Annotated in this window: 46 protein-coding genes (1 of these 46 running past the window's edge); 39 read left to right on the top strand and 7 right to left on the bottom strand. The window is 62.4% G+C overall.

Annotated elements, in window-relative coordinates; genetic code table 11:
• The 6 genes from EN852_RS31180 to EN852_RS31155 all read left to right on the top strand — a co-directional run.
• Positions 1 to 705, top strand: partial view of a hypothetical protein gene (locus tag EN852_RS31180; RefSeq protein ID WP_127879804.1) — the 3' portion only. The gene continues 87 nt to the left of window position 1, outside the view; the window shows 705 of its 792 coding nt (coding positions 88-792); its start codon lies off the left edge, out of view; the stop codon is at positions 703 to 705.
• A gap of 417 nt (positions 706 to 1,122) precedes the next feature.
• On the top strand, positions 1,123 to 2,664 hold the full coding sequence (locus EN852_RS31175; RefSeq protein ID WP_348643497.1) for an arylsulfatase: 1,542 nt from the start codon (positions 1,123 to 1,125) through the stop codon (positions 2,662 to 2,664).
• 38 nt (positions 2,665 to 2,702) lie between these two features.
• Positions 2,703 to 3,662: a formylglycine-generating enzyme family protein gene (locus EN852_RS31170; protein WP_127879802.1), complete on the top strand. Its 960-nt coding sequence runs from the start codon at positions 2,703 to 2,705 to the stop codon at positions 3,660 to 3,662.
• Between the two features lie 301 nt (positions 3,663 to 3,963).
• On the top strand, positions 3,964 to 5,178 hold the full coding sequence (locus tag EN852_RS31165) for a glycosyltransferase family protein (RefSeq protein ID WP_127879800.1): 1,215 nt from the start codon (positions 3,964 to 3,966) through the stop codon (positions 5,176 to 5,178).
• Between the two features lies 1 nt (position 5,179).
• Positions 5,180 to 6,424 (top strand): glycosyltransferase, encoded by a 1,245-nt coding sequence (locus EN852_RS31160; protein WP_127879798.1) that lies wholly within the window; start codon positions 5,180 to 5,182, stop codon positions 6,422 to 6,424.
• The gene (locus EN852_RS31155) at positions 6,406 to 7,566 is read left to right on the top strand and encodes a glycosyltransferase family protein (RefSeq protein WP_127879796.1); all 1,161 of its coding nucleotides are present in this window, start codon (positions 6,406 to 6,408) and stop codon (positions 7,564 to 7,566) included. The genes EN852_RS31160 and EN852_RS31155 overlap by 19 nt, the downstream gene beginning before the upstream one ends.
• Before the next feature lie 38 nt (positions 7,567 to 7,604).
• On the opposite strand, the gene EN852_RS31150 is transcribed toward EN852_RS31155, so the two are convergent.
• Positions 7,605 to 8,279 carry a class I SAM-dependent methyltransferase gene (locus EN852_RS31150; protein ID WP_127879819.1) on the bottom strand — a complete coding sequence of 225 codons (675 nt, stop codon included), beginning with the start codon at positions 8,277 to 8,279 and terminating at the stop codon, positions 7,605 to 7,607.
• A 161-nt stretch (positions 8,280 to 8,440) separates the two neighbouring features.
• Here EN852_RS31150 and EN852_RS31145 point away from each other — a divergent pair, with 161 nt between their 5' ends.
• The 3 genes from EN852_RS31145 to EN852_RS31135 all read left to right on the top strand — a co-directional run bounded on the left by EN852_RS31145 (position 8,441) and on the right by EN852_RS31135 (position 12,711).
• A complete protein-coding gene (locus tag EN852_RS31145; RefSeq protein WP_127879794.1) occupies positions 8,441 to 11,155 on the top strand; it encodes an ABC transporter ATP-binding protein in 2,715 nt (904 codons plus the stop codon).
• 176 nt (positions 11,156 to 11,331) lie between these two features.
• Positions 11,332 to 11,781: a cyclic nucleotide-binding domain-containing protein gene (locus EN852_RS31140; RefSeq protein ID WP_126081340.1), complete on the top strand. Its 450-nt coding sequence runs from the start codon at positions 11,332 to 11,334 to the stop codon at positions 11,779 to 11,781.
• A 75-nt stretch (positions 11,782 to 11,856) separates the two neighbouring features.
• Positions 11,857 to 12,711 (top strand): MBL fold metallo-hydrolase, encoded by an 855-nt coding sequence (locus tag EN852_RS31135; RefSeq protein ID WP_127879792.1) that lies wholly within the window; start codon positions 11,857 to 11,859, stop codon positions 12,709 to 12,711.
• Between the two features lie 200 nt (positions 12,712 to 12,911).
• On the opposite strand, the gene EN852_RS31130 is transcribed toward EN852_RS31135, so the two are convergent.
• On the bottom strand, positions 12,912 to 13,667 hold the full coding sequence (locus EN852_RS31130; RefSeq protein ID WP_127879790.1) for a polysaccharide deacetylase family protein: 756 nt from the start codon (positions 13,665 to 13,667) through the stop codon (positions 12,912 to 12,914).
• The gene (locus EN852_RS31125) at positions 13,664 to 14,752 is read right to left on the bottom strand and encodes a glycosyltransferase family 4 protein (RefSeq protein ID WP_127879789.1); all 1,089 of its coding nucleotides are present in this window, start codon (positions 14,750 to 14,752) and stop codon (positions 13,664 to 13,666) included. Before EN852_RS31125 ends, EN852_RS31130 begins: the two co-directional genes overlap by 4 nt.
• 92 nt (positions 14,753 to 14,844) lie before the next feature.
• On the opposite strand from EN852_RS31125, the gene EN852_RS31120 reads away from it, so the two are divergent.
• From EN852_RS31120 to EN852_RS31085, 8 genes are all read left to right on the top strand, one after another.
• The gene (locus EN852_RS31120; protein ID WP_127879818.1) at positions 14,845 to 16,005 is read left to right on the top strand and encodes a DUF3095 domain-containing protein; all 1,161 of its coding nucleotides are present in this window, start codon (positions 14,845 to 14,847) and stop codon (positions 16,003 to 16,005) included.
• Positions 16,006 to 16,118: 113 nt separating this feature from the next.
• Positions 16,119 to 17,462, top strand: coding sequence for a nucleotide sugar dehydrogenase (locus tag EN852_RS31115; RefSeq protein WP_127879787.1), 1,344 nt, complete (start codon positions 16,119 to 16,121; stop codon positions 17,460 to 17,462).
• Positions 17,463 to 17,728: 266 nt separating this feature from the next.
• A complete protein-coding gene (locus EN852_RS31110) occupies positions 17,729 to 19,069 on the top strand; it encodes an adenylate/guanylate cyclase domain-containing protein (RefSeq protein ID WP_127879785.1) in 1,341 nt (446 codons plus the stop codon).
• 145 nt (positions 19,070 to 19,214) lie between these two features.
• Entirely contained in the window at positions 19,215 to 21,110 is a 1,896-nt protein-coding gene (locus tag EN852_RS31105) for an ABC transporter ATP-binding protein (RefSeq protein WP_127879783.1), read from the top strand.
• Complete coding sequence (locus EN852_RS31100) at positions 21,107 to 23,005, top strand: ABC transporter substrate-binding protein (protein WP_127879781.1); 1,899 nt, start codon at positions 21,107 to 21,109, stop codon at positions 23,003 to 23,005. The genes EN852_RS31105 and EN852_RS31100 overlap by 4 nt, the downstream gene beginning before the upstream one ends.
• 2 nt (positions 23,006 to 23,007) lie before the next feature.
• Positions 23,008 to 24,006 carry an ABC transporter permease gene (locus tag EN852_RS31095; RefSeq protein ID WP_127879779.1) on the top strand — a complete coding sequence of 333 codons (999 nt, stop codon included), beginning with the start codon at positions 23,008 to 23,010 and terminating at the stop codon, positions 24,004 to 24,006.
• Positions 24,003 to 25,184 (top strand): ABC transporter permease, encoded by a 1,182-nt coding sequence (locus EN852_RS31090; protein ID WP_127879777.1) that lies wholly within the window; start codon positions 24,003 to 24,005, stop codon positions 25,182 to 25,184. Before EN852_RS31095 ends, EN852_RS31090 begins: the two co-directional genes overlap by 4 nt.
• Positions 25,185 to 25,395: 211 nt before the next feature.
• Positions 25,396 to 25,875 carry a class I SAM-dependent methyltransferase gene (locus EN852_RS31085; protein ID WP_127864662.1) on the top strand — a complete coding sequence of 160 codons (480 nt, stop codon included), beginning with the start codon at positions 25,396 to 25,398 and terminating at the stop codon, positions 25,873 to 25,875.
• A 21-nt stretch (positions 25,876 to 25,896) separates the two neighbouring features.
• Here EN852_RS31085 and EN852_RS31080 read toward each other — a convergent pair whose 3' ends face one another.
• Positions 25,897 to 27,312: an adenylate/guanylate cyclase domain-containing protein gene (locus EN852_RS31080; protein WP_127879775.1), complete on the bottom strand. Its 1,416-nt coding sequence runs from the start codon at positions 27,310 to 27,312 to the stop codon at positions 25,897 to 25,899.
• Positions 27,313 to 27,346: 34 nt separating this feature from the next.
• On the opposite strand from EN852_RS31080, the gene EN852_RS31075 reads away from it, so the two are divergent.
• From EN852_RS31075 to EN852_RS31065, 3 genes are all read left to right on the top strand, one after another.
• Positions 27,347 to 28,339: a hypothetical protein gene (locus EN852_RS31075; RefSeq protein ID WP_246694467.1), complete on the top strand. Its 993-nt coding sequence runs from the start codon at positions 27,347 to 27,349 to the stop codon at positions 28,337 to 28,339.
• Between the two features lie 176 nt (positions 28,340 to 28,515).
• A complete protein-coding gene (locus tag EN852_RS31070; protein WP_127879773.1) occupies positions 28,516 to 29,040 on the top strand; it encodes a GNAT family N-acetyltransferase in 525 nt (174 codons plus the stop codon).
• A 51-nt stretch (positions 29,041 to 29,091) separates the two neighbouring features.
• The gene (locus EN852_RS31065; RefSeq protein ID WP_127879771.1) at positions 29,092 to 30,477 is read left to right on the top strand and encodes a hypothetical protein; all 1,386 of its coding nucleotides are present in this window, start codon (positions 29,092 to 29,094) and stop codon (positions 30,475 to 30,477) included.
• Positions 30,478 to 30,522: 45 nt separating this feature from the next.
• Here EN852_RS31065 and EN852_RS31060 read toward each other — a convergent pair whose 3' ends face one another.
• Entirely contained in the window at positions 30,523 to 33,411 is a 2,889-nt protein-coding gene (locus EN852_RS31060) for a trifunctional glycosyltransferase/class I SAM-dependent methyltransferase/polysaccharide deacetylase (protein WP_246694466.1), read from the bottom strand.
• Positions 33,412 to 33,806: 395 nt separating this feature from the next.
• Here EN852_RS31060 and EN852_RS31055 point away from each other — a divergent pair, with 395 nt between their 5' ends.
• The 4 genes from EN852_RS31055 to EN852_RS31040 all read left to right on the top strand — a co-directional run bounded on the left by EN852_RS31055 (position 33,807) and on the right by EN852_RS31040 (position 39,761).
• Positions 33,807 to 37,106: an adenylate/guanylate cyclase domain-containing protein gene (locus EN852_RS31055; protein WP_127879767.1), complete on the top strand. Its 3,300-nt coding sequence runs from the start codon at positions 33,807 to 33,809 to the stop codon at positions 37,104 to 37,106.
• A gap of 19 nt (positions 37,107 to 37,125) precedes the next feature.
• On the top strand, positions 37,126 to 37,806 hold the full coding sequence (locus EN852_RS31050; RefSeq protein ID WP_127864669.1) for a redoxin family protein: 681 nt from the start codon (positions 37,126 to 37,128) through the stop codon (positions 37,804 to 37,806).
• A gap of 179 nt (positions 37,807 to 37,985) precedes the next feature.
• The gene (locus EN852_RS31045; RefSeq protein WP_127879765.1) at positions 37,986 to 38,369 is read left to right on the top strand and encodes a VOC family protein; all 384 of its coding nucleotides are present in this window, start codon (positions 37,986 to 37,988) and stop codon (positions 38,367 to 38,369) included.
• A gap of 231 nt (positions 38,370 to 38,600) precedes the next feature.
• Positions 38,601 to 39,761 carry an epoxide hydrolase family protein gene (locus EN852_RS31040; protein WP_127879763.1) on the top strand — a complete coding sequence of 387 codons (1,161 nt, stop codon included), beginning with the start codon at positions 38,601 to 38,603 and terminating at the stop codon, positions 39,759 to 39,761.
• 191 nt (positions 39,762 to 39,952) lie between these two features.
• Here the strand turns inward: EN852_RS31040 and EN852_RS31035 are convergent, their stop codons facing one another.
• A complete protein-coding gene (locus EN852_RS31035) occupies positions 39,953 to 40,303 on the bottom strand; it encodes a nuclear transport factor 2 family protein (RefSeq protein ID WP_189546293.1) in 351 nt (116 codons plus the stop codon).
• A 148-nt stretch (positions 40,304 to 40,451) separates the two neighbouring features.
• Between EN852_RS31035 and EN852_RS31030 the strand changes: the two genes are divergently transcribed.
• The gene (locus EN852_RS31030; RefSeq protein ID WP_127879759.1) at positions 40,452 to 41,372 is read left to right on the top strand and encodes an AraC family transcriptional regulator; all 921 of its coding nucleotides are present in this window, start codon (positions 40,452 to 40,454) and stop codon (positions 41,370 to 41,372) included.
• Between the two features lie 146 nt (positions 41,373 to 41,518).
• Here EN852_RS31030 and EN852_RS31025 read toward each other — a convergent pair whose 3' ends face one another.
• Positions 41,519 to 42,367, bottom strand: coding sequence for an SDR family oxidoreductase (locus tag EN852_RS31025; protein ID WP_127879757.1), 849 nt, complete (start codon positions 42,365 to 42,367; stop codon positions 41,519 to 41,521).
• 137 nt (positions 42,368 to 42,504) lie between these two features.
• On the opposite strand from EN852_RS31025, the gene EN852_RS31020 reads away from it, so the two are divergent.
• The 14 genes from EN852_RS31020 (at position 42,505) to EN852_RS30955 (ending at position 57,344) form a co-directional block, all read left to right on the top strand.
• On the top strand, positions 42,505 to 42,852 hold the full coding sequence (locus tag EN852_RS31020) for a helix-turn-helix domain-containing protein (protein ID WP_095817448.1): 348 nt from the start codon (positions 42,505 to 42,507) through the stop codon (positions 42,850 to 42,852).
• A gap of 324 nt (positions 42,853 to 43,176) precedes the next feature.
• Positions 43,177 to 44,349 (top strand): FMNH2-dependent alkanesulfonate monooxygenase, encoded by a 1,173-nt coding sequence (gene ssuD / locus EN852_RS31015; protein WP_127879755.1) that lies wholly within the window; start codon positions 43,177 to 43,179, stop codon positions 44,347 to 44,349.
• Positions 44,346 to 45,764 carry an FAD/NAD(P)-binding protein gene (locus EN852_RS31010; protein ID WP_127879753.1) on the top strand — a complete coding sequence of 473 codons (1,419 nt, stop codon included), beginning with the start codon at positions 44,346 to 44,348 and terminating at the stop codon, positions 45,762 to 45,764. Before ssuD ends, EN852_RS31010 begins: the two co-directional genes overlap by 4 nt.
• Before the next feature lie 163 nt (positions 45,765 to 45,927).
• Positions 45,928 to 47,031, top strand: coding sequence for a dimethylsulfone monooxygenase SfnG (sfnG, locus tag EN852_RS31005; RefSeq protein ID WP_127879751.1), 1,104 nt, complete (start codon positions 45,928 to 45,930; stop codon positions 47,029 to 47,031).
• A 112-nt stretch (positions 47,032 to 47,143) separates the two neighbouring features.
• Positions 47,144 to 48,067, top strand: coding sequence for an ABC transporter ATP-binding protein (locus EN852_RS31000; protein ID WP_127879749.1), 924 nt, complete (start codon positions 47,144 to 47,146; stop codon positions 48,065 to 48,067).
• Positions 48,067 to 48,963 (top strand): branched-chain amino acid ABC transporter permease, encoded by an 897-nt coding sequence (locus tag EN852_RS30995; RefSeq protein ID WP_189401074.1) that lies wholly within the window; start codon positions 48,067 to 48,069, stop codon positions 48,961 to 48,963. Before EN852_RS31000 ends, EN852_RS30995 begins: the two co-directional genes overlap by 1 nt.
• 2 nt (positions 48,964 to 48,965) lie before the next feature.
• On the top strand, positions 48,966 to 50,006 hold the full coding sequence (locus EN852_RS30990) for a branched-chain amino acid ABC transporter permease (protein ID WP_127879747.1): 1,041 nt from the start codon (positions 48,966 to 48,968) through the stop codon (positions 50,004 to 50,006).
• Between the two features lie 89 nt (positions 50,007 to 50,095).
• Complete coding sequence (locus tag EN852_RS30985; protein WP_112126904.1) at positions 50,096 to 51,436, top strand: ABC transporter substrate-binding protein; 1,341 nt, start codon at positions 50,096 to 50,098, stop codon at positions 51,434 to 51,436.
• Between the two features lie 72 nt (positions 51,437 to 51,508).
• Entirely contained in the window at positions 51,509 to 52,297 is a 789-nt protein-coding gene (locus EN852_RS30980; RefSeq protein WP_127879745.1) for an ABC transporter ATP-binding protein, read from the top strand.
• A 24-nt stretch (positions 52,298 to 52,321) separates the two neighbouring features.
• Positions 52,322 to 53,569, top strand: coding sequence for an SfnB family sulfur acquisition oxidoreductase (locus tag EN852_RS30975; RefSeq protein ID WP_127879743.1), 1,248 nt, complete (start codon positions 52,322 to 52,324; stop codon positions 53,567 to 53,569).
• A 104-nt stretch (positions 53,570 to 53,673) separates the two neighbouring features.
• Positions 53,674 to 54,234, top strand: coding sequence for an FMN reductase (gene msuE, locus EN852_RS30970; RefSeq protein WP_127879741.1), 561 nt, complete (start codon positions 53,674 to 53,676; stop codon positions 54,232 to 54,234).
• Between the two features lie 353 nt (positions 54,235 to 54,587).
• A complete protein-coding gene (locus tag EN852_RS30965) occupies positions 54,588 to 55,571 on the top strand; it encodes an ABC transporter substrate-binding protein (RefSeq protein ID WP_127879739.1) in 984 nt (327 codons plus the stop codon).
• An 88-nt stretch (positions 55,572 to 55,659) separates the two neighbouring features.
• Positions 55,660 to 56,463 (top strand): ABC transporter permease, encoded by an 804-nt coding sequence (locus EN852_RS30960; protein WP_127879737.1) that lies wholly within the window; start codon positions 55,660 to 55,662, stop codon positions 56,461 to 56,463.
• Between the two features lie 122 nt (positions 56,464 to 56,585).
• Entirely contained in the window at positions 56,586 to 57,344 is a 759-nt protein-coding gene (locus tag EN852_RS30955) for an ABC transporter ATP-binding protein (RefSeq protein WP_210238271.1), read from the top strand.
• Positions 57,345 to 57,671: the final 327 nt, after the last annotated feature.

Here is a 57,671-nt window from a genome sequence, read left to right as displayed (position 1 = left end):
CCACAGGACGACGGTTGGACCTTTACTGTCGCGCCGTATCTGTGGGCATCTGGAATCAAGGGCGAAAGCGGCCTATTTGGATTCCCGCCTCAGGACGTCGATGTGAGCTTCAGCGACGTGCTGCACCACCTCAAATTCGGCTTTATGGGGCTCACGGAAGCTCGCAATGGGCCTTTCACCATCAGCACGGACATTGTGTACGCCAAGCTCGACGCCAACATAGGCACCCCCAGAGGAATCCTCGCCTCCAACATCGATGCGACGGTGAGCACGTTCATGGGCACCGCGCTCGGTGGTTACAGCGTCTACTATCAGGATGGGACGAATTTCGATCTTGTCGCCGGAGCCCGTCTCTGGTCGGTCGACAACAGTTTCGACTTCCACGGCGGTGCGCTGGACGGCCGCTCTGCGAGCGACGGTGATACATGGGTCGATCCGGTGATCGGCGCCAAGTTCAAGGCTGATGTCGGCAATGGATTCTACCTCGCCGGCTGGGGCCTCGTCGGTGGCTTCGGCGCAGGCTCCAAATCGATGTGGGACGTGATGGGCGGCGCCGGGTATCAGTTCAACGACAAGATGTCGATGTTCGTCGGCTATCGGGCCGTACATGACAATTACAGCCACGACGGCTTCGTGAACAAACTCACCCAGCAGGGTCCAATGCTGGGGTTCACCTATCAATTCTCGCCAGCCCATCCAGGATAATAGCGGATTGACATGAAGTGGCGGGTTCCGGGCGGCGCTTGCGACTGCTGAGAATGAGGGTCCGCGCCGTCGACTACCTTTTTGGCCGCACGCGAAACGTTGAAACCGCCCGGCAGGCTCATCCCCCTGGGGGGCGCTCCTATGGCCAGCGATGCTGGTCCGGATGCCAAACTTTGCGCAAAGTGGATAGCGGCGCGGTTGTACTAGGAATAACCTGGAACCCGAATGGCGCGAGATCAAACAGCGCAAGAATATCGCCGACGAACGGCGAGTGGGGATCATGGGCAGGCTGAACCGCTTCAGAGATGTGCGCAGAGGGCATCTGGTGCCCCTGAAGCAATCATCTGTTGTGAAGCCCGCGGCTGCCTGGCGGGAAAGATGATCGGCGCCAAAAGATCGGACGCGAATTGGCTTTGAGTGGAGCGGCGTGAATTAGCAGAGCAGGGGCGCAACATGACCAACGATCGTGACTTCCCGGCTGAAGCCGGCACAACCAGCAAAATTACGCGGCGGGATGCATTGATGGCCGGGACGGCGGCCGCCGTTTCGCGATTGGCCGTACCCGTCGGCCTTTCGGGCGCGCTCGCCGGCCTTGCGGGCGTCCAGACGGCGGCGGCCCAACCCTCGCAGCCGAACATCGTCTTCATCGTTGCGGACGATCAGGGATGGAAAGACGTCGGCTATCACGGCTCGGACATCAAGACGCCCAACATCGACAAGCTTGCCGCGGAGGGGGCGAAGCTCGAAGAATATTACGTGCAGCCGATGTGCACACCAACGCGTTGCGCCCTCATGACCGGCCGCTATCCGCTACGCTATGGCATGCAGGTTGGCGTCGTCCCCGCCGCGGGAACCTACGGCCTTCCGCTCGACGAGACCCTTCTTTCGCAAATCCTCAGAGAAGCTGGCTATCAGACGGCGATGAGCGGCAAATGGCATCTCGGTCACGCCAAGACGGATTACTGGCCGAAACAACGTGGATTTGATTCATTCTATGGGGCGACGGTCGGCGAGATCGACCATTTCAAACATGCGTCGCACGGTATCGCGGACTGGTACAGGAACAACAAGCCGATCAAGGAACCGGGCTTCGACAACACCCTGTTCGGTCGGGAAGCTGTCCGGGTCATCAACGCTCACGATCAGAAGAAGCCGCTCTTTCTCTACCTCGCCTTCACCGCGCCCCACACGCCGTTCCAGGCTCCGAAGGAATATCTCGACCGGTATAAGGACATCGCCGACGAGAACCGCAGAACCTATGCCGCAATGATCTCGGTGATCGATGACGAGATCGGGAATGTCGTGGCCGCCCTCGAGAAGAAGGGGATACGCGAAAATACCCTGATCGTTTTCATGAGCGACAATGGCGGCGTCATCAACTCGATGTTCACGGGCGACTCGAAGGTGAGCGGCAAGCTTCCCGCGGATAATGGCCCCTATCGCGACGGCAAGGGCACTCTCTACGAGGGCGGCACCCGCTCGGTCGCCTTCATGAACTGGCCCGGCAAGATCAAGCCTGGAGTCTTCAATGGCCTCATGCACGTCGTTGACATGTTGCCGACACTGGCCGGGCTGGCCGGCGCCAAGCCTGGCAAGGACAAACCTCTGGACGGCATGGATATGTGGCCGGCAATCAGCGAGGGAAAGCCTTCGCCGCGTACGGAGATCGTCTACAATGTCGATCCGATGACCGGCGCGGTGCGCGAGGGCGAATGGAAACTGGTGTGGGCAGCAGCGTTGCCGCAAAGGATAGAGCTGTTCAATTTGGCGCAGGACAAATCGGAAGCCTCCAATCTGGCTGACAAGTATCCTGATAAAGTCAAGGTGTTGCAGGCAAGGATCACCGAGCTCGCAACCCAGATGAAACCCCCGCTGTTGTTGATGGAAGCCGTGCGGCTGACCTACTTCACGCCGCTGGTGACGCCAAGCCCTGAAGATATGTTGGCCGCGGGAGATTGACTGGCGGATGCGTTCTGCCGTTCCGACGAGGCCGCCCGATGAATGAGGCACGACTTGTCGCAAGGCCGGCGGCCTCGTCGCACGCCGATATGGTCTGGATCCCGGGCGGCCAATTCCTGATGGGCTCGAACAGCCACTATCCGGAAGAGGCGCCGGCGCATCGTGTCGTCGTCGGCGGCTTCTGGATGGATCGCACGACGGTCACGAATGCCGAGTTCAGGCGCTTTGTCGAGGCGACCGGCTATGCCACGCTGGCCGAGCGTCCAGCGAATGCCGCGGACTATCCCGGAGCCAGCGCGGAGGCCTTGGCGCCGGCCTCGGCCCTGTTCGTCAGGCCTCCGCGCGGCATTGATCGCAACAATCATTACAACTGGTGGGCTTACGTGCGTGGCGCCAACTGGCGGCATCCGCGGGGCCCCGCGAGCGGCCTCAAAGGGCTCGAAAACCATCCTGTCGTGCACATCGCCTACGAGGACGCGGAAGCTTATGCGAGTTGGGCAGGAAAGGCGCTGCCGACCGAGGCCGAGTGGGAGTTCGCCGCGCGTGGTGGGCTGGACGGCGCCGACTTCGTATGGGGCGACGAATTGACCCCGAGTGGCCAGCATATGGCCAACACCTATCAGGGCGAGTTTCCCTATCGCAACGACTGTGAGGACGGCTACGAATGGACCGCGCCGGTCGGCTCCTTCCCGGCAAACGGCTATGGACTTTATGACATGGCCGGCAATGTCTGGCAGTGGACTGCCGACTGGTATCAGGAGCACCGCCGGATCGAGAGCCCCTGTTGCACGATGGACAATCCGCGCGGCGGGGAGCGGGAGGCGAGTTACGATCCGCTGACGCCCGACATCAGGATTCCGCGCAAGGTCACCAAAGGCGGGTCCTTCCTGTGCGCCCCCAGCTACTGCCGCCGTTACCGCCCGGCTGCTCGCATGGCGCAGCCCGTGGATACCTCCACCTGCCACCTTGGGTTTCGGTGCATCGCGCGTTCGTCGTGACGAGCACGTGCGGGGAAGACAGGACCTAGCGCTTCGTGCGAATGTAGCTTCATGAAGAGCTTCGGATTCTTGTTGCCGTCCATCTACACCACGAAATGCGGGTCCAGAGTGAACAGCGCTATCTGGCCCTTCGCATCGCGCCGGTCGCATGGGCGACGATGAATTCGCGGACGGTGAGGGGCGATCTGCGGCCTCTTGGGTAATACGAATTGAAAATTGCGCCCTCATGTTTCACAACAGGTCGGTTAACTTCCCCAACCGCCCCGGTTCCCAAAGCGAGAATTCGAAAAGACGTTCGGAAATGACCCAGCACGTACAAGACGCTCGAATTCTCATGTACAGCCACGACACGTTCGGGCTCGGCCACCTGCAGCGCTGTCGGACTATCGCGCATTCGCTGGTCGAGGATTTCCGCGGACTTCAGGTGCTGATCATTTCCGGCGCGCCTATCGCCGGCGCCTTCGACTATCGCGCCCGAGTCGACTTCGTGAAGATCCCCAGCGTCATCAAGTTGCGCAACGGCGAGTATACCTCGCTGGAAAAGGATATCGATCTGCATGAGACGCTCAGGATGCGCCAGTCGATCATCCGCCACACGGCCGAGACCTTCCGGCCGGATATCTTCATCGTCGACAAGGAACCGCTCGGCCTGCGCGGTGAGATCGAGGACACGCTGTCCTACCTCAAGACGCGGGGTACCACGCTCGTGCTTGGCCTGCGCGAGGTGATGGATGCGCCGCATCTGCTTGAAGCAGAGTGGGCACGCAGGGATGTGATGCGCAAGATAGGCCTGTTCTACGACAAGGTCTGGGCCTATGGCCCGCCGGATTTTTACGATCCGTTGACTGGCTTGGATGTGCCGCCGGCTGTCAGGGCAAAGATGAGGTTCGTCGGCTTCCTGCAACGGCGCCTGCAGCGGAACGAGTTGCCCGGCCACCGGCCCGAGGGTGAGTATATCCTCGTTACCACAGGGGGTGGCGGCGACGGCGCGGAACTGATCCACGATGTCATCGATGCCTATCAGCAGAATCCGCAGCTGCAGCACAGGGCGCTGATCGTGCTTGGGCCCTACATGCCGGCGCGCAAGCGCAACAAGCTGCTCAAGAAGGGGGCCAAGATCCCCTGCATCAAGATCATCGAGTTCGACAACCGCATGGAAGACCTGATTGCCGGGGCCAAGGCGGTAGTGGCAATGGGCGGTTACAACACCTATTGCGAGATCCTGTCTTTCGACAAGCCGGCGCTGATCGTGCCGCGCGTCGAGCCTCGTGAGGAGCAACTGATCCGCGCTCGGCGCGCAGCCGAACTCGGCCTCATCGAGATGCTTTTGCCGGACGAAGCCAAGGATTCCCAGCGGTTTGCCGATGCACTGGTGGCTCTGCCTGACCGACCCCGCCCATCACAGAGCAATCCGCATCTGAGGCTGGAAGGGCTGCCCCATATTTCCGAAATCGTCGCGGAACTGCTCGACCGGCGGGCCAGCCCTCACCTTTCGGTCATTGAAGGAATGAGCTGAGTTGCAACGCCGCAAGATCGTCGTGGTTCTGAAGGGCTATCCGCGGCTGTCGGAAACCTTCATCGCGCAGGAACTGCTCGGTCTGGAGCGCGCGGGGTTCGACCTGATACTCGTCGCGCTCAGGCGGCCGACCGACGAAAAACGCCATCCCGTGCATGACGAGATCAAAGCGCCCGTCCGTTATCTGCCGGAATATCTGCATGAAGAGCCGCTGCGCGTGGTTCGCTCGCTGCTTGCCTATCTGCTGCGGCCGGGTTTCTGGCGCGCGCTCGGATCGCTGGCTACCGATATCCCCCGCGACTTCACGCGCAATCGCGTGCGCCGCTTCGGGCAGGCGCTCGTGCTGGCGGCCGAATGGCCGGAAGACGCGGGATGGTTGCATGCGCATTTCGCGCACACGCCGGCATCGGTGACGCGCTATGCCAGCCTACTTCGTAGCCTGCCCTGGAGTTGCTCGGCCCATGCCAAGGACATCTGGACTTCGGAAGACTGGGATTTGGCCGGCAAGCTTTCCTCGGCGCGCTGGACGGTCACCTGCACGAAAACCGGCTTCGATCGTCTGAAAGAACTCGCCAACGGCAACTCGTCCGTGCATCTGAGCTACCATGGGCTCGACCTCGATCGCTTCGGCAGTTTCGGCGAGGCGCGAAAACAGCATGACGGCTCGGCGCCGGGCGAACCGGTCATCATTCTGAGTGTCGGGCGCGCCGTTGAAAAGAAAGGTTACGACACCCTGCTGAAGGCCCTTGCCCTCTTGCCTGGCGATTTGGCGTGGCGTTTCGAGCACGTCGGCGGCGGCGAGGAGCTGGAACGGCTCAAGGCACTGGCGCGAAAGCTTGGATTGGATGGCCGTGTCTCCTGGAAAGGCGCGCTTGCGCAGGAGGAGGTGCTTGAGCACTACCGCTGCGCCGATATCTTCGCCCTGGCCTGCAGGATCACCGCAAATGGCGACCGGGACGGTCTGCCGAATGTCCTGGTGGAGGCGGCCAGCCAGCGGCTTGCCTGCGTGTCGACCGATATTTCCGGCGTGCCGGAGCTTTTATCGCCGGATGAAACCGGGCTGCTGGTTCCGACGGAAAACCCAATTGCCCTGGCACAGGCGCTGGAGCGCCTGATCCGTGATCCCGTGCTGCGCGCCCGCCTCGGCGACGCCGCGGAGCGGCGCGTGCGCGGCAATTTCGACCATACGGCAAGCATTGGACAGCTCAAGGAACTGTTCGAGCGCGAGTGGCGGGCCGCCGATTGAAGCGCGTCTTCCTCTATGTCCAGCACCTGCTCGGTATCGGCCATCTCGCGCGCTCCAGCCGCATCGCAGCGGCACTGGTCGATGACGGCTTTGACGTAACCGTCGTGACCGGCGGCGCGCCGATCGCGGGGTTTCCGGGACCAGGGGTAAAAACTGTAACCCTGCCGCCTGTCACCTCCGGTGATGAAGGATTTTCCGGACTTGTCGACCTGCAGGGCAAACCGGTCGACGATGATTTCAAGAAACGGCGTTCAGAGATGCTGCTGCAGGCATACCGGGATTGCAGGCCTGATATCGTCATTGTCGAGGCCTTTCCATTTGGACGCCGGCAGATGCGCTTCGAACTCATGCCGCTGCTCGAGGCCATCGAGGCGTCATCGCCCAGACCGCTGCTGGCGACGTCCGTCCGCGATATCCTTCAGGAGCGCGTCAAGCCGGGCCGAAACGAGGAAACGGTCGATCTCATCAACAGGCATTTCGACCTTGTCATGGTCCATGGCGATCCGGCTTTCGCAACCATCGACAAGACATTTCCCCTAGCTGGGGCAATCAGGGCCGAGGTCACCTACACAGGGCTCGTTGCCGCGCCGCCATCGCCCGCGGCCACCGAGCGCTTCGACATTCTGGTGTCGGTTGGCGGCGGGGCTGCCGGAAGGGGCCTTGTCAGCTCCACCATCGCAGCGGCGCGGAATGCCAACAATGGCTGGAAATGGTGTTTGATCACCGGTCCCAACCTGCCGAAAGACGAGTTTGACGCCATCGCACGCGATGCCACGCCGGGCCTCTCCGTCTTCCGGTTCCGCGAGGATTTCGCCAGCCTGCTGACCGGCGCCCGCCTGTCGGTCTCGCAGGCGGGCTACAACACGGTCTGCGATGTCCTGCGCGCGGGTTGTCGCTCCCTGCTCGTGCCGTTTGCTGCCGGCGGGGAAACCGAACAAACGGTTCGCGCCCTGATGCTCGAAGAACTCGGTCTTGCAACGGTGCTGATGGAAAAGGACCTGACGCCTGAAGGCTTGGCGCAAGCGATCGAACAGGCGCTTGCGGCCCCGACGCCGTCCGCGCATCGTCTCGATCTGGAAGGGGCGCGTCACTCGGCGCAAATCCTGCGCGAGCGGCATCGAACATGGTCAGTAAAATCCTGACGCGGATCGCGTCGGGGTTAGAGTTCGCGCAACGCGCTTCAAACAGTTCCAATCAGCATGAAGCGCGTATATTTTTTTGTCGGCAGCTCGCCGGAGAACCGCATCTCCCGCAGCGACGCCATTGCTTCGAAGGCTGCAAGTGAAGCCACGCAGTTGATGTGCGTCGGCTCGCTGAAATAGTCATTCGATTGCAGCAGTACATTCGTGCCCCGCGGGAGCAGGGCAAGCCAGGCGCTGAGATCGGCGATATGCTCGCAGCTCGTGTTGACTATCAGGTCGGACCGCCCGGCGTGTGCATAATCGAGTGCGTACATATCTGCCGTCAGCGCCCGGAACCGGTCGCCGGCGTCCCGGTTGAGGGTCCGGGCAACTGGCGCGACCTCGGGATCGATGTCGATACTATCGACTGCAGCAATATCGAAGCGGGGGTCGTTGAAAAGCATTGCCGGCAATATGCCGTACCATCCGCCCAGAACCCATATGCGCGCGAAGTGCCCGCCGCAGCTTTCGAACAGTCTGTCGAGCGCCCACATCTTGCAGGCCACCTGCTTGTGGTTGAATGCGTTGGCGATGTCGGCCTGCGGATGTTTGGCGATGACGCGCGCCAGCCCCGCCACGAGAGGGTGGTTGACATAGGCAGCAATTCCCCGCGTGAGGTCCAAGGCCTGCTCGTGCCCGTCCATGCCGGCATTGCGCGGTTGCGTGACATCCATCATATTCGCCTTGTACGTTGGGATTTCGGGCGACACAACGCAATCTTGCCCCGCCAAGCCGCCTCGCAGGCTTCGAACGCGTCGCCGGCGATGATTGCCGATGCGCCGTCCACCAGCTGAGGCTTTACTTCGTTCGTTAAACTGAAGGTCCACAGTCGCATATGGAACCCAGCCTGGCTCGCTATATCTGGACGCACACCAAGAAGCAGCAGCTCTGGATATTGGTTATCGTCTTGCTTTCGATGATTCCGTATTTCATGTCCTTTGACCTGCCGAAGCTGATCGTCAACGGCCCGATCCAAGGCAAGGGCTTCGAGCAACCGGGCGCGACCCAGCCATTCATGCGGCTCCACTATAACCTGCCGTTCATCGGAGAGGTCCAGTTCTTTCCTGGCTTTCAGCTCGACCGCACGACGACGCTGTTTGCCCTCAGCCTCGTGTTCCTCCTGCTGGTCATCGTCAACGGCCTGTTCAAATTCTACATCAACACCTACAAGGGCCGGCTCGGCGAACGCATGCTGCGCCGTATCCGCTTCGAACTGGTCGATCGTGTGCTGCGGTTTCCGCCGCGTTATTTCAAGCGCGTGAAATCCGCCGAAGTGGCGACCATGGTCAAGGACGAGGTGGAGCCGCTGGGCGGTTTCATCGGCGATGCTTTCCTGCAGCCGGTGCTGCTCGGCGGCCAGGCGGTGACGGCCATGCTGTTCATCGTGGTCCAGAACTTCTGGCTCGGAATGATCGCCGCCGTGATCGTGGCGATCCAGATCGTGCTCATCCCGCGAATGCGGCGGCGGCTGATCGTGCTCGGGCGCAAACGGCAGTTGACGGCGCGCGCGCTTTCGGGCCGCGTCGGCGAAATCGTCGACGGCATCGGCGCGGTTCACGTCCATGATACATCAAACTACGAGCGCGCCGATATAGCTGCCCGGCTCGGGCTCATCTTCAAGATCCGCTTCGATCTTTACCAATGGAAATTCATGGTAAAGTTCCTCAACAATTTTCTCGCGCAGATCACGCCATTTCTGTTCTACATGGTCGGCGGGTATCTGGTCATCCAGGGGCGGCTGGACGTCGGCCAGCTCGTGGCCGTGATCGGCGCCTACAAGGACCTGCCCGGACCGATGAAGGAACTGATCGACTGGGATCAGGACCGGCAGGATGTCCAGGTCAAATACCAGCAGGTCGTCGAACAATTCACCGTCGAGGGTCTCATTGCGCCGCAAATCGGCGCACTGACGATCGATGATCCCGGTCCGATGACCAAGCCCCTGTCCGCGATCGGTCTGTCCATGGCGGACGATGGCGGTGCAATGCTCCTCGACCGTATCTCTCTCCAGGTCAAGCCCGGTGAGACGGTGGCGCTGGTCAGCACCTCAACAGGTGGAGCGGAGGCGCTCGCAGAGGCCTTCGCGCGGCTGAACTGGCCGGAAAGCGGAAAGGTCGCTTCGGGTGCCGACGACCTGCTTGAACTTCCCGAAGCAGTGACCGGCCGGCGCATGTCCTATGCCTCGTCGGATGTTTTCCTGTTCCAGGCAAGCCTTCGCGACAATCTGCTCTACGGGTTGAAGCATGCGCCGCTGACATCGGTGACTTATGACGGTGCCGAAGCGGACCAGCAGCGCTGGAACATCCACGAGGCGCGCCGGTCGGGCAACCCGGACCTTGATATCCACAGCGACTGGATCGACTACGCTTCCGTCGGCGCTACCGGCCCGCACGACCTCTTTGAAGCCGTGCGCCAGGTGCTCGACGCGGTTGTTCTGTCGCGCGACATTCTCGATCTAGGCTTGCGTTCTTCGGCCGACCTCACGCGTCACACGGAGCTTGCCGGGCGGATCGTCGAACTGCGTGCGGCGCTGCGAACCCGACTGGAACACGAAGGATTGAGCGGACTGGTGGTTCCATTCGAACCGGGCGCCTACAACAAGGAAGCAACGATCGGCCAGAACCTACTCTTCGGCGCTGCCGCAGGCCCGGAGCTGGCCGACAAGGCTCTGGCGGCAAATCCCTATTTTGCTTCCGTGCTGAGGCAAGCCGGCCTCGATCGAACGCTCTACGAAATGGGCTTGGAGATCGCCGAACAAGCGATCGAGCTGTTTGCCGATCTGCCGCCCGATCACCAGTTCTTCCAGCAGCTCGCGTTCATGAGCGCCGAGGAGATACCCGCCTACGAAACCTTGCTGCAACGGCTCAAGAACCGTCCCTACGAGACGGTCTCGGAGAACGACCGCGCTATGATGGTCACCCTGAGCTTTGCCTATATCGAGCCCCGGCATCGCTTCGGCCTGCTGGGCGAGGAATTGATGGACAAGATCGTTGCCGCACGCAACCGGTTCTATGAAGACTTGCCGCCCGAGCTGCAAAATGCGGTCGAACGCTACGATCCTGCCAAATACATTGCCGCGGCTACGGTCATGGACAATGTCCTGTTCGGGCGTCTGGGTAGCAACCATCCCGACGCGCCGGATCGCATACGCTCCATCGTCTATGATATTCTCGATGAATTGGGGCTTTATGCCGAACTGCTGGATGTCGGTTTGGACTTCAACGTCGGCGCCGGCGGCAGGCGGCTGACCGCTGGGCAGCGACAGAAGCTCGATGTTGCCCGAGCTCTGCTCAAGCGGCCCGATTTTCTCATTCTCAACCGGCCGCTGTCGGCGCTAGACCAGCGCGTGCAGGACAAGGTGCTGCAAAACGTGCTCGAGGAAGCCAGACGCGACGGCCGTTCGCCGGCAATTGTGTGCGTCGTGACGAATCCGGCAATGGCGATGATGTTCGATCGCGTTGTCGTCTTCGACTCGGGTCGATTGGTGGAAGACGGACCGCACGAGACGCTTTTGGCCGGGGACGGTATTTTCAAGGAGCTGGTGTCATAGAGCATGAGACATTCAGATGGGATCATTCCACCGGTAGGACCTCGCTGCAAGATCAAGAGATTGAGCTTTCCAGCTGGTTGGGCTCGCCACCTCAAGTGGTTCGGAAACGGAATTGATTTCATCTGGGCGTCGGTTGTTCTAGTCTGGCAGACGTGAATTTTGGGAGGTTTGCGACAATGCTGCTCAAGGATGAGGTTGGAATGCTGCAACGCGTTCCCTTGTTCTCCGGCATAGAGTCGGCAAAGCTCAAGCTGCTTGCGTTCACATCCGATCGCGTAAGCTACAGCGCCGGCCAGATCCTTTTCCGGCAAGGCGATGAGGGAGACGCCGCCTATGTCATCCTTTCAGGCAAGGCGGATATTCTGGTCGATTCCGACAACGGACCGATAAAAGTTGCCGAACTGCTGCCAAATTCGATCGTTGGCGAGATCGCCATATTGTGCAACAGCTCCCGCACGGCCACCGTCAGAGCCGCAAGTCCGGTGGAAGCCTTGAGAATTCGCAAGGATCATTTCCTGAGGCTTATGAGGGAGTTCCCGGAAATGACCATCGAAATGGTGCGGGTCCTCGCCGATCGCTTAAGCCATACGACCGCGGATCTGATCGACGCACGGAGCGCCAAGTAACCAGTGACGCGCACTTAATTCTCGCCATCGTGATGGCTCCGGCTAGCATGGGCGACTGGACCGCGAAGGAGCAGCATGGAGGACGACGTTTTCCTGGTCAGGTTTTGGGGGGTGCGCGGCAGCATTTCGGTATCGGGGCCAGAATTCTCTCGCTATGGCGGCAACACGATCTGCATTGAGATGCGATGCGGTAAGCATACGCTTCTCTTCGACGCGGGCTCTGGCCTGCCGCCTGCCGGCCGAGCGCTTCGGGCGTCGGGCGTTACCGATTTCGACCTGTTTTTCACCCACTGCCATTACGACCACATCATCGGGCTGCCGGCTTTTAAGCCGATCTACGACCGCAGCGTCAAAGTCAGGCTTTGGTCCGGGCATCTTGCAGGACGCATGACGACCCGGCAGATTGTCGATGAGTTCATGCGGCCGCCTTGGTTTCCGGTGAGACTGGACGTCTGCAAGGCAAGCCTCGACTACCGCGATTTCGTATCAGGAGACGTGCTTAGGCCGCGCGAAGGGGTGGTGATCCGGACCGGCAGTCTCACCCATCCCGGTGGCTGTATAGGCTATCGGGTCGAATGGGGCGGCCGTGTCGTGGCGGTGATCACAGACACCGAACACGAGCCGGGCAAGCTCGATCAGGCGGTGCTCGGCCTGATCGAAGATGCCGACCTCGTCATTTACGATTGCACCTATACCGAGGAGGAAATGGAGCGCTACCGCGGTAACGGGCACTCGACATGGCAACAGGGCATCAAGCTCTGCGAGGCGGCCGGTGCGCGGGAGCTTGCGCTGATCCACCACGATCCGGCACGCACCGACGAGGAACTGGACGAGATCGAGAAACTGGCCAAGGACAGGTTTGCCGGCGCTTTTGCCGCGCGGGATGGCCAGACGCTTGAATTTCCAGTCTTATCACACAAAGCGCGCTGAGCTACTTTCCTCTATCTTCTTGTTTTGACGCAATTCCGGACGGAAGGCTACGGCGAAGGCGCCGAGCCTAACCGCTCACACTTTTCCTGGAATTGCTCTAAAGCGCGTCGCGATCCTTCGGATTCGCTCCATGCGCTTTGGAACTTTGATTTTGCGCATGTCTTTATCCCGAAACCGGTTCCCACTTTCGGGAGACATGCTTAAGCGGCGCCGCGCCCGATCAATGTCCTGATCGGAAGCCATGCGCAGGCTTCAGTCTGTGCGGTGACCGTGAACAGCCGTTCGAGGAAAAGCCAGGCCGATTCATCGTGTACGAGATGGTGGGTGAGCAGGCCGACCGGTTCGCCGCCGTCGAATGCGTGCCGCAATTGCGCGATGATGGTCTGGACCAATATGCCGTGATCGCGGCAACCGCGCGTGCCATGCCAGTCCATGATGTCGACATTGCTGTTGACGACCGCCAGCGAAGCCGGCTTCGGCGGCCCATAGACCGACAATGCTGCAAATCCCATCGATCCAAGCTCGGATACCAAGCCGGCGTCGATCCTGTTCCAGGGCGGCACCAGCATCGGAACGGCACGTGCGCCGTGCAGGCCGGTTATGCGCGACAGACCGCGAGCCAGATCATCGAGCACCGCCTCGCGTGGCCGATGCGGGCCGAGCTCCTGCTTTTTCTGGCCCTCCGACGCATGGTTTCGGTGCGCCCAGCCATGGATGGCGACCGTGGCATGCGGCGCCTCGTCAAGCCGGGCGACCAGCTTCCCATCAGTCAGGGCCGGAATGACGGCCAGAGTGACCGGAATTGCGAATTGACCGGTGAGGTCGAGCAGCCGGTCAAGCGCAGGCGTCGGATCCACGGCGTCATCGTCGCGCAGCCAGAACTCTGCCTTGCGGTCCGCCCGTCGCCAGCGCGCCAGTTCTTCCACCAAGGGTTGCCAGATCTCGTCGGATGTCATGAAACAGGGAGCTTCGCAAGAAGTTCGGCGAGACGCGCTGCCCCAGCACCGAGGGAGCGTTCTTCGAGGACGAAACGTCTGGCTTCTGCGGCCATGATGGTCCTTTCGTCGTTACGGGCCAGAAGCCTTTCAATGGCTGAAGCGAACGCCGTCACATCGCCCGGCGGAGTGAGGAACCCAGTCTGGCCATCGCGCACGACCTCCGGCACGCCGGCGATGTCCTGAGCGACCACCGGAAGGCCGGCGGCCTGCGCTTCAAGATAGGCAACGCCATAGGCCTCGCCGAAACCCGGCCAGACGTAAATTCCCCCGCTGTAGAGGACATCCGGCACGGCGGCCGGCTCAATCGCGCCAAGCCATTCGATACGGTCGGCGGGCAAGCCGGCGAATTGCGCTTTGACCTCGTCACGGGCAGGCCCGTCTCCGACGACCGACATGGTCCAGGGCAGGTGACCGATCGAACCGAGCGCTTGCGCCAGCATGCGATAGCTTTCGAGTTTGTCGCCCGAGCGCATCATGGCGACGGTAACGAGCCGTGTCGGAGAACCCCGTGCCGGCGTTTCACGGAATGCGGATGTGTCGATGAAGGGCGAAAGCATGCCGAAAGTGGCGCCGGGTACCGCATCCGCCAGTCCCTCGCGGTCCCTTTGCGTTAAGCAGATGTTCAGCGCCGCCCGTTCGACGGCTCGCGCCACCAAAGCCTGCGCATCTGCCCACAAACCGGCATTGCGCCGTCTCGAATAGGAGGCTTCCGCCGTCGCATAGGGGACGGCAAAGGCCGCCGCCAGCTCGGCCCCGATCAGGTCGGGCGCCTTGTAATAGGGATGATAAGTGAGCCAGAGATCGGGCTTGCCGTCACGATCCCAAAGCCTGGTCAGCCGCGCGGCTTCCTCTCGGGCCTCGATCTTGAGCGCATCGAAACTTTTCGGCTCCGGTTCGCGTAGATAGAAGCGCAATTCGGATGCCAGTTCGACGCTATGCCCCACGTGCTGCAGCGCTTTGATCAGCGTCCGTGCCATCTGGCGGTCGCCGGAGGCAACGGGATCATTGGGTGACTTCAGCGGTGCGTAGAAGGCAATTCGCATCGCCGGACCCTATCATCGGAAAGCCGGCGCGAGTCAATTTCGAAGCATGATCGACTTCACCCTTCAGCAGTGGAATATGCTATCTGATGCCCATGGAAACAGCAGCCGCGTCCGACCCGTTTGTCGCTTCTCTGCCGGTCTTCGCAAAGTTCGAAAGCGTTGCCGATATCGACAACTATCGGCCTCTTCCCGATGACTGGGCGCTGGCCACGGCCGACATCGTCGGCTCGACAAAGGCGATCGAGGCTGGGCGCTATAAAACCGTCAATATGGCCGGCGCCAGCGTCATTTCGGCGCTGCTCAATGCGCTGGGCCGGCAAGATTTTCCCTTTGTCTTCGGCGGCGACGGCGCGCTCGTGGCGTTTCCCGGCTCGGCGCTGGAGATCGCCCGCAACGCGCTTGCCGCTGTCCAGAGATGGGTGGCGGACGAACTGGACCTGGCCCTGCGCACCGCAATCGTGCCGATAAGGGATATAAGAGCGCAAGGACTCGACGTTCGCGTGGCGAGGTTCCAGGCCTCCGAAGCGGTCTTCTATGCCATGTTCGCCGGCGGTGGCGGCAGTTGGGCGGAAGCCGAGATGAAAGCGGGGCGCTACCGCATCGATCCCGCGCCGGCCGGCGCGCGGCCGGATCTGACCGGCCTCTCCTGCCGCTGGAACCCGATCGAAGCCCGGCATGGCGAAATCGTCTCGATCATAGCCATACCGCGGGCGTCGCGCGACTTGCGCGGCTTTCAGTTGCTGGTTTCCGACATCATCGCCCTTGCCGGCAGGCAGGAGCGCGGTGGCCACCCCGTACCGCCGGACGGGCCGGCCTACAGTTTACTGCCCGCCGGTCTCGATCTCGAGGCGCGGGCCACGGCGCCGGCTGGACGGCGGTGGCTGACGAAGCTGTGGGTAGTGTTCCTCATGACGCTTACGGCTGTCACCGACAGATGTGGCTGGACGATCGGCGGTTTCGATCCGAAGGTCTACAAACGCGACGTGGCCAGCAATTCGGACTTCCGGAAGTTCGACGACGGCCTGAAGATGACCATCGACGTCGACGCGAATGTGTCGCAGCGGATCGAGAACCGGCTGAAACAGGCGGAAGAGGCGGGCATCTGCACCTATGGCCTGCACCGCCAGAAATCGGCCCTGATGACATGCCTCGTCGCTTCGCCGCTGCAGCGCGATCACCTTCATTTCATCGATGGCGGTGCCGGTGGCTATGCGATGGCTGCCGCAAGCCTGAAGTCGAAGGTGCCGGTTTGATGACGGCTTGCGGAAACCGATCTTCCGCAATATGCCTCGGCCATGGTCCCTGGAGCCTCATGAGCCTCGCCATGGAACGGACAGCCTGTCCGAATTGACGGGAAAGCAGATTTTTGGACGCCTCACGATCGATATATGACCATCTTCTAGACCGGATTTCGACGCGCGCCGCGCAAGTCGGCGTGATCGGACTGGGCTATGTCGGATTGCCGCTGGCGATTGCGGTCGCACGCGCCGGCTTCCCGGTGTCGGGCTTCGACATCGAAGCCCACAAGGTCGAGAGCCTGAACAACGGCCAATCCTACATCGAGGCGGTGACGTCGACAGCCCTTGCCGGCCAGGTGGCGAGCGGACGGTTCCGCGCCACTGCGGATTTTGCGGAACTGGCCGCCTGCGAGGTCATCATCATCTGCGTTCCGACACCGCTGACGAAAAACCGTGAGCCGGATCTCTCCTTTGTCAGGAACACGGCAGTCACCATCGCCAAGCATCTGCGTCCCGGCCAGCTCGTCGTGCTCGAATCGACCACCTATCCCGGCACCACCGACGACGTGATCAAGCCCATACTGGAAGAAACCGGCTTGCGGTCGAAGATAGACTTCTTCCTCGGCTTCTCGCCCGAACGCGAGGATCCCGGCAACCGCAGCTTCGAAGTCGCGACGATCCCCAAGGTCGTGGCAGGCGACGGCCTTGAAGCGGCGACGCTGGTGCAGGCTTTCTACCATGGCGTGGTCAAGACCGTCGTTCCGGTTTCCACCACGGCGACGGCCGAGGCGGTCAAGCTGACGGAAAACATCTTCCGCTCGGTCAACATAGCTCTCGTCAACGAGTTGAAGGTCGTGCTGGGTGCGATGGGCATCGACATCTGGGAGGTGATCGAGGCGGCAAAGAGCAAGCCCTTCGGCTACATGCCGTTCTATCCTGGCCCTGGACTTGGCGGGCACTGCGTTCCGATCGATCCCTTCTACCTGACGTGGAAGGCGCGCGAATACGAACTGCCGACGCGCTTCATCGAGCTGGCGGCAGAGATCAACACGGCCATGCCGCGTCATGTGGTCGATGAACTGGCGAAGGCGCTGGACCGGCGCTGCGGCAAGGCGCTCAGCCGCTCGCGCATTCTCATCGTCGGGCTCGCCTACAAGAAGAATGTGCCCGATATCCGCGAAAGCCCCTCATTGCGGCTCATTGAACTCATCGAGGATTGGGGCGGCAAGGCGGAATTCCACGATCCGCATGTTACCGAAATACCGACCACACGGGAGCATATGGCGATCAAGGGGCGCCGCTCGGTCGAATTGACCGAGGCGGCCCTGAAGGATTTCGATGCTGTCGTCGTTGCAACCGACCACGACGCGATCGACTATCAGACTATCGCTGATCACGCCCCTCTGATCGTCGACACGCGCAATGTTTTTGGCCGCCTCGGGCTGGACCGAGAGACGGTGGTGAAGGCCTGACGGCATCTGAGCCGGCGAATTTCTTGCGCAGTGTCAGGATCGTGGTTGCACTCCGTCGGCTGACTCGCCACATAACGCCACGGAATACAGATGCATTTACGCCTTCCCCTTGGCCGCAAGGATAGTCATCCGGGATATTCTTCGCCGCTTTTGCCGTCGAGGCCGGCCTTGTTGACTTCGGGTGTCTTATCGTTGGGTCGTTGACGGACTGTGTTATGACAGATCAGAGGATAATGGTTCCGTCTTCCGACGGGTTTCGAGATAGCATGAGCACATCGTACGCAGAAATTTCCACCATTCTCATGGATAAGGTTGCCGATTGGCTGAACGAATCGGCGCTGGCGGGCAACGACCTGGAAACATTGGTAAATGGCTTTTGCGAACGGCTGGCTGCTGCCGGCCTGCCGCTGAAGCGGGTGCATTTGAGCTTCTCGATGCTTCACCCGCTTTATGACGCGCTTGGCTTCACCTGGGTTCGCGGCCAGGGCATGGAAGTGGAAGGCTTCCGCAAGGAGGCCGGTGTGCCGTCTGAGAGATTCCTGACCAGCCCATACTACCATCTGCTCAGCAATAAGCTCGACCATCTGCGACGCCGGCTCGACCCGTCGGTGGTGTCGGAGTTTCCTGTTTTCGATGACCTCCGGCTTATGGGCATCACCGATTACATGGCTTTCGTCCATCCCTTCAGCGGCAACGCCAGTCAGGGCATGATGGGGTCTTGGTCCACCGACAGCGCCGCGGGCTTCAGCGACAGCATGATTTCGGCGCTGCTGCGCATCCAGAGCCATCTCGCTATCGCCACCAAGATGGCGGTGCTGACCAAGCTCGCCGACAACATGATGACCACCTATCTCGGCGGCGACGCTGGCAGGCGCGTGCTTGACGGCCAGATCAAGCGCGGCGAGGGCGATACAATCCGGGCCGCACTGGTCATGGGAGATATGCGTGGGTCGTCGAGGCTTGCCGAAACCGCCGGCCGTGAAGTCTATATCGATACGCTGAACCAGTTTTTCGACGCCGTTGCCGCACCTTTCAATCGCAACGGCGGGCAAATCATGAGTTTCATTGGTGATGGCTTCATTGCCGTCTACCCTTGCGAAAGGCACCGTTCGCAGTCAGAGATCGCCTGCCAGGCTGCGCTTGCAGCCGCGCACAAGGCCAGTGCGCGCATGATGGATCTCAACCTGCGCCGAAAGGAGCAGGGGTTGTCCGACATCAAATTCGGTATCGGCCTGCATGTCGGCAATGTGATGTTCGGCAATGTCGGGCTTACCGACCGGCTCACATTCTCTGTCTTCGGCTCGGCTGTGAACGAGGTTCAGCGCCTGCAGACCCTGACCAAGAAATATCCGCACAGCGTTCTGGCCAGCAAAGACTTCGCCGGCTATTGCGGCGCCAACAGCTGGCTGACGCTCGGCCACGAGGAACTGGCTGGCATCAAGCAGAAGCTGACGGTGCTTTCACCCGATCTGTCGGGAGCTCTCGCACCCGATGAAGACGGTGCGCCGGAGCCGATTCACGGCCGAAGATCGGACGCCGAGCAGGTCATGCTGCTTCATCGCGATGCCGCGCGGATGGCGGCGGGCGACCCGAGTAAGCTCCAGTAAACCGCCGCGATCTGGCCCGATCGCCTTTGGTAGCCAGTTCGGTCGCAGGTTCCGCAACTGGCGACCGCTTCGAATCCAAGTTGCTCTGCGCTGGCAATGCGCTAGTCTCGCTTTCTGGAGCTGCCAGAGTGGGGCTGGTGTGAGAATGAATTCGAGTGTCGATCTGCTGCGGATCGAAGACGTTGGCATCTCTTTTGCCATCATGGGGGGGCCGTTGCATGCCGTCAGGCGCGCAAATCTTCGCGTCCTGCCCGGTAAGGTTACCGCGCTTGTGGGCGAGTCAGGTTCCGGAAAATCGGTTCTCAGCCAAGCCGTGATGGGCATTTTGCCGAACACAGCCCATGTTCGTGGCCGGATCCTGTTTTCCGATCCTGAAAAGCCCGGCACGACGCAGGATATCCTCAAGATGCCGCGTGACGGGCCCGAAATCCGGGCGTTGAGAGGCAGCCGCATCGGCAAGATCTTTCAGGAGCCGATGACATCGCTGTCGCCGCTGCACACGATCGGCAACCAGGTCAGCGAATCCCTGCAGATTCATACGCCCATGGCTCGGGCGGAGCGCAGGGCGCGGACCGAGGAAATGCTCAGCCTTGTCGGATTCCCCAATCCCAAGCGCGCCTATGACATGTATCCCTTCGAACTTTCGGGAGGATTGCGTCAGCGCGCCATGATCGCAATGGCGCTTATCTGCCGGCCCGCCCTGTTGATCGCCGATGAGCCGACGACGGCGTTGGACGTCACCATCCAGGCGCAAATCCTGCAATTGCTGCGCGGGCTTCAGACCAAGCTGAACATGGCGATGCTGCTGATCACGCACGACCTCGGCGTGGTCGCCAATGTCGCCGACGAGGTGGTGGTCATGTACCATGGCGAGATCATGGAGGCGGGACCCGTCGAGGCGATATTCCGCCGGCCAGGCCATCCTTATCTTAAGGGCCTCATGGCAGCCGTTCCGCATTTCGACCTGAAGCCTGGCGAAAGGCTAAAGGCGCTGCGCGAGGTGCCGGTGAATGTCGGAAACCTGCTCGGCAAGCAGACCGCGCCGGCATCGAAGGGGCCGGACGACATCCTGCTGTCGGTCAGGGATCTGACAAAGACCTTCACCATCCGCAAGTCCGGATGGTTCGGTGGGGATCATCAAACCTCTGTTCGCGCCGTCGACGGTGTGAGCTTCGATATCAGGCGGGGTGAGTGCCTGGGTCTGGTCGGCGAAAGCGGCTCCGGCAAAACCACCGTCAGCAAGATCCTCATGCGCGCTGTCACTCCTAGCGGCGGCTCTGTGATCTTCAACGGCCGCGATGGACCGATCGACGTCCTGGCAGGCGAGGGCGAGGCCTTGCGCATGCTGCGCGCGAAAATCCAGATGGTCTTCCAAGACCCGGTTTCGTCGCTTTCACCTCGCATGACGGTGGAGAACATCTTGAGCGAGCCGCTGGAAATCCATCAACGTGGCAATGCCGCGTCCCGGTTAGCCACGGTCAAGAGCCTGATGCAGGCAATCGGGCTCGATCCGCGCTTCATCAAGCGTTATCCGCACAGTTTCTCCGGCGGGCAGCGTCAGCGTATCGGCATCGCGCGCGCGTTGGCGCTGGGGCCTGAACTGCTGATCTGCGACGAGCCGGTTTCGGCGCTCGATGTCTCTGTCCAGGCGCAGATCCTGAACCTTCTGAAGGACCTGCAGAAGGAGTTGGGCCTCACCTACCTGTTCATATCCCATAACCTGGCGGTGGTGGATTACATGGCAGACCGCATCGCGGTGATGTGCGGCGGGCGCGTCGTCGAGCTTGCGCCGCGCGAGATTCTGCTTAGGAAACCGATCCACCCCTACACCCGCTCACTGGTCGCCGCGGTACCTTTCCCCGATCTCGACAGGCCGATGGATTTCAAGACGCTGAAGCTCAGCGGCGCTTCCGATACCAGCGCTTGGGGACCGCAATTCCGCGACGAGGGCGAAGAGGATATGCTGTCGCCGCTCGATCTTGGCGGCGGCCACCTCGTGCTGGCCCGACGTTCGGCCGATGTCAGCGAGCTACGCCCTTGATCAGCCGGCGCGCCCTCCTTGGACTCATGGCTTCGGCATTTGTGCCGAGCACTGTGCGCGCCGGCGATCTGGAGCCGGAATTTCTTCAGCCGCTGCTGAGGGCCCTGGCGCTGCCGGCACTCGCCAAACGCCTGCCCAAGAGCCCGCGCGTGCTGAACCTCGCTGCTATGGGCCGGCAGCCCGGCCAGTATGGCGGCACGCTGCGCACGATCATCGGCAGCCAGAAAGATATCCGGATGATGACCATCTACGGATATGCTCGCCTGGTCGGCTATGACGAAAAGCTCAACCTGCAACCCGACATTCTCGAAAGTTTCGACGTGGCGGACGATCGCGTCTTCACTTTCAAGATACGGGAAGGACATAAATGGTCTAACGGCAGCCTGCTGACGCCGGAGGATTTTCGCTATTGCTGGGAAGATGTCTGGCTGAACGATGAGCTTACGCAAGGCGGGCTCCCCCCGACCCTGCTGGCGGACGGCAAGCCGCCACGCTTCGAGATCGTCGATCCGTTGACGGTCCGCTATAGCTGGGATGCGCCTAATCCCGACTTCCTGCCCAAGCTCGCTGCCGCTTCGCCGCTATCGCTTGTTCTGCCGGCCGCCTATCTCAAGCAGTTCCACAAGAAATATCAGGATCCATTCCGGCTCGCCGGCCTGATGGAGGAGAACAGGGCCAAGAAATGGACGCTCCTGCATATCCGCATGTCGCGCCAGTATCGCCCGGAGAACCCGGAACTGCCGACGCTCGATCCCTGGCAGAACCGGACCAAGCCGCCGGCCGAGCAGTTCGTCTTCGAGCGGAACCCGTTCTTTCATCGAATAGACGAGAATGGCCGGCAAATGCCCTATGTTGACCGGGTAGTCCTGAATGTCAGCTCGTCGGCGATCATTTCCGCCAAGACCGGTGCGGGCGAGAGCGACCTGCAATGCATGGGAATCGACTTTGCGGATTACTCCTTCCTGAAGGATGCGGAGAAGCGATACCCGGTGAAGATGCATCTGTGGAAACGCACCCAGGGGTCGCGGCTGGCGCTGCTGCCCAATCTGAATTGTGCCGACCCGGTGTGGCGTGGCCTTCTTCGCGACGTACGCGTGCGCCGCGCGCTTTCGCTCGCAGTGGATAGGCGCGAGATCAATTTGGCCGTGTTCTACGGATTGGCTCAGGAAAGTGCCGATACCGTCCTGCCGGAGAGCCCGCTCTACCGGCCGGAATTCGCGAAAGCCTGGGTCGCCCATGATCCCGACCAGGCCAACGCTCTGCTCGACGAGGTCGGGCTTAAAGGGCGCGACGATAACGGCCTGCGGATCCTTCCCGATGGACGCCCGGCGCAAATCATCGTGGAAACGGCCGGCGAAAGCACACTGGAAACCGACGCGCTCGAACTCATCACCGATCACTGGCGCCAGATCGGCATCGCCCTGTTCGTCCGGACTTCGCAGCGCGACATCTTCCGCAGCCGCGCGCTTGGCGGCGAGATCATGATGTCGATATGGTCGGGCATCGACAATGGCGTGCCGACCGCCGACATGAATCCGTACCAGTTGGCTCCCACCATGGACGACCAGCTGCAATGGCCGCTCTGGGGTGCTCACTACCTCTCCCATGGCACGCTCGGCGAGGCGCCCGATCTTCCGCCTGTTGTCGAGTTGATGGCTTTGCTCAAGCGCTGGAACGCTTCAACCGGAGCCACTGAGCGCGCCGAAATCTGGAATTCAATGCTGTCGATCTACACCGATCAGGTGTTTTCGATCGGCACGGTGAACGGAACGCATCAGCCGATTCTGGCGTCCTCGCGACTGCGCAATCTGCCTGACAAGGCGCTCTACGGCTACGACCCGACCGCCTATTTCGGTGTCTATTTGATGGACACATTCTGGCTTGGAGAGTCCTGAGCGTGCTTCGATACATTGTCTGGCGCATTGCTGTGATGGTTCCAACGCTGCTGATCATATCGGCGCTGGTGTTCACGATCATCGAACTTCCCCCGGGCGACTATTTCGACAGCTATGTTTCCGAGCTTCGGGCCCAGGGCGAAGCGGTGGATTCCGATCGCATCCAGATGATGCGCAAGGAGTATGGTTTCGACAAGCCGCCGGTCATTCGCTACTTCTACTGGGTCGGCGGAATGCTGCACGGCGATTTCGGCTATTCCTTCGAATATGAGCTGCCGGTTCGCGATGTCATCGGTGACCGAATGTGGCTGACCGTGCTGGTTTCCTTCGTCACGATCATCGTCACCTGGCTCATCGCCTTTCCGATCGGCATGTACTCCGCCACGCATCAATACAGCTGGGGCGACTACGGCCTGACCTTCCTCGGCCTTCTCGGCCTTGCCATTCCGAATTTCATGCTGGCGCTGATCCTGATGTATTTCGCCAACATCTGGTTCGGCACGTCCATCGGCCATCTCATGGACCAGCAATATCTTGCCGAGCCGATGAGCTGGGCCAAGGCCAAGTCGATCCTCGCCCATCTCTGGATCCCGGTCTTGATCATCGGCACCGGGGGCACGGCAAGCATGATCCGGCGCCTGCGCGCCAATCTGCTCGATGAGCTGCACAAGCAATATGTCGTGACCGCGCGCGCCAAAGGCCTCCATCCCTTCAAGGCGCTGGTCAAATATCCGCTGCGCATGGCGCTCAATTTCTTCATTTCCGACATCGGCTCCATCCTGCCGGCCATCATCTCCGGCGCCGAAATCACGGCGATCGTGCTGTCTTTGGAAACGACCGGGCCGATGCTGATCAAGGCGCTGCAAAGCCAGGACATGTATCTGGCAGGGTCGTTCCTGATGTTCCTCGCCTTCCTGACGGTCATCGGTGTCCTGATTTCCGACCTGGCGCTGGCGCTGCTTGATCCACGAATTCGCTTGCAGGGCGGCAGCACCAAATGAACACGCAATCGCCGCTGCCCGCTCCGGGTGCCCCGCTGCAACACTACGTTTCCATCGCGCCCTTTGACCTGCAGTCGGTCGAGGCGATGACGCCTGAGCAGTCGAAAGTCTTCCAGGCGTCGCAGTTGCGGCTGATGTGGTGGAAATTCCGACGGCACCGGCTTGCTCTCATATCCGGGATATTCCTGGCAGCGCTTTATCTTGGGATACTGATCTGCGAGTTCCTGGCGCCCTACAATCTGCACACGCGAAACATGGACTACATCTATTCGCCACCGCAGCGGGTGCACCTGTTCCACAACGGCCAGTTTGTTGGGCCGTTCGTGTATGGCCGCCAGATGACACTGGATATGGACACGCTCAAGCGGAACTATACGGACAAGCAGGATGGTGTTCAGCGGATCCGTTTCTTCTGCAAGGGCGACAGTTACCTGTTCTGGGGCCTGATCGAAGGTGACAGGCATCTTGTCTGCCCTGCCGAAAACGGCCAGCTCTTTCTGGCCGGCACTGACAGGCTGGGGCGCGATGTGCTCTCGCGCATCATCTACGGCGCACGCATTTCACTGACAATCGGCCTTGTCGGCATCGGTTTCAGCTTCGTCCTTGGCATCATCATCGGGGGGCTGGCCGGCTATCATGGCGGTATGTTCGACCTGATCGTTCAACGGATCATCGAAGTCCTGCAATCGATTCCCAGCATTCCGTTATGGCTGGCTCTGGCGGCGATCATGCCGATAACCTGGAGTCCGATCCTGATCTATTTCGGCATCACCGTCATCCTCGGGTTGCTCCACTGGACCGGGCTGGCAAGGGCCGTGCGTTCAAAGCTTCTGGCCCTGCGCGAGGAGGATTATGTTCTGGCCGCGCAATTGATGGGCGCCAGCAGCAGCCGCATTATCCGGCGGCACCTCATTCCCGGCTTCATGTCGCATCTGATCGCGACCGCGACGATCTCCATCCCCGGCATGATCCTGGGCGAGACGGCGCTGAGCTTCCTCGGGCTCGGCCTGAGGGCGCCGATAACCAGCTGGGGCATCCTGCTCACCGAGGCGCGCAGCGTTAGCGTGATTGCGTTCTATCCATGGCTACTTTTGCCGATCCTCCCCGTCATTCTCGTCATCCTGGCGTTCAACTTCCTCGGCGACGGCCTGCGGGACGCCGCAGACCCCTACAAGTGACATCGCGTTGCGCCTTACGCTGGGCCGCCGACCCCATCCGGCATGATCCTTGTCGGCAGTCTGTTCGGTTGTTGCAGTGTTCATCGTTCGCCTCTATATGCCGCGAGGCTCGATCGGGGTTCAATACATCGCCCTCGGGTTTCACCCGCGAACCGTTTCGGTCCCGGGCATTGCCGATCCTCTTGAGCTGGTTCAGGACACACAAACGCAAATGAGCCGCCTCGAGAGTTTCATCCGCAGGCTGACCGCGCAGCGCGACATTCTTGATCAAGTCTGCGCGCAGGTGGCGACCATCGAAGGCCCCGTGCTCGAGCTCGGCCTCGGCAATGGCCGGACGTTTCATCATCTGCGCGAGCGCCTGCCCGGACGCCGGATCGTGGCGTTCGACCGCGCACTGGCCGCCCACTCCAGCTCAATTCCCGAAGCTGAAAACCTCGTGCTCGGCGAAATACGCGAGACGGCGATCAGGTTCATTGGCATCGACGCCGCTCTTGTTCATGCCGACATCGGTACCGGCTATGAAGATCGCGACGCAGTGACCGCTACCTGGCTTCCCGACCTGACCGCGCGCCTGCTTCGCGTCGGCGGCATCGCCGTCAGCGGCACTCCGCTCGATCACCCGCACTTGCAACGCCTTCCGCCGCCACCTTCGGTGCCCGCCGATCGTTATTTTATCTATAGGCGGGTGTGAGAGGTCCAGACGGCCTAAGTCTCAGGGGATCGTATAGACAGCAATCTCCCGCTCAATGCCGCGCAGCGAGACCTCGTGGGGCACGGGCGTCAGCGCCTTCCTGTGCAATAGATCGGCGGTGAGATTGTCGTCGACCACCGCATGAGTGGCGAAGATCGCCTGTGCGTTGGCAAGGTTCTGGACCCGCGAAGCAATGTTGACCGTCTGGCCGAAATAGTCCTGTCGCTCGTTCATGGACACGGCGATGCAGGGACCGGCATGGACTCCGATCTTGAGCAGCAGATCCTCGCGCCCGCTCTTGTCGTTGAGCGCACGCATGGCATCGCGCATCCTGAGGGCCGCGGCAATCGCACGATCGGGCGTCGCGAAGGTCGCCATCACCGCATCACCGATCGTCTTCACCACCGCGCCTGCTTCCGCCGCGACGATCTCGTGCAGAACCTGGAAATGCGCGCGCACGAGATCGAAGGCCGAAAGATCGCCCACCCGCTCGTAAAGCGCGGTCGATCCGCGCAGGTCGGTGAACAGGAAGGTCAGGCTGGTGATCTTCAGGCGCTGGTTGATGTCGAGCGTATCCGTGCGGTAGAGATCGCGGAACGTCTGGTTGGTGAGCAGGCGCTTGGCTGTGAGGAAGGGCCGGCGCCTGCCCAGCAAATCGTGCAAACCCTGGCCGGCGATGAAAACCGTCGGCAGCACGCGTGTGTCGGTCCTGTTCTCCAACGAAATGCGCAACGGCCCAGGTTGCATCTCCAGCGTCTGGCTCTGGACATGGTCGCGGTCGAAGACCAAGGAAAGGCTTCGGCGCTCCTTTGTCGGCTCACCCTTCACGTCGATGAACTGCACCGAATGGGTAACCGGCTCGAAGACGATGATGAAATCGGACGGAAGCTGTACGGGCAGAACCGCCTTTTCACCGGGCGCAAGCTCGATGTCCTCCAGCGTGATATCTTCCATGATTTTCGCGAAATCTTCATCGGGCAGATCGACGCCGGACGCCCAATAGATCTGCCGGAAATATTCCAGCGGCGGCAGCTCATGCGGATTGTGGGCGGCAATCCTGCGTATGCGGGGACTGACGGTGAATGTCACCTCGACCATCTCGTCGAGGGTCGGCGAATAGCCCGAGGCGCAAAGCGCGCATGTATATTCGTCCTTCTGCACGGTTTTCAGCGTGGCGTTGGTGTCGAGCACGCCGCCACAGCCTGGGCACAGGACATTCCAGGAGACGTCGAAGATGCCCACCCGTGCCGCGTGGAGAAAGGCGCCTATGGCGCGCTCCTCGTCGAGACCATGCTTGCTGGCGAAGGCTGGCACATTGATGCGGCACAGCTCGCGGTCATCGCCCTCCGCGATGGTGCGCTTGATCGCGTCGATCGCCACCGGATCGACATCGCTCGATTGCCGCAGAAGCGAGAACAGATCCTGAGCTTCGTTCATCGTAAAGGCTCCGGAAAATGCGCCCAGGGGCGCGTTGACCGGACCGCGCTTGGTCCGAATGATGCATTTTACTTCGAAACCGACCGTACCGCCAATTCGAATAGACAAACACGGCGACGGTCGATTTCCATTTGACGGATTTTCTCCCACTCCAAGCGGCACTATGATGGCGCATGGGCATCGATCTTTGAGGCTCTTTCCCATGCCGAAATCCGACAATCCGCCGTTTCCAGGGGCCCTTCGCCTCTTCTCCGCGGTTGTCATCATCGTCCTGATCGTGGGCGCCGGCCTGTTTTTCGCGCCCGCGCTGGTCAAGCCGCGCTGGCCCTGGCCCGTCACGCCGTTCAGCGCCCGCTTCCTCGGCGGCTTCTACACCGCTGAAATGGCGGTAATGGCGGCGCTCTTGTTCTGGAATCGCTGGTCGCCCGGCAGGCTGGTGCTCGTCATGGCCTTCATCTTCACCGTCATCGTGTCGGCGGCTTCGTTCATCAATCTCGGCTATTTCAACTTCGAACGAAAAGCGGCCTGGCTCTGGTTCCTGGTCTATCTTGCCTCGGCCGCGGTATCCGGGCTGTTCCTGTGGCGTGCCAGGGCCCGTCCTTCAGCAAAAGGAGTGGCCTTAACCCCCGCATGGCGCGGCTATATGTCAACGGAAACGGCGATCCTTGGGCTATACGGCGTCGGCATGTTGCTGTTTCCCCGGGTGGTCAGCAGCAGCTGGCCATGGCCGGTCGATCCCTTCCACGCCCAGGTCTACAGCGCCATCTTCCTCGCCGGCGCCGGCGGCGTATATCTCCTTTGGAAAAACGCTCCGCGCGAGGAACTGCTGGTGCTCGGCCTGGCGCAGTTTCTGGTTGGCCTGCTTGCCATCCTTGGCCTGGTCATCACCGACGCTGCGGTGCACCGGATCGACTGGACGGCAACAAAGACATTATGCTGGCTCGCCTTTTTCGGCTGGATCGGCATCAGCGGCGTCTTCAAGTTCTACGCGGCCTCCCGATATTTTGGCTCGCAATCGGCATCATAGATTGTACAGACGACTGGAATTTCGGGTGACGTCCGGTGCATCGTGCCGGGCCGATCGCGTTAGAGCATTTCACCGTTTCAAAGGAACCGGCGAACTGCTCTATGTCTTTGTTCTGACGCAATTGCGGGCGGAAAACCGCTTACACTTTTCCTGGAATTGCTCCAGCCGGGAACGCCATGACCAGCACGACCTCGCCATCCTCCGAGAAAATCGAACCGCAGCTCCGAGCCGTCCGGCCAAGCGATGCGGAGGCGCTTTGCGCCATCTTCAACATGCCTGGCTTCCGCTGGGGCACGCTCAGGATGCCTTTCGAGAGGGCGGAGCAAGTCGAGCGGCGCATCGCCAAATCCGGCCAGGAAACCACATGGATCGTTGCGGAGGTCGAGGGCAAGGTCGTCGGCCATGGCAACCTGGTCGTGCAGGGCTCGCCGCGCCGTTCGCATGTCGGCGAGATCAATATCGGCCTTGACGATGCCTTTGTCGGCAAGGGCATCGGCTCTGCCATACTCGGCGCGCTGCTCGACGTGGCCGATAACTGGCGGGCCCTGAAGCGGGTCGAATTGACCGTCTATGCCGACAACGAACCGGCCATCCGTCTCTACTCGAGCCGCGGCTTCGAGGTCGAAGGTCGGCATGTGAAGGCCGGCTTCACCGACGGGCAGTACCACGACCTGCTGAGCATGGCCCGACTGCGGTTCTAAGTACCGCTGTTTCCCTTGGCGTTTGCACCAAGATGCGGCTAGACGGGACCAATGACCGCCGCCTTTGATCCAAGCCCTACGCCTCCGATGGAAGTTCTGGCCGTGCTGTCGCTGCTCTGCCCGGAAGTCGTGCGCGACATCGAGCAGAACTGGAATGCACCGGTTTCCGATTACGCCCGCCATCTGTGGCGGCCGGTGGCAAGGCCTGTATCGGGCCCGGCGATCGCCGCCCGCTCGATCCTGCGCGACGTCCTGCGTCAGCGCCTCGATGTAATTATGCAGCCTGAGGCGGTCGCTAAGGTCCTCGAAGAGTTCGAGCACCGACCGGTGATTCAATCCGGCCTGCACTGCCTTCTCCTAATGGATCGGATTACCTTCGATGCCCTGCTGCTTGCCTGGCTCGGCGCGGTGGAAAACGGGCTGTCGGCCTTTTTCGGCTTCATGGGAACCACGATGACCATGGAGACTATTGGCCGGGAGGGGCCGGGATGGCTCGATGTCGGCGACGACAAGGTCAACCTGTTTGGCTTGGGGCGTCACAAACTGTGCCGCAAGAGCGTCTGCGTGGCCGGTCCTGTCTCCCTCAACAAGCGTGCGCTCGAAGCGGTTGGCGATGAAACGGATGGCAGCCGCTGGCGGGGCACACTGCTTGCCAGCCAGGACAAGGTGTTTGGAACCGCCGCCGATGCGCTGACGGCCCTCAACGAGGATCTGGTCGCCAATTGGGATCGTTCCGGCATGGCCGTTCCCGTCTTCATCGACGATCGGCTCGCCGCTTCTGCCATGGCCCGGCATCTGGAAAATGACGGCAGCCTTCTTTCCAGGCTGCTCACCCAGCCCGCAAGACGCCAGCGTCTCGACCGTGCCTTGCAAGAGGCCGTTTCGAGCCCATTTGGCAGATTCCTGCCCAATGCCACGGACTATTTCTGGGGCATCCGCGAGGAGCGCGTGCGCAGGCTCGTCCTCGACAATGGGCACCTCATCGAGCCCGACAGGCCGCATGGTCTTTCCATCCCGTTCGAGCGGCCGCATCTCAGGCAGGCGCTGCTGGACGGCGTGCTGCTGCCAAACCTGTTCCTGATGTTCCTCGTCCTTGCCATATTGCCGCGGGTGCGGGTCGTGGGCGGCCTGAGACAGATTGGCTATGTCGCGCTCTTCCACTCGATCCTGCTGGCTGCGCTGGACGAAAACGCGCCGGAAGAGCGCGATCTGGCAGCGGAGCTGCAGACCCGGGAAAATGCCTGGGGCACGCGGGTCATCGATGAAAAGATCTCGGTCCGCGAGCAACTGGCCGGCCTGCCGGAAGGGGCGCTCTTTCCGGACCTGCTCCGGCGATACCGATTGCGGACATTTGCCGAGACGACCGACGACCTGAAACTGGTTCGCGAAAACGCCCGATGGCGCAAGATCGGCAAGGCAGCGATCAAGGCGAGCTGAGGCGCATAACCGGAAGCGACGGGGCTTATCAGCGCGCCGGCCGCTTCATCCGAGCACGGCCTCGATAATGGTGACAAAGTTATCGAGCGAGCGATCCCCACGAATCTCGATGCGCGGAAGGTCGATGGGATCGCAATCGAGGTCGGCCGGCCCGTGTCTGCCGCCGAAGCCGGTTCGATAGCCGCACTCCCTGGCCAGTCGGCCAAGCCGTCGATCGGTGACCGAGTAGGGTGCCGCGAACGTCGTGATTGCCCGCCCGGTCCATCGTTCGATGAACATACGAGAGCGAAGGAGCTCGGCGGCCAGGTCGGAAGTCGACAGACCATCGATCGCGCGATGCGTCGCCAGATGGCTTCCGAAGAATGCACCTTCGCCGGCGAGGCGCCGAACCGTCCCGGCGTCCATAAGCGGCGTCGGCGGACCGCTGGCGGCGTCCCATATCGCACTTTCACCCACCAGGTCCGTCACCAGGAACACTTCCGCGGTCAGGTCGTTCGCGCGCAAGATCGGCCAGGCATGGTCGGCAAAGTTCTGAAAGCCGTCATCGAAGGTGATGAGCGCCGGGCGGCCAACGAAAGGCTGACGGTCGGCGATGAACCGTTCCAGCTGCTCGGAACTGATCGCGTGGAAGCCATTGGCGCGCAGCCATGCCATCTGGCTGGCGAATGCGGTGGGCGTGCACCGAAAACGGGCGAGGGCGGCCGGACCATCGTCGGCGACGCTGTGATACATGAGGACAGGGATACGCTGCCGCCGCTCGTTGCGTGCGACGTCGCGGCGCAAGGCCCGCGCCCCGCCCCAGACGATGTTTCGCGCGACCCCAATTCCCACGGGCGCGCGGATTGGCGCATGTTCGATCATCGGTTCCCTCGCCACCTCGCCTGGCGACAGACGGCGGAAACGGTCTATGCGATAGAGCTCGGTCTCAATCGATTGCTCGAGGACGAGGCCTTCGGCCGCAGCCAGCGTCTCTGAGATCGCTTGCGCGCCGAATGTGTTCCAGTCGAAGCCCGTCCTTTCAGGATTGTCGCGCAGCACGAATGCGTGTGCGCTGATGAAACTGCCGCCAGGCGCCAAGGCCTCGACAAATTTCTTGGCGATGCGCCGCAACTCCGCGAGATCATCCAGGTAGTAGAGCACTTCCGAACAGACGATCAGATCCATTTCACCCGGCAGCGCGTCGGCGGCGAAATCCAGGACTCCGAACTCGACATTCGGCTGGTCGCCGCAACGCTCACGCGCCCGCCCGACGGCTATGGCGGAGATGTCGGTTGCGGTCAAATGGCCTACTCGCGGCGCCAGCTGCCGCGTGAAGTGACCCTCCGCGCAGGCCAGCTCAAGCGCCCGTCCGATGGGACCGGCAGGCAGAATTTCGAGCTGCCGCTGATATTTTTCCTGCTCATAGGGCGAACCGTAGTTCCAGGGATCCTCGGTCGCGAAATGGCGGTTCCAGAACGACGTGCGATCATTGTCGTGGTCATCCACGGCCGGTTTTCGGCGCGGTGCCGCAAGGGGCTCTGCAGGTTCGGCGCTCGACCGAACCAGTTCCTGCGCCTCAGCGGCCAATCGCGCGAGTTTGCCGAAGTGGCTGTCCCGATCGGATTCCGCTGTGGACGACAACGCCTCGGCCGCAGACATGTCGGCACCGGCGCCCTTTTGCGGCGCAAGCTGCTGAGGGGGCACGAGATTCAGGATCAATTCAATCCAATGACGCCTTGTCACTCTCCCGAGCGCGCCGAACTGGACGCGAGCCTCGATCCGGCCCTTCATCATCAGATAGGCATAAATTTGATCGATTCCTTCCGGAAGTTCGGTCGAGGTCGGATTTCGAGCGTCGACGCGAATTCCGAGTGTCCGCCCCAGTTTGCGCGGTGCGGCAAGGTCGTCGGCGTCGAGAAGCATCTGCTCAAGGTGATACTGGACGCGGCGACCCGCTCCGGGATCGCCGCGGAGCTTGCCGAGTTCGACGGTCAACTCGGTGAGGGCGCCGCCGAACCTGTCCCACCTGGCTGCCAATTGCTCCGGCACCGACAGGCTTCCCTCCATAAGGCCATCGAGGACCACCTTGGCGATCTCACGCGCCCATTTGCGTCCTGCCGGGAGCGCGCGCAGGGACTGCGGGTCGATCGAGAGCGAGCCTCGGCCGCAATCCGACGCGGCGTTCCACAACGCGGACCACGCGAGTGCTTCGGCAGCGGTGCCGCCGTTGGCCTCGATCGCCCCATTGGCGTGAGCCGATGCCGGGTGTTTGACCCTGGGATCAGGAGAAAAGCCGCGGGCGATGACGATTTCCGCATCTGCCAGCATCTGCGCCGAATCGCGGGAGAGAGCCTTGGGGCTGACCCGATAGAGAGCGAGCGGCTCGTCGACCATCACCCAATTTTTGCCGAGACGTGCGAGGCGCTGCCACAGATCCCAGTCCTCGCAAGTGCGCAGCGACGCATCGAAACTGCCCAACTTGACGATAGTCTCCCGGTCGACCAGCAGCGCGTGCGTGCGGATGGGACACCGGCGAGCGAATGTTTCGAAGGGCTGGACCGCGACCTCCGGCGAGATGCTCGCCGGGGTGAGCGCGCCGTCGGGCATCACACGCCGGGAACCGCAATAGGCGGCCACCGCATCGGGAGCGGTTTTCAGCGCGGCCAGCATTTTGGCGAGGAAGCTGGCATCCACCCAATCGTCGGCATCCAGAAACATCAGCCATTGGCCGCGCGCTGTCGAAGTCCCGCTGTTGCGCGCGCGGGCGGGGCTGTTGGCGGAAGAGGTCAACGTCCGAAACCGGGCATCGCGCTCTACATACGCGGCGATGATCGCGGGGGTGCGGTCCGTGGAGGCGTCGTCGACGATGATCGCTTCCCAATCCGCTATTTCCTGTTCGAGCAGGCAATCCAGCGCGCGCGGCAGCGTCGCCTCCGCATTGTGCGCGGGCACCACGATTGAAACCAGGGGTTTATGTGCCACGCCGTCCTACCCGCGCCTGGTTCGAAGGAAGAACAAGGGTCCCGAAAAATAGCCGGCGATTTCCTGGTTCATCGAGCTTTGGTTTTCTTTGGCAAGAGTCGGCGACTGTCTCAAACGGGATAACGGCATCGGATGGCAGCACCGCCCTGTCAAGATCGAGGTGGATTGGAGGCAGGCAAAAGAGACCTGAAGACAGGCTTGAATGGCGAGCGCTCGTGACCGCCCAGAGCCGCAATCGATGCGCCGAGGCGAGACAAATTGCGCAGCCGCTTGCTGGTCGGCCGCGATCGGTTCATCCTTGTGAGCACCCTGGCCGTGAAGCGCGTAGCGAGATCACGCCGTCACGGCCGCAAGTGAGGTCTTGTTCCATGGACTGCTTGGGCTGCGGTTTCGAGGTTGAGCGCGGTTTCGCCTTCTGTCCGAAGTGTGGCAAGCGCCAGCCCGTGCCATGCGCCAGTTGCGGCTACCTCTGCGCACCTGATTTCGAGTTCTGTCCGAAATGTGGGGCCAGCGTCGGTGCACCCGCCAAGGCCGTCGAACGGCCCGCTCCGACGCCAAGCCGGACCATTGTGCCGCCTTCTCGAATTCCGTCGCTGCTTGCGAACATTGAAAGCGAAGACGGGCCGCATCCCGTCTCTGACGCCGATCGCCGAACGGTGACGGTCCTGTTCGCCGACCTTTGCGGCTTCACGACGCTCAGCGAGCAGCTCGACCCAGAGGTCATGCAGGCGCTGCAGAACGATTTGTTCAAGGAATTGACGGCGGCCGTGCGAAACTTTGGTGGTTTCGTCGACAAATTCATAGGCGATGCGCTGCTCGCTTTGTTCGGTGCGCCGGTCGCGCATGAGGACGATCCGGAACGTGCGCTTCGCGCCGCTCTCGACATGATCGCCCGGACGGCGCGGCTCGGCGAAAGCACCTCCCACTCCGGCTCGCCTCTGTTACTCCACATCGGCATAAACACTGGTCCGGTCGTTACTGGAGGATTGGGCATCGGCACCGCCAAATCCTATTCGGTGACCGGCGACACGGTGAATACGGCGCAACGCCTGCAATCGCTGGCCGCACCGGGTGAGGTGCTGGTCGGCGAGCTCACCCACAGGCTGACCCGGCATGCGTTCTCATATGAGTCGCTGGGCGATGTCGTGCTTCGCGGCAAGGCTGGCAGTGTGCTTGTCCATCGACTGGATGCTCCGCTTGCGACGCCGCGTGCGGCGCGTGGGCTCGAGGCGCTCGGCCTCAGCGCGCCGATGATAGGCCGCGGTGCGGAGCTCAACAGAATGCTGGCGAGCCTTGACCAGGCGTGCGGCGGCTCGGCCCAGCTTGTCCGCCTTGTCGGAGAAGCCGGTATCGGGAAATCGCGGCTGGTGAAGGAGTTCGTCGCCCGCGTCGGCGACGAGGATCGTTTTCGCAACGTCGCCGTGCGGCAGGTGACGTGCTCACCGCTGGGGGAACAATCATTTGGCGCCTTGGGCGCGGTGGTGCGCAGCGCTGCCGGGATGATGCAGAACGACAATGGGGAGGAAATGCGGGGCAAGCTCGCAGGCTTGCTCGACGATCTTGGCCTGCAGGGCGAGGAGGCGAAGCGCCTGATGCCTCTGCTTTACCATGTGCTTGGCCTTGGCGACCCCGATGCCACCCTGCAGCATGTCGAGCCCGAGCAGTTGCGTCGGCAAATTCTCTACGCAGTCCGTACAATCATCGAACGGCGGCTTGCTTTATCGCCGCTGTTGATTGTCGTCGAAGACCTGCACTGGGCCGACGCCGCGTCGCTCGAGGCACTGCGTTTCGTGATGGACAGGTTGGAACGCACGCGATTGATGTTGCTGGTGACGCATCGTCCGGCGCCGGACAACGACCAGCTCGACTCAAGTCGGGTCAGCCACACGGCGCTCAGGCTATCGCCGCTCAACAGTGATGAGGGACGCAGCCTGCTGGCGGCGCTTTTCGGCGAGAGCTGGGTAAGCTCCACAGGCAGCCTTGTCGACCAGATCCTCGAGCGTGCGGGCGGCAATCCGCTTTTTATAGAGGAGATCGTCCGCGGCCTTATCGATCGCGGTGTCCTGGTGCGCGAGGGCCAGCGATGGCGGGCTGTGGCAGGCGAGGCCGCAACCGGTATTCCCGCCACTATCCAGGCAATGTTGCTGGCCCGCGTCGACCGGCTACCCCCGGAGGTGCGCCGGTTGGCCCAGGAAGCCGCGGTAATCGGGCCGCGCTTCGATGCCACGCTCCTGAAAGCCGTGGCAGTCGACCCCGGCCGGCTGGAGGCCGGCTGCGAACTGCTTTGCGATGCGGAAATCATCGAGGAAGTTGCAGGATCAGGCTCGATCTCGTCGCAAAGCTACCGCTTTACGCAAACGTTGCTGCAGGACGTGATCTACCAGAACCTGCTCCTGCAACGCCGGACCGATATCCACGGGCGGGTCGGTGCTGCCTTGGAGCAGCTGTGCGGCGACAAGCCGGAACGGCTCGAGGATTTGACCGCGCTCGGTCATCATTTCGCACAGAGCGCCGAGCGGGAGAGGGGCGCGCATTACCTGCAGGCGGCGGGCGATCGTGCCCGCATGATATACGCCAACGACGATGCCCTTCGTTTCTACGAGCGAGCGCTGACTGCGTTGGGCGAGACAGGGCAAACACCGCTCAAACTGGCAATCGCAGAGCGCATTGCCGACTTGAGCGGCCCGCTAGGCCGCCGCGACGTCGCGCACCGGCACTACGAGACGGTGCTGCAGGCATATCGCGCGTCGGCCGATCGTGTCGCTTCGGCGCGGGTTTTGCGTAAGATCGGTCGGCTGCTCTGGGACGTCGGCAAGCGGGACAACTCGGAATCGCGCTACGCCGAAGCGGCAGCGCTGCTCGATGGAGCGGATGCCCCGGTCGAGCAGGCGCATCTGTGGCAAGAACGTGGCCGACAGGCGTTCCGTAGCGGAGACAACGCGCTCGCGGCAAAATGGGCGGACGCGGCGCTGGATTGCGTCCGCACGCTGACGACCGAGCATGTCTCCGAGGTAGGGCGTGATGCCACTCTCGTGACCGCCGAGGCGCTCAATACCAAGGCTGTCGCGTTAGCACGCCTTGGACGAGACCGCGAAGCCGTCGGCCAGGTCGAGCGTAGCATCGAATTAGCCGAAGCCGCCGGTCTACTGGGCACGGCTTGCCGCGGCTACACCAATCTCGGCGTGCTTTACACGACCATCGACCCGACAAAGGCGATGGAGGTCTGTCGGCGCGGTCTTGACGTGGCGCGCCGTATTGGTGATTTGGGATACCAGGCGCGCCTCCTCGCCAATCTGGCGGTAGCCTGCTGTACCTTCACGGATCGCTGTCCGACGGAGGGCGTGCCTGCCGCCGAGAAGGCCATCGAGATCGACCGGGCGCTCGACCAGCGCGAGCATCTGCCGGTGCCGTTGATCGTGCTTGGGCAAATCCACCAGTGCAACGGCCGTCCGGAACTCGCGATTGGCTTGTTCCACGAAGCGCTGGACGTAGCCCGCGAAACGGGCGAGCCCCAACAGCTGTTTCCGTGCTATGATGGCCTCGCAACGCTCAATCTCGACCTCGACAATCTGGCCGAGGCCGAACGCTACTTTTCCCTGGCGCAGGGTATTTGCGCCCAGCACGGGCTCGACCCGGAAGGGCTTGTGGTGCTGCCTTTTCTCGACTAGCCGGGGTGGGAGGTTGGCAATGTCAGCGCGCATTGACTTGATACCGCTTCAACCGGGCGACCGTGCGCCGAACGTGGTGCTCGACGCCATCACCCAGGATGGCAAGATTGCGCTTGACGACTTTCGCGGACAAAAACCGGTGCTGGTCGGCCTGTTTCGAGGTCTGCATTGCGCGTTCTGCCGGCGCCATATCGCCGCCCAGGCGCGGCTTGATTCGGAGCTGCGCGAAAAGGGCGTGGGGAGCCTGACGGTGGTCAACACGCCGATCGAGCGGGCGCGTCTCTATTTCCGTTACCACCCGATGCCGAATCTGCTTGCGGCCTCCGACCCTGAACGCGCTTCGCATCGTGCTTTTGGACTGCCCAATCTCGAATTCACCCAAGACGAGACGAACTGGCCGTACAAGGTCTCGATGGCAGCGGCAAAGGATATGCGGGTCGACATACCAGGCGAGCTGCCCGGTCCCATGGATCCTTTTGCGGCCAGCGAATTCCTCGACAAGAAGGACCACTACGAAGTGACCGAAGCCGACGAGCAGATGATGGCGACGGGACACGGACAACTGATCGGTCAGTTCCTGCTGGACCGACAGGGGATCGTCCGCTGGAGCTTCACGGAAGTCCCCGAGGGCGGGCGATACATGTTTGCGGCGCCAAGCCCGCAGGAACTGATGTCGGCCGTGTCGCAAGTCGCCCAATAGACTTGCGAATGAGGTACCCGAACAAAAAGCGGCAATGCCTTCTGTCGTCTTTGAACGCGGTCGAAGCTTTACTTTATGCGGTTGCGAGATCAAACAGTTATTGAATCAACAGTTCTTGCACGTCCTCCGGACCTGCCGTTGTCTGTGCGGCGCCTCCTAACTTGGCTAGAGTCCTTGGCATGCTGAACGCTATTCACCACGTCGCGCTCATCTGCACCGACTACGAGCGGTCGCGACGGTTCTACGTCGAACTCCTCGGCCTCGATGTGATCCGGGAGGTCTATCGGGAAGAGCGGCAATCATGGAAGGCGGATCTGCGGATCGGGTCCGTCCAGCTGGAATTGTTCTCCTTCCCTGCGCCAGCGACGAGGCCGTCCCATCCAGAGGCGACAGGCCTCAGGCATCTGGCATTCGCCGTCGCGAATCTTGACCCCGTAATTATGCGCCTGGAAGCCGCCGGCGTTGCCGTCGAGCCAATCCGGATCGACCCATATACAGACCAACGGTTTACCTTTTTCCGCGACCCGGATGGGTTGCCGCTGGAACTCTACGAAGCCCTGTAAGGAACGGTTTGTCGCTTTCGCGACCACGCCGTCGGAGGTGGGAACGACAGCCGGCAAGATGTAATCCGCCAACTCGGCTCGTCACCAAACTCCTGACGACGGCTAGGAAGCCGACCGCTCCGCGCCAGATTTTGGCCAATCGCCCGATCTTGGCCGCCCTGCTGGCTCGCCAGCAGAGACCGACAGCGAGGGGCGAAAATTTTTGATCGGCGATCGTTCGCTGGAGGATGGATGACAGTCGGGCCCTTTCATATCGACATACCGGACGCCGTCGTGCGGGATCTTCAAGACAGGCTGGCGCGCACCCGGTGGCCTTCGGTCGTTGCGCCCGACTCCTGGGAGGATGGGGCCGGCTTGTCGTTCATGACGCATCTCGTCGATCACTGGCGGCATCGGTTCCATTGGCGAGCGCAGGAGACGCGGCTCAACGCGCTGCCGCACTACATGGCGCGTGTGGAAGGCCAGGACATCCACTTCCTGCACCAGCCTGGCACCGGGCCTTCGCCGATGCCGCTCATTCTGACTCACGGCTGGCCCGGCTCGTTCGTCGAGTTCGAACATCTGATGCCGATGCTTGCCGATCCAGGTTCGCATGGCGGCGATCCGGCGGACGCCTTCCATGTCGTCGTGCCTTCGCTCCCCGGCTATGGCTTTTCCGCTCCGCCGCAAAAGGCCGGCACCAGTTCGCGCGAGATCGCGGGCCTGTGGCGAGGCCTCATGGCGATGCTCGGATATGATCGCTTCGGCGCGCAGGGCGGCGATATTGGTGCCGGCGTGTCGATCTGGCTGGCGCGTCTCTATTCGGACAGCGTCTTGGGCGTTCATCTCAACTACGTGCCCGCCAGCTTCCAGCCGTGGCTCGAACAGGCGCAGCCATTGACTGGCGAAGAACAGGCCTTCCTCGACAAGCGGGCATACTGGTCGGCGCTGGAAGGCGCCTACGGCGCGCTGCACGCGACGAAGCCGCAAACGCTCGCGTTTTCGCTCAACGATTCCCCGGTCGGTCTTGCCGCCTGGATCGTCGAGAAGGTCCGCTCATGGAGCGATTGCGGCGGCGACCTTGAGAGTTGCATTTCGCTTGATACGCTGCTGACCGACATCTCGCTCTACTGGTTCAGCGACAGCCTGGCCCATTCGCTCAGGCTCTATAAGGAGAACCGGCTTCAGCCGCTGACCTTCCGGGCGGGTGAAGTGGTGGTGCCGCCGCTGGGCGTAGCGGTCTTTCCAAAAGAGCTGCCGATGCCGCCGCGGTCCTGGATGGAGCGTGTGTTCAACGTCGAGCGATGGACGACCATGACTGTGGGCGGGCATTTCGCCGCTCTGGAGCAGCCGGACCTGCTCGCTGAAGAGGTGCGTGCGTTCTTCAGGCCACTGCGCGGCCGGCTCTCGTAGAGGCGAGGTCCGTGCAACTGCGGCTGCCGCTCACCGTTCGAGGCGAAGACACGTCCGTCTCGCCTCGCGCAGAACTTCGGCCCTGAGCAGCGAGAAGCCGCCGGTTCAGCTTCTCGCCCGGAGCCGCCATGTCATGGAAGCCAGCTGGGCTCGGCCTTGAGCGCGCGCGTTTGGTCGTGCGGAAGGTGGTTTCAAAAAAAGCCGGCCATATAGCTGAAACGGTAATCTTTATCAGGGCGGACAAAATTGTAGCCGGTTGCGATCTTAGTATCGTCGCTCTTGTACATAGACCATATGGCCAGCAATTCGCCGTGGTGAACAAAGACCTTGTCGGTCTTGAAGTACGTTCCCGGCATCTTCCTCTGGAAATCCTCGATATGCGCGATGAGGCCGTTGCGGGTTTTGCCTTCTCCACCCGGGTTCGTGAACACGACGTCGTCGGAAACGCTCTGCTTAAGAAGGCGCTCGCGTTCGGCTGCGGCGATTGGGCCGTAGGCGGCGAGATAGGCGTCCCACCGTCGTTCAAGACTATCGATAGCCATGATAAATCCTCGAATGTTTTCGTGTTTGCCCCAAGCATGGGAGTGAAACGCGCAATTGACGTTCAACGCGCTCAGGGAATATATGTCTGCGGCGCCGTACGGTCGATAATCAAAACCCCGAAAGAGTTTACGTCTCGTCCAATCCGTCATGGATCCATTCCTCGATCTCATTGGCTTGCTTCGGCCGCGCGCAACATTATGGGGAGGGCTCGAAGCTTCAGGCCGATGGGCTCTGTCGTTTCGAAAGAGAGACGATCTTCTGTTTTGCTGGGTCGAGCAAGGCGAGTGTCAGCTGGTCCGGTCCGCTCATTCACCCGTGCTGCTGCAACGCGAGGATTTCGTCCTGATCCGGACTTCCGCGCCATTCACTCTCACATCGGACCCGTCGATAGAGCCGGTGGACAGCGAAGCGGCGGTCGCCGCGACGAAGAATCCTCGTCTGCGGCTCGGTGAGGGCACGGACTCCCCCGTTACCTTGCATGCGGGCCGGTTCAGCTTCGATACGGCCAATGAGAATCTTTTGACCGGTCTGCTGCCATCCTTCGTCCATATACTGGCCGATGACACATCCTCGGGCCGCGTGCGCTCGCTGTTGTCGATGAACGAGACAGAATCCAGATATCCTGGACCCGGCAGCGAATTTATCATCGCACGCTTGGTTGAATTGATCCTTGTGGAGATATTGCGGACAAGAGTGCCGCAAGCGGATGAAGAGCATGCAGGCCTGCTCGCCGGCCTTGCCGATCCGGTAACCTCGCGCGCTCTTTCTGCAATGCACAAAGACGTTGCCCACAACTGGACCGTTGCGGATCTAGCTCGGCTTTGCGGTGTTTCCCGGTCATCATTTGCTACCAGATTCCGCAAGGTCGTGGGAACAGGCCCTATCGAATACCTGCTGCAGTGGAGGATGGCCGTGGCCAAGGATGAGCTGCGCCGCGGAACGCGGAGCGTTGGGGAGATCGCCTTGGCGATCGGCTTTCAATCGTCGAGCGCATTCAGCACGGCGTTCGCACGCGTTGTGGGATGTCCACCGAAATACTTCAGCTGCCCCCCTCCAGGGCAGCTTTGATCTCGTCGACACGCGGTAGGATGTAGCCGAAGCCGTGCATCGTGCGGTGAACGATCCCTCAAGCCGGTCGTGCGGATTTCCGCAGGAGCTGACGCGTGGGCTTGGGCCTGCCACGCCAGCGACGTGACATCGGCTGAGCGCCTGGCTCAGCCGTGCAAGGAGGTCGCGACGAGGCTCTGCATCGAGGTGGTCGGACGACCGATCAGCCGCCTCAGCGCGCCACCGTCGTCGAACAGCGCCCCGCGCGAGGCGGCGGCGTCGGCCAGAAGTGCGGCGAGATCGGCTGGCAGGCCGGCGCCCGTCAACACATCCCTGTAGTCTGCCTCGGACAGGTCGTTGTAGATGATCGTCTTGCCCGATTGCCGCGAGACCTCCATCGCAAGCTCGGCAAATGTGAAGGCATGGTCTGCGGCGAGTTCATAAGTCTTCCCCGCCTGGTCGCTGGCCGTCAGCACCGTGGCCGCGGCCTCGGCATAGTCCTGCCGCGCCGCGGACGAGAAGCGCCCGTCCTTCGCGGCGCCGACGAAGGCGCCGTGCTCAAGCGCTGCCGGGAGCGCCATGAGATGGTTTTCGGCGTACCAGCCATTGCGCAGTATCACGGCGGGCAGGCTCGAGGCCGCGATGGCCTCCTCCGTCTGCCGATGCTCGATCGCGAGCGTCGCGGGCGACGTGTCGGCGTGCAGCATGCTCGTATAGGCGATCAGCGAAACGCTGGCCGCTCTTGCAGCGTCGATCACGGCACGATGCCGCGGAAGGCGGCCGCTGACTTCGGTCGAGGAAATCAAGAGCAGTTTCTCGACGCCGGCCAGCGCCGAACGGAGCGTGTCGGGCCGGCTGTAGTCGGCCTCGCGCACGATCACGCCGCGTTCGGCCAGATCGTTGGCCTTTGCAGGGTTGCGAACCGCCGCGACGATCCGGTCGGCGGGAATGGTCTTCAGCAGCGCCTCGATCACGAGGCGGCCCAGTTGTCCTGTTGCTCCAGTTACTGCGTACATTGTTCAGTCCATTTCATGGTTGGGATTGGATACGGGAGCGTTTACATAGCGACCATAGTTACCAGGTGAAACCACGTATCTTGTGGTTACCTGCATTTTCCGGTAACCAGCTGGAAACTGCCGGTGAAGGATGGGCGATGGTTCTCAAGGTACGAAAGACGGTAAAGGCGCCTCTGGGCTGCCCGATGTCGCGGTGCATGGCTCTGCTTGGCGGCTGCTGGACGCCGGAGGTGCTCTGGTCCTTGAGCGAAGGCCCGCGCCGGTTCTCGGAATTGCGCCGCGATAATCCCTTCATCTCGGCAAAGGTCATGACGACCCGGCTGCGTGACCTTGAGCAGCGTGGCGTCCTGACCCGCCACGTCATGCCGACGTCGCCCCCAACGGTGGAATATGAGCTGACGTCATTGGGCCAGGAACTGCTCCCCGCGATCAGATCGATCGTCGAGGTCGGCTCGCGCCTGCTGCTGCGTGACTCTTCAGACTAAGGCGCGTTGATATTCAGGTGAGACCGGCCTGCAAATGGCGGTTTTCTGCGCTTCCGGTGCTCACGTACGAAAAGTACGCTCCGCTCCGGTTCTCGGAAACCACCCAGTTTGGTCGCTTCGCGCCCGTCTTCGACTCCGGCGCGGCCTGACCTGAATCTCAACACGCCTTAGAGCGGTCGCGCGGTTTGACTGCCCGAGAAAAATTTCCGAAGCAGGCGGCCGAATTGGAATAATCTATCTCTACAGATTTAGTGGAATAATACCCTATAGGGCGATGCTTCACGGCCACGTCGAGGCAGTTTCACGCCATAGGAACAAACAGGCATGGTTCATGAAACCCCCGATCGCATCAAAGTCCTGTGGTTCCTGCCGACCCATGGCGACAGCCGCTATCTTGGCACCTCGGAAGGGGGCCGGGCGGTCGACCTGCCTTATCTGACGCAAGTGGCGCAGGCGGCCGACACGCTTGGCTACTACGGCGTGCTCCTGCCGACGGGTAGGTCCTGCGAGGATTCCTGGGTGATCGCATCGGCCTTGGCGCCGCTGACGAAGCGGCTGCGCTTCCTCGTCGCGGTGCGGCCCGGGCTGCAGTCGCCGACGCTCGCGGCGCGCATGACGGCAACGCTCGATCGTATCTCGAACGGACGGCTGCTGATCAATGTCGTCACCGGCGGCGACCCGCTTGAGAACAAGGGCGACGGCATCTTCCTGTCGCATGCCGAGCGCTATGAGGTGACGCAGGAATTCCTGCAGATCTACAAGCGCGTGCTGAGCGGCGAGACGGTCGAGCATCAGGGCAAGCATTTCCGCATCGAGGATGGTCGTCTCCTGTTCCCGCCGGTGCAGACGCCCTATCCGCCGCTCTATTTCGGCGGATCTTCCGATGCGGGATCGACCGTGGCGGCGCAGGAGATCGACAAATACCTGACCTGGGGCGAACCGCCCGCCGATGTCGCGCGCAAGCTCGACGGCGTGCGCGAGCTCGCCGAAAAAGCCGGGCGCAAACTCTCCTTCGGCATTCGCCTGCATGTCATCGCCCGCGAAACCACCGAGGAAGCCTGGGCGGCGGCCGACAGGCTGATCAGCCGTCTCGACGATGCGACCATCGCCTCGGCGCAGAAGGTTTTTGCGCGCATGGACTCGGTCGGCCAGGCGCGGATGAGCGCGCTGCATGGCGGCGACCGGTCCAAGCTCGAGATCGCGCCGAACCTGTGGGCCGGCGTCGGCCTGGTGCGCGGCGGCGCCGGCACGGCGCTGGTCGGCGACCCCGATACCATTGCGGAGCGGATCGACGAATACCAGCGGCTCGGCATCGATACCTTCATCCTGTCCGGCTACCCGCATCTTGAAGAAGCCTACCGCTTTGGCGAGCTGGTGCTGCCGCATCTGCCGACCGAACATCCGGTCAAGGCGCCCGGCTCGTCCGTCAACACCGGTCCTTTCGGCGAAACGATCGCCGGCGACCATCGTCCGAAATCGCTCGCCAGCGCCTCGTGAACGCGCTGCCGCCCCGGCCGCGAAGCCATGTTGTCGTTCTCGGCGGCGGCTTTACCGGCGCAGCCGTGGCCTGGCATCTGGCGCGCCAATCCGCCCGGCCATTGATCACAATCATAGAGCCGCGTCCGTTCCTGGGCGGCGGGCTGGCGTATTCCAGCGAGGAGCCGTCGCATCGCGTCAACGTGCCAGCGTCCAGGATGAGCCTGTCGCCGGACGAGCCGGAGCATTTTTCGCACTGGCTGGCGCATGGCGGCGAGGCCGAGCGCGACCCGGATGCGGTATGGCGTAACGGCGACATCTTTCCCAGGCGCCAGGTCTTCGGCCACTACGTTGCCGAGCAACTGGCGCCGCATATCGCCAGCGGAGCGATCCGCCATGTTCGAGATCGTGCCAGCGACGTGAAGCGCGACGGCGACGGCTGGATCGTGACCGCTTCCGGTCAACCGATCGCCGCCGACATAGTGGTTCTCGCCATGACGCACCCGTCGCCCGATGTTCCGGTCGCGCTGGAGTCGATCGCCGATGCGGAGGGTTTCGTTGCCGATGTCTACTCTGGCGATGCGCTCGGTTCGATCGCTCCCGAAGCGTCGGTGCTGATCGTCGGCTCCGGCCTGACCTCGGCCGACACCGTCGCCGAGCTCGATCGCCGCGGCCATCGCGGGCGCATCCTGGCCGTGTCACGCCATGGATTGCGTTCGCGCGGGCACCCGCGAGTACGTGGCGAACCTTTTGGCGATTTCACTGCCATGCCGGCCACGACCGCGCTCGGATTGCTCGAAAATATCCGCTCGACGCTGGCAGCGGCCGATGCCCGCGGCGTCAATTGGCAGTCAGTCTTCGATCAGCTGCGGCTGCAGGGACCGGTGATCTGGTCCGCTCTCAAGGAAGATCAGCGCACCCGGCTGGTGCGGCGGCTGCGCGCGTTCTGGGACGTGCATCGCTTCCGCATCGCGCCGCAGGTCGAGGCGGTGCTCGATCGCCGCCGCGCCGAGGGCACGTTCGATAGTATCGCCGCGAGCCTTGTGGCCTCGAACGACGACGGAGACGGCCTGGCCATTACTTTGCGCCGGCGCGGTCAAAGGCAATTCGAGACGATGCATTTCGACGCGGTGATCAACACAACGGGGCCGGCGCATGGCAAGACGCTGCGGATCAATCCGGCGCTGCGCTCGCTTGGCGATGCCGGCCTGATCCGGATCGACAGCCATGGGCTCGGCATTGCAACCGGGCGCGACAGTCGCGCCGTCGGTCCGGACGGCGGGCCTGTGCCCGGCCTTTTCATTGCCGGACCATTGGCACGCGGCACCTTCGGCGAGCTGATGGGCCTGCCGGAAGTGGCGCGTCACGCGCAAGCGGTCGCCTCCGAGATCGAAAGCCGGCTCGGCGCCCTGTCGTCGTTCGTGAGCGGGCGCTGAAAATCCACGACGGTGCAGGCAAGCGAATTGGTATTTCCGTCCGGGCAGGGCCATCAAAACGGAAAATCCTACTTTGTATATATACTCAGTAGACTAATAATTAGCGACGAAATCCGGCCACGTCCGGATCAATCGTTGGGACAGGCCAAACCGGGAGATCTCCATGCCGCAGAACGATCGCGACGCAGTCAAATTCGCCTATTGGGTGCCGAACGTCTCGGGTGGCCTTGTCATTTCGAACATCGAGCAGAGGACCAACCACTCGGCCGAGTACAACCGCAAGCTGGCGCAGATCGCCGAGCAGGCGGGCTTCGATTATGCGCTGAGCCAGATCCGCTTCACGGCTGGTTACGGCGCCGACGAACAGCATGAGTCGGTATCGTTCAGCCACGACCTGCTCGCCGCCACCAAGACGCTGAAGGTGATCGCGGCGATCCTGCCGGGGCCGTGGAACCCGGCGCTGGCGGCGAAGCAGCTCGCCACCATCAGCTATCTGACCGGCGGCCGCGTCGCCATCAATCTCGTTTCTGGCTGGTTCCGCGGCGAATTCCACGCCATCGGCGAGCATTGGCTCGACCATGACGAGCGCTATCGCCGCTCGGAAGAATTCATCCGCGCGCTGCGCGGCATCTGGACCGAGGACAGCTTCACCTTCCGTGGCGACTTCTACCGCTTCAACCAGTATTCGCTGAAGCCGAAGCCGCTGAAGCCGTTGCCGGAGATCTTCCAGGGCGGCTCGTCGCGCGCCGCGCGCGACATGGCCTCGCGCGTTTCGGACTGGTACTTCACCAATGGCAACATGCCCGCCGAGATCGCCAAGCAGGTCGACGACATCCAGGCCAAAGCCAAGGCCAACAACCACTCGGTCAAGGTCGGCGTCAACGCTTTCGCCATCGTGCGCGAGACTGAGGAAGAGGCAAAGGCGGTGCTGGCCGAGATCATCGCCAAGGCAAATCCTGAGGCCGTCAATGCCTTCGGCCACGAGGTCAAGAACGCCGGCAAGGCTTCGCCGGAAGGCGAGGGCAATTGGGCGAAGTCGTCCTTCGACGATCTGGTGCAGTACAATGACGGTTTCCGCTCGAACCTGATCGGCACGCCGAAACAGGTAGCCGAGCGCATCGTCGACCTCAAGCGCGCCGGCGCCGATCTCATCCTGCTCGGCTTCCTGCACTTCCAGGAAGAGGTCGAGTATTTCGGCAAGCATGTCATCCCGCTCGTGCGCGAGCTGGAAAACGCGGAAGCCGCGGCGGCGCTCGCCGCCGAATAACAACGCCAGCCGCCGGCCGGAGATCCTCCGGCCAGCCGACGATGATGAACCGCGCGCCGGTCGGGCGCGCGGCCGGGACCGTGCGTGCCTTCTACAGTTGGGGAACGATGGAATGCCGATATCCAACCATGCTTTCGGGGCGATCGAGGCTTCGGTCTATGCGCCGGAGGTCTTCGCGCAAGGGCTGCCGGCCGCTCAGCGGCAGGCTCACGGCGACAGGCCTCGACAGCCTGCGGCGGAAGATGCCGCGCCGCTTCTTGCCCTTGAGGGCATAGGGCTGTCTTTCGGTGGCGTGGTGGCGCTGGCGGATGTCGATCTGTCGGTTCGACCGGGTGAAATACGCGCCATCATCGGCCCGAACGGCGCCGGCAAGAGCTCGCTGATCAATGTCATCAGCGGCGTCTACCGGCCTGATCGCGGCCACGTCCGGCTCGATGGCGCACGCTATGTCCAGGTTCCGACGCAACGGCTGGCGCGTCTGGGCGTCGCCCGTACCTTTCAGAATCTCGCTCTGTTCAAGGGGCTCAGCGTCCTCGACAATGTCGCATCCGGCCTTGCCTACAGGACAAGATCCAACTTCGCCGGACAGATACTCGGCATAGGCCGCACCCGCCGCGAGCAGCAGGAGCAGCGCGGGCGCGCCGACCAGGTTCTCGAATTCCTGCACTTGACCGACGTCCGCGACCGGCTGGCCGGCACGCTACCCTATGGCCTGCAGAAGCGCGCCGAGCTTGCCCGGGCGCTGGTCGCCGAACCGCGGCTGCTTTTGCTCGACGAGCCCATGGCCGGCATGACGGCGGGCGAGAAGAGCGAGATGGCGGCCTATGTGCGCGCGGCGCGCGACCGCTTCGCCACCACCGTCGTGCTGATCGAGCACGATGTCGGCGTCGTCATGGGCCTGTCGGACCGCATCGCGGTGCTCGACTACGGGCGCAAGATCGCCGACGGCACGCCGGACGAGGTTAGGAACGACCAGCGCGTCATCGACGCCTATCTCGGCGTCGCCTCCGACAATGAAGAGGGGGCAGACATATGATCGGCGACTTCGACTACCAGTTCTTCCTCGAAGTGCTGACCGGCGGCCTGCTGTCGGGTGTCATGTACTCGCTGGTCGCGATCGGCTTCGTGCTGATCTACAAGACCTCCGGCGTGCTCAATTTCGCGCAAGGCGCACTGCTTCTGTTTGCGGCGCTGACCTTCGTCAGCCTGGTCGAGCGCGGCGTCCCGTTCGCGCTGGCCTTGGCCGTCACCTTCGCCATCATGGTGGCGCTCGGCATCGGCATCGAGCGCACGGTGCTGAGGCCGTTGACCAACAAGCCGCCGATCACGCTGTTCATGGCTACGCTCGGCCTCTCCTATATCATTGAGGGCGCCGCCCAGCTCATCTGGGGCACGCAAGTCCACGGCCTCGAGCTCGGCATCGAGGACGTGCCGCTGGAAGTCGGCGGTGTGCTGATCAGCCAGTTCGACATCTTTGCCGCCGCGGTGGCTGCGGCCATGGTGCTGCTCTTGTCGCTGTTCTTCCGCTACACCCGCATCGGCTTGAGCTTCCGCGCCGTGGCCGACGATCAGTTCGCCGCTTTAGCCGTCGGGCTCAGGCTGCCGCTGATCTGGGCGAGCGTGTGGGCCGCGGCCGGCCTCGTCGCGCTGGTGGCCGGACTGCTCTGGGGCGCGCGTCTCGGCGTCCAGTTCTCGCTCTCGCTGGTGGTGCTCAAGGCGCTGCCGGTGCTGGTGCTGGGCGGCTTCGATTCCATCCTCGGCGCGATCGTCGGCGGGCTTCTGATCGGCGCCAGCGAGAAGCTCGCCGAGGTCTATATCGGCGACTATTTCGGCGGCGGCATCGAAAGCTGGTTCGCCTATGTCGTGGCGCTCGTCTTCCTGCTCATCCGCCCATCAGGCCTGTTCGGCCAGAAGCTTGTCGAAAGGGTCTGACGATGAGCGCCATCGCCACGCAACTGTCTCCGGCCGCCGCGCTGCCGAAATGGCTGGCGCCGCTGCTCCTCATCGCCTTCGCCTATGTCGTCATCCCGCTGATCGGCAACTCCTACCTGTTCGAGGCGATCCTCCTGCCTTTCCTGGCGCTCAGCCTGGCGGGCGTGGGGCTGAACATCCTCACCGGCTATGCCGGCCAGGTGTCGCTCGGCAGCGCCGCCTTCATGGCGGCCGGCGCTTTCGCCGCCTATAATTTCAACCTGCGTATCGAAGGCCTGCCGCTCGTCGCCAGCATCATCCTTTCCGGCCTCGTGGCTGCCGCGATCGGCATCGTCTTCGGCCTGCCCAGCCTGCGGCTGAAAGGCTTCTACCTGGCGGTCTCGACACTTGCCGCGCAGTTCTTCGTGCAATGGGCGCTAACCAAGTTCAGCTGGTTCTCCAACGACTCGGCGTCAGGCGTCATCGACGCGCCGAAGCTTTCCATCGCCGGCTTCGAGTTTGACGGCGCGGTCGGTCGTTATCTCTTCGCGCTTACAGTCGTCGTCGTCCTCACCTTCCTCGCCCATCGGCTGGTCACCTCGCAGACAGGACGCAACTTCATCGCCATCCGCGACAACGACACGGCGGCGCGCATCATCGGCATTCCGGTGCTGAAGACGAAGCTGCTCGCCTTCGCCATCTCGTCCTTCATCATCGGCGTCGCCGGCGTCATCTGGGCGTTCGCCTATCTCAGGACCGTCGAGCCGGCGGGCTTCGACCTCGACCGCTCGTTCCAGATCCTGTTCATCATCATCATCGGCGGGCTCGCCTCGATACGCGGGGCTTTCCTGGGTGCAGCGCTTATCGTCGTCTTCCCGCTGGTGCTGTCGCGCCTCGGCGGCTTCCTGCTCGGCGACCTCTTCGATTCCGGCGTGCTCGACATGAGCCAGCGCATCGTGCTCGGCGCGCTCATCATCCTCTTTCTGATCCTGGAACCGGACGGGCTGGTCGCCCTCTGGGACAGGGTCCGGAGACGGCTCTCGCTCGCCTGGCAATCGAGCTGAGACCGGTTGGCAGCCCTGCGCTCCAACACTGCAAGCATTCAGAGAATGAACCAGGCCAAACCAAGGCCCATACTGGAGAACCTCGAACCATGACCTTCCTCAGCACAGTCAAGGCGATTGCCATCTCGGCGGCGCTGGCCGTGTCGGTGGCCTTGCCGGCCGCCCATGCCGACGAGCAATATTTCCCGCTGCAGAGCTATCGCGTCGGGCCCTATGCGGCCGGCGGCACCGGCTTCTTCGGCGGCTTCATCGACTATCTCAACCTGATCAACATCCGCGACGGCGGCGTCAACGGCGTCAAGCTGACATGGGACGAGTGCGAGACCCAGTATGAGGTCGAGCGCGGCGTCGAATGCTACGAGCGTCAGAAAAGCCATGCCGGCGCTGCCGCCTGGAATCCGCTCTCGGTCGGCATCGCCTACGCCATGATCGACCGCATCACCGCCGACAAGGTGCCGCTGATCACGGTCAATCACGGCCGCACCGACTCCACCGACGGGCGGGTCTTCCCTTATGTCTTCCCGCTGCTGCTCAACCCCTACAGCGAGACCTCCGGCATCGTGAACTACATCGCCGCCAAGGAAGGCGGCATCGACAAGCTGAAGGGCAAGAAGATCGTCGTGCTCTATCACGGCTCGCCCTATGGCAAGGAGACGATCCCGATCTACGAGCTCCTGGCGCAGAAATACGGCTTCACCGTGCAGCAGATCGAGGTACCGCACCCCGGCAACGAGCAGCAGTCGCAATGGCTGACGATCCGCCGCGCCAAGCCGGACTTCGTCGTGTTGCGCGGCTGGGGCGTGATGAACCCGGTGGCGCTGAAGACGGCGGTGAAGGTCGGCTATCCGGTCGACCACATCATCGGCAATGTCTGGTCGAATTCGGAAGAAGACGTCATCCCGGCCGGCGACGCCGCCAAGGGCTACACCGCGATCACCACGCAGGCTTCGGGCAACACCTATCCGGTTGTGCAGGAGATCGTGAAGACCGTCTACGGCGCCGGCAAGGGCAACCTCGAGGACAAGTCGCGCATCGGCTCGGTCTATCATAATCTCGGCATCGTCAACGGCATCCTCAATGTCGAGGCGATCCGCATCGCGCAGGAGAAGTTCGGCCATCGCACCCTGACCGGCGACGAGGTCCGCTGGGGCTTCGAGCACCTCAAGCTCGACCCGGCCAAGGTCGAGGCGCTCGGCGCCAAGGACCTGTTCCACTCCATCAATGTCAGCTGGGACAACCATGAAGGCGAAGGCTACGTGACCTTCCAGCAGTGGGACGGCAAGAAGTGGAACGTCGTCTCCGACTGGATCGCCCCCGACTGGGCGTTGCTCAGGCCGATCATCGAAAAGTCGGCCGAGGCCTATGCGGCCGAGAAGGGCATCAAGCCGCGCACCGCAGCCGATGCCGAAGCGGTGGCCGCCACCAACTGATCCAACGGACCGGGCGCCGGACTATACTGCGACGCCCGGTCATCCACTTCGCACACATCAGGGAAGCGCGCGATGCCGGGCAATGACGTCATCCTCGCCGTGGACAATATCCACGCCACCTACAATCACGCCATCACGGCGTTGCACGGCGTCAGCTTCGAGATCAGGCAAGGCGAGATGCTGGCGCTGCTCGGCGCCAACGGCGCCGGCAAGACCACCACGCTGAAAGCTGTCTCCAACCTGCTGCCAGCCGAGCGTGGCCAGGTCAATGCGGGCACTATCCGCTACGATGGCGGGGACGTCTCACGGCGGCAGCCGGGCGACCTGGTGCGCGCCGGGCTCGTCCAGGTGCTGGAAGGCCGCCACTGCTTCAAGAGCCTCAGCGTCGAGGAGAACCTGGTTTCCGGTGGCATCGGCCGCAGCGGCAGCCGCGCCGAGATCAATCGGGATCTGGAACGGGTCTATGCCTATTTCCCCCGCCTGCGGGAAAAGCGGCGGACCCTGTCGGGCCTGACCTCGGGCGGCGAACAGCAGATGACGGCGATCGGCCGGGCGCTGATGTCGCGACCGCGCCTGCTCGTCCTCGACGAACCGTCGATGGGGCTCGCCCCGCTCATCGTCCAGGACATCTTCCAGACGCTTAGGAAGCTGAACCGGGAGGCCGGCCTGTCGATCCTGGTCGCCGAGCAGAATTCGGCCGTCGCGCTTGGCTATGCCGATCATGCCACGGTGCTCGAGAACGGGGTCTCGGTTCTCTCCGGCGCCGCCGCCAGCCTGCGCCAGCGCGAGGATGTGCGCGCCTTCTATCTCGGACAACAGCCTTCGCCCGCCCAACCAACACATCTCCACGCCGTCGTGTGAACCGAAATCCCAAGGAGCCATGAAATGACTGTGTCAAACGTCAAGACCGACAAAGCAGCGACCGCCGTTCCACCGGTGCCGCGTCCGACTACCGCCGCGCATATCATCAAGGACGACGCCGAAGCGATCGCGGTCGCGCATCGCCTTGCGGCCGAGTTTGTCAAGGATTCCTCCAAGCGCGATCGCGAGCGGATCTGGCCGGTGGCCGAGCTCGACCAGTTCTCGCAGAGCGGCCTGTGGTCGATCAATGTGCCGAAGGCGTTCGGCGGACCGGAAGTGTCCTACGCGACTTTGGCCAAGGTGATCGAGATCATCTCGGCGGCCGATTCCTCGATCGGCCAGATCGCGCAGAACCATCTCGGCGTCGTTGCGGCCATCCGCACCGTCTCCGACAAGGACCAGCAGGCGCTGCTCTTTGCCGAAGTGCTGAAGGGGACGCGGTTCGGCAACGCCTTTTCCGAATTCGGCTCCAAGCGCGCGGCCGATTTCGAAACCAAGTTCACCGATGCCGGCGACCATGTCATCGTCAACGGCCAGAAATTCTATTCCTCTGGCGCGCTGCTTGCCCATCTGGTGCCGATCGTTGCGCTCGACGACGAGGGCCGGGCCTGGTACGCGATCGCCGATCGCGGCGCGCCCGGCCTGACCGTGATCGACGACTGGTCGAGCTTCGGCCAGCGCACGACGCTGTCGGGCACCGTGATCATCGACAACGTCAAGGTGCCGAAGACGCATCTGGTGCCAGGTTACAAGGGTTACGACAAGCCGACCGCAGACGGCGCCATCTTCCAGATCATCCAGGTGGCGGTGGACACCGGCATAGCACAGGCGGCGATCGACGAAACGGTCAACTTCGTCAGGACCAGGAGCCGCGCCTGGATCGACAGCGGCGTCGACAATGCCTGGGACGATCCCTACACGATCCAGGCGGTCGGCGACCTGACGCTTCGCCTGCATGCTGCCCAGGCGTTGCTCGAAAAGGCCGGCCATGCCATCGACCGCGCAGTCGCCGAGCCGACCGCCGAGACGGTGGCGCATGCGCAGATCGTCACCGCGGAAGCGAAGATCCTGTCGACCGAGATCGCGATCGCGGCGACCAACAAGCTGTTCGAACTGGCGGGCACGCGCTCGACGCTCGCCGAGCACAATCTCGACCGTCACTGGCGCAATGCGCGCACCCACACGCTGCACGATCCGGTGCGCTGGAAATATTCGATCCTCGGCAAGTATTTCCTCAACGGCGAGAAGCCGCCGCTGCACGCCTGGAGCTGATCGCGCGTCCCGCCGAGGCCGGTCGGCCTCGGCCAAGCTTTCGCCCAGCGGCGGCCGGCAGGGCCGCCCAAATGTCAATCCGGAGCACCCTGGAGGTCCGTTCCATGTCCAGCCCAGCAATCGTCGGCTTTTCCGGCAACATCACCCGCCCGTCGAAGACGCGCAGCTTCGTCGATCTCGTCGTCCAGGACGTCGCCACGCGCCATGGCCTGACGGGGCACACCTATGACATCGACGATGTCGGCCCGTCGCTGGGCGCAGCCAAATGGTCGCGCGATCTCGATGAGCAGGGGCAGGCGATCCTGGCGCAGGTCATCGCCGCCGACGTGCTCGTGGTCGGCTCGCCGACCTACAAGGGCAGCTATACCGGGCTGTTCAAGCATTTCTTCGATCTGATCGATCCGCCGGCGCTGAGGGGCAAGCCGGTGCTGCTGACCGCGACCGGAGGCGGTGGGCGACATGCCCTGGTCGTGGAGCACCAGCTGCGGCCGCTGTTCGGCTTCTTCGAAGCCTTCACGCTGCCGACGGCTGTCTATGCCACCGACAAGGATTTTACCGATGGTGTGCTCCGGTCCGACCTAATCCTGAAGCGGGCGGCGCAGGCCGTCGATGGGATCGCCGTTCTGCTCGCCGATAAATCGGGTGTCAGAGTGGCCGCCGAATAGTCATACGGCGGTGCCCCAGCGGCAAATCCGCAAATAGTTTGCTTTCTAATCGGCGGTCTGCATCGCAGCGGACGCCGGCCCGCGGTCATTGGCAAGTCCGCCGGAACCGCAATCGCCTGGCGCCGTCAATTCGAGTTCAACGACAAGGGAAGGGCTGCTGCTTCGGTTTCGGCGAAGCAAAGGACAGAAAAAGACTTCTTTTGGCGACCCGGCCCGGATGCTCTCTTGCGGGACCTAGAACAAGGCCCGCCTGGGAGGGCGACGCATAACAAGAGAGCGGCTGCCGAAACGACAGCCTGGCATACGCCATTCGAATGGGCCGATGCCAGCAACAGCCATGGGGAACCACGACAATGAAGACATTCCGCAATTGCCTGCTGACCGCGGTCGGCGCGGGCCTGCTCGGCCTGGGGCTTGCCGCTCCCGCTGACGCGGGCGCCATCCGCCTCGGCATGACCACTTGGGTCGGCTACGGGCCGCTCTTTCTTGCCCGCGACCTCGGTTACTTCAAGGAGGCCGGCGTTGATGTCGATCTGAAAGTGATCGAAGAATCGGCGCTCTATATGGCGGCGGTCGCCGGCGGCGATCTCGATGGCGCGGCATCCACAGTCGACGAACTGATGAAGTACCGCTCCGACGACCTCTGCTTCAAATATGTCGTGGCGCTTGACGACAGCCATGGCGGCGACGGCGTCGTCACGCAGGCCGACGTCAAGTCGCTCAAGGATCTGAAGGGCCAGCCCGTCGCCCTGAATGAGGGCTCCGTTTCCGAATTCTGGTTCAACGTGCTCCTGAAAAAGGAAGGCATGACAGAGGACGATGTCAGCGTCACCAACATGACCGCCGACGACGCCGCGACGGCCTTCATCGCCGGCCAGGTTCCCGCCGCCGTGACCTGGGAGCCGCACCTCACCGAAGTCCGCAAGGGCGGCAAAGGCAAGGTGCTGATCGACTCCACGACGACGCCTGGCCTGATCGTCGACGTGATCGCGCTCAAATGCGACCTGATCGAGAAGCATCCAGAGGATGTGAAGGCTTTGATCAAGGGCTATTACAAGGCGGTCGAATACATCAAGACCAATCCGGAAAAGGCCTATGAGATCATGGCCAAGGGCATTGGCGGCTATCTCGAGAAGCCCGAGGATTTCGCGGCCGGCGCCCAGGGCGTGCGCTACTACGACCGCGCCCGCAACCTGGAATTCTTCGGCACTCCGGAAAAGAGCGAAGCGGCCGACCTGGTGAACTTCGCCCAGGATGTCTGGGGCAAGGCCGGCAAGCTCAAGATGACGATCGACTCGAAAACCATCCTCGATACCGATTTCATCAGGGAACAGTGAGCTTCGGGATTGCCGGGGTTGGTTCATCCGGGCCGACCCCGTTTCTCCAAGCCAGGTTTTCGCGTTTAGATTCTACGGAGGCCATCTTATGGCACAGAGGCGAACGGCGTGGACGCGCCTGACGACCCCATTCGCCAACATTCCCGCCAGCACCGCAACCGCGCTCGCATTGGCAATGTGGATAGCCGTGATCGGCGGATGGGCTCTTTTGTCCTACGGCCGCGTCGTGCCGAACATGTTCCTGCCGACGCCCGGAACCGTGCTGCAGACGGCCTATCGCATGTCGCTGGACGGCAGTCTTTTCTACCACACTTTCACCAGTGCCAAGGTGGTAATCCTGGGCTTCATCGTATCCTCGGCGATCGCGGTGCCGCTGGGGCTGTGGATGGGCACCTACCGGGCAGTGCAGGCGCCGCTTGAGCCGCTGGTCAACTTCATCCGATACCTGCCGGTGACTTCCTTCGTGCCGCTGTTCATCCTGTGGATCGGCATCGGTATCGAGCAGCGCATCGCAGTCATCTTCTTCGGCACCTTCTTCCAGCAGCTGGTGATGATCTCCGACTGCGCGCGCAGCGTATCGAGGGACCTTGTCAACGCCTCCTACACACTGGGCACAAAGCGCAGCGAGGCGGTGTGGCACGTCATTTTCCCCGCAGCGCTTCCGGCGATCCTCGACACGCTTCGCGTCACCATGGGCTGGGCCTGGACCTATCTGGTCGTGGCGGAACTCGTCGCGGCGTCGAGCGGGCTCGGCTATATCAGCCTCAAGGCGATGCGCGGCTTCCAGGTCGACGTGATCTTCATGGCGATCGCCGCGATCGGGCTTCTGGGCCTCATCACCGACACGGCATTCCGCATTCTGCGGGCAAGGGTCGCGCCATGGGCAGCCTGACTATGAACGCCTCCTCGCAAACCGCAGCCGGATCAAGGGTAGTGATGACCGAAACCATCAAGGCGAACAATTTGGACGGCGCGGCCCATGCAGCCGTCGATCAGCGTTCGGCCGTCACCACCATGGCCATCGAGGATGTGACATTGCGCTATGGCGATGCCAATGGCGTGCTGGCGCTGGACGATGTGTCGCTCAAGGTAGCCAAGAACGAATTCTGCGTCATCGTCGGCCCCTCGGGATGCGGCAAATCCAGCCTGCTCTATCTTGCCGCCGGCCTCAACGACGCGACCTCCGGCAGCATCAAGGTCGACGGCAGGGAAGTGATCGAACCCGGTCCCGACCGGGGCATGGTGTTCCAGAGCTATACCTTGTTTCCCTGGCTTACGGTGCGCGCCAACATCGAATATGGACCGAAACGCAAGGGCCTGCCGGCGGAGCAGCGCAAGCAGATCGTCGATCAGTATCTCAATGAGGTCGGCCTCGCGCCCTTCGCGGACCACTATCCCGCGCAGCTTTCCGGCGGCATGAAGCAGCGCGTTGCGATCGCGCGGGCGCTCGCCAACGACCCGGCCGTGCTGCTGATGGACGAGCCGTTCGGCGCGCTCGACAGCCAGACGCGCGGCACCATGCAGAAGCTGTTGCTGCGCGTGTGGGAGCGGCAGCAGAAGACGGTGCTTTTCGTCACTCACGACATCGACGAGGCGCTGGTGCTGGGCGATCGCGTCCTGGTGATGACGGCGCGGCCCGGCAAGATCAAGGCCGAGATCAAGGTCGACATCCCGCGGCCGCGTTCGATGGACGTGATCCTCGAGCCCGACTTCATCGCGCTCAAGCGCCGCATCCTCGGCCTCCTGCACGACGAGATCGACGAGGATCACTAAACAGCCTCTCGACATAGGGTTCCTGAAAAGGTTGCAGGCTTGTAGGCGGCACGATTTTCATCGTCTATTTTCGTGAAATCAGCGCAGATGCTAGGGGTTGGCCGAAGCCTCTCAGCTTCGTCAATCTAGGGCGGAGCAAGGAGCGAAGCGACGCGCGCAGACCATAGAATCCTGTGTGTTGGTTTCGGTGTATGGTTGAAGTGGGAAGGAGACCGAGTGGATCCTGGTCGTCCTTTCGGACAGGCCGTGGCATGGCCCGGTCCCTTCCCACCGGTGAACCATCAACCTGAACAGTTGCACGGGGCTGTTCGAAGCAGACCCCGCACC

This window comes from Mesorhizobium sp. M2E.F.Ca.ET.209.01.1.1 (assembly GCF_004010375.2).
Classification (GTDB): domain Bacteria; phylum Pseudomonadota; class Alphaproteobacteria; order Rhizobiales; family Rhizobiaceae; genus Mesorhizobium.
Note: the sequence above shows the minus strand (reverse complement) of the source record. Positions and strands in the feature narration are given on the sequence as shown.

Excerpts from the sequence above, each read along its gene's own strand:
- EN852_RS31170 (WP_127879802.1), top strand. The coding sequence starts at position 2,703 with ATGAATGAGGCACGACTTGTCGCAAGGCCGGCGGCCTCGTCGCACGCC.
- EN852_RS31165 (WP_127879800.1), top strand. The coding sequence starts at position 3,964 with ATGACCCAGCACGTACAAGACGCTCGAATTCTCATGTACAGCCACGAC.
- EN852_RS31150 (WP_127879819.1), bottom strand. The coding sequence starts at position 8,279 with ATGGATGTCACGCAACCGCGCAATGCCGGCATGGACGGGCACGAGCAG.
- EN852_RS31145 (WP_127879794.1), top strand. The coding sequence starts at position 8,441 with ATGGAACCCAGCCTGGCTCGCTATATCTGGACGCACACCAAGAAGCAG.
- EN852_RS31140 (WP_126081340.1), top strand. The coding sequence starts at position 11,332 with ATGCTGCTCAAGGATGAGGTTGGAATGCTGCAACGCGTTCCCTTGTTC.
- EN852_RS31135 (WP_127879792.1), top strand. The coding sequence starts at position 11,857 with ATGGAGGACGACGTTTTCCTGGTCAGGTTTTGGGGGGTGCGCGGCAGC.
- EN852_RS31130 (WP_127879790.1), bottom strand. The coding sequence starts at position 13,667 with ATGACATCCGACGAGATCTGGCAACCCTTGGTGGAAGAACTGGCGCGC.
- EN852_RS31125 (WP_127879789.1), bottom strand. The coding sequence starts at position 14,752 with ATGCGAATTGCCTTCTACGCACCGCTGAAGTCACCCAATGATCCCGTT.
- EN852_RS31120 (WP_127879818.1), top strand. The coding sequence starts at position 14,845 with ATGGAAACAGCAGCCGCGTCCGACCCGTTTGTCGCTTCTCTGCCGGTC.
- EN852_RS31110 (WP_127879785.1), top strand. The coding sequence starts at position 17,729 with ATGAGCACATCGTACGCAGAAATTTCCACCATTCTCATGGATAAGGTT.
- EN852_RS31105 (WP_127879783.1), top strand. The coding sequence starts at position 19,215 with ATGAATTCGAGTGTCGATCTGCTGCGGATCGAAGACGTTGGCATCTCT.
- EN852_RS31090 (WP_127879777.1), top strand. The coding sequence starts at position 24,003 with ATGAACACGCAATCGCCGCTGCCCGCTCCGGGTGCCCCGCTGCAACAC.
- EN852_RS31085 (WP_127864662.1), top strand. The coding sequence starts at position 25,396 with ATGAGCCGCCTCGAGAGTTTCATCCGCAGGCTGACCGCGCAGCGCGAC.
- EN852_RS31080 (WP_127879775.1), bottom strand. The coding sequence starts at position 27,312 with ATGAACGAAGCTCAGGATCTGTTCTCGCTTCTGCGGCAATCGAGCGAT.
- EN852_RS31070 (WP_127879773.1), top strand. The coding sequence starts at position 28,516 with ATGACCAGCACGACCTCGCCATCCTCCGAGAAAATCGAACCGCAGCTC.
- EN852_RS31065 (WP_127879771.1), top strand. The coding sequence starts at position 29,092 with ATGACCGCCGCCTTTGATCCAAGCCCTACGCCTCCGATGGAAGTTCTG.
- EN852_RS31055 (WP_127879767.1), top strand. The coding sequence starts at position 33,807 with ATGGACTGCTTGGGCTGCGGTTTCGAGGTTGAGCGCGGTTTCGCCTTC.
- EN852_RS31050 (WP_127864669.1), top strand. The coding sequence starts at position 37,126 with ATGTCAGCGCGCATTGACTTGATACCGCTTCAACCGGGCGACCGTGCG.
- EN852_RS31045 (WP_127879765.1), top strand. The coding sequence starts at position 37,986 with ATGCTGAACGCTATTCACCACGTCGCGCTCATCTGCACCGACTACGAG.
- EN852_RS31040 (WP_127879763.1), top strand. The coding sequence starts at position 38,601 with ATGACAGTCGGGCCCTTTCATATCGACATACCGGACGCCGTCGTGCGG.
- EN852_RS31035 (WP_189546293.1), bottom strand. The coding sequence starts at position 40,303 with ATGGCTATCGATAGTCTTGAACGACGGTGGGACGCCTATCTCGCCGCC.
- EN852_RS31030 (WP_127879759.1), top strand. The coding sequence starts at position 40,452 with ATGGATCCATTCCTCGATCTCATTGGCTTGCTTCGGCCGCGCGCAACA.
- EN852_RS31025 (WP_127879757.1), bottom strand. The coding sequence starts at position 42,367 with ATGTACGCAGTAACTGGAGCAACAGGACAACTGGGCCGCCTCGTGATC.
- EN852_RS31020 (WP_095817448.1), top strand. The coding sequence starts at position 42,505 with ATGGTTCTCAAGGTACGAAAGACGGTAAAGGCGCCTCTGGGCTGCCCG.
- ssuD (WP_127879755.1), top strand. The coding sequence starts at position 43,177 with ATGGTTCATGAAACCCCCGATCGCATCAAAGTCCTGTGGTTCCTGCCG.
- sfnG (WP_127879751.1), top strand. The coding sequence starts at position 45,928 with ATGCCGCAGAACGATCGCGACGCAGTCAAATTCGCCTATTGGGTGCCG.
- EN852_RS31000 (WP_127879749.1), top strand. The coding sequence starts at position 47,144 with ATGCCGATATCCAACCATGCTTTCGGGGCGATCGAGGCTTCGGTCTAT.
- EN852_RS30990 (WP_127879747.1), top strand. The coding sequence starts at position 48,966 with ATGAGCGCCATCGCCACGCAACTGTCTCCGGCCGCCGCGCTGCCGAAA.
- EN852_RS30985 (WP_112126904.1), top strand. The coding sequence starts at position 50,096 with ATGACCTTCCTCAGCACAGTCAAGGCGATTGCCATCTCGGCGGCGCTG.
- EN852_RS30980 (WP_127879745.1), top strand. The coding sequence starts at position 51,509 with ATGCCGGGCAATGACGTCATCCTCGCCGTGGACAATATCCACGCCACC.
- EN852_RS30975 (WP_127879743.1), top strand. The coding sequence starts at position 52,322 with ATGACTGTGTCAAACGTCAAGACCGACAAAGCAGCGACCGCCGTTCCA.
- msuE (WP_127879741.1), top strand. The coding sequence starts at position 53,674 with ATGTCCAGCCCAGCAATCGTCGGCTTTTCCGGCAACATCACCCGCCCG.
- EN852_RS30965 (WP_127879739.1), top strand. The coding sequence starts at position 54,588 with ATGAAGACATTCCGCAATTGCCTGCTGACCGCGGTCGGCGCGGGCCTG.
- EN852_RS30960 (WP_127879737.1), top strand. The coding sequence starts at position 55,660 with ATGGCACAGAGGCGAACGGCGTGGACGCGCCTGACGACCCCATTCGCC.
- EN852_RS30955 (WP_210238271.1), top strand. The coding sequence starts at position 56,586 with ATGGCCATCGAGGATGTGACATTGCGCTATGGCGATGCCAATGGCGTG.